Origin of the sequence: Paracoccus aerius (assembly GCF_014656455.1) — a bacterium.
Classification (GTDB): Bacteria; Pseudomonadota; Alphaproteobacteria; order Rhodobacterales; family Rhodobacteraceae; genus Paracoccus; species Paracoccus aerius.
The window spans coordinates 1-55631 of sequence record NZ_BNCL01000002.1; the positions used below are offsets into that span (position 1 = coordinate 1).

Annotated in this window: 60 protein-coding genes (1 of these 60 running past the window's edge); 40 read left to right on the forward strand and 20 right to left on the reverse strand. The window is 67.6% G+C overall.

The features are described from left to right. Positions 1-644 (forward strand): oxygen-independent coproporphyrinogen III oxidase (locus IE224_RS02130; RefSeq protein ID WP_506330846.1); only part of this gene is annotated, 644 nt, incomplete at its 5' end. Between the two features lie 24 nt (positions 645-668). Here the strand turns inward: IE224_RS02130 and IE224_RS02135 are convergent. Beyond that, positions 669-1586 (reverse strand): cation diffusion facilitator family transporter, encoded by a 918-nt coding sequence (locus IE224_RS02135; protein WP_191307700.1) that lies wholly within the window; start codon positions 1584-1586, stop codon positions 669-671. Continuing rightward, positions 1586-4384 (reverse strand): DNA polymerase I, encoded by a 2799-nt coding sequence (gene polA, locus IE224_RS02140; protein WP_191307703.1) that lies wholly within the window; start codon positions 4382-4384, stop codon positions 1586-1588. The genes IE224_RS02135 and polA overlap by 1 nt, the downstream gene beginning before the upstream one ends. A 95-nt stretch (positions 4385-4479) precedes the next feature. On the opposite strand from polA, the gene IE224_RS02145 reads away from it, so the two are divergent. Further along, positions 4480-4641 carry a DUF2256 domain-containing protein gene (locus IE224_RS02145; protein ID WP_167623512.1) on the forward strand — a complete coding sequence of 54 codons (162 nt, stop codon included), beginning with the start codon at positions 4480-4482 and terminating at the stop codon, positions 4639-4641. Here IE224_RS02145 and IE224_RS02150 read toward each other — a convergent pair. Further along, entirely contained in the window at positions 4638-4826 is a 189-nt protein-coding gene (locus IE224_RS02150; RefSeq protein ID WP_229849232.1) for a zinc-finger domain-containing protein, read from the reverse strand. The two genes, IE224_RS02145 and IE224_RS02150, sit on opposite strands and share 4 nt — an antisense overlap. A 164-nt stretch (positions 4827-4990) precedes the next feature. On the opposite strand from IE224_RS02150, the gene IE224_RS02155 reads away from it, so the two are divergent. After that, on the forward strand, positions 4991-5914 hold the full coding sequence (locus IE224_RS02155) for an ABC transporter ATP-binding protein (protein WP_191307708.1): 924 nt from the start codon (positions 4991-4993) through the stop codon (positions 5912-5914). Between the two features lie 13 nt (positions 5915-5927). Here IE224_RS02155 and IE224_RS02160 read toward each other — a convergent pair whose 3' ends face one another. Both IE224_RS02160 and IE224_RS02165 read right to left on the reverse strand, forming a co-directional pair. Further along, the gene (locus IE224_RS02160; protein ID WP_191307710.1) at positions 5928-6311 is read right to left on the reverse strand and encodes a histidine triad nucleotide-binding protein; all 384 of its coding nucleotides are present in this window, start codon (positions 6309-6311) and stop codon (positions 5928-5930) included. A gap of 14 nt (positions 6312-6325) precedes the next feature. Then, positions 6326-7900 (reverse strand): DUF5928 domain-containing protein, encoded by a 1575-nt coding sequence (locus IE224_RS02165; RefSeq protein ID WP_167623514.1) that lies wholly within the window; start codon positions 7898-7900, stop codon positions 6326-6328. A 130-nt stretch (positions 7901-8030) separates the two neighbouring features. Between IE224_RS02165 and IE224_RS02170 the strand changes: the two genes are divergently transcribed. Next, positions 8031-8849: a sulfotransferase family protein gene (locus IE224_RS02170; protein ID WP_167623123.1), complete on the forward strand. Its 819-nt coding sequence runs from the start codon at positions 8031-8033 to the stop codon at positions 8847-8849. A 16-nt stretch (positions 8850-8865) separates the two neighbouring features. Here IE224_RS02170 and dps read toward each other — a convergent pair whose 3' ends face one another. The 5 genes from dps to ndk form a co-directional block, all read right to left on the reverse strand. Beyond that, positions 8866-9357 (reverse strand): DNA starvation/stationary phase protection protein Dps, encoded by a 492-nt coding sequence (gene dps / locus IE224_RS02175; protein ID WP_191307712.1) that lies wholly within the window; start codon positions 9355-9357, stop codon positions 8866-8868. Between the two features lie 126 nt (positions 9358-9483). Next, a complete protein-coding gene (locus IE224_RS02180; protein WP_089387089.1) occupies positions 9484-9717 on the reverse strand; it encodes an acyl carrier protein in 234 nt (77 codons plus the stop codon). Positions 9718-9864: 147 nt separating this feature from the next. Next, positions 9865-10602: a 3-oxoacyl-ACP reductase FabG gene (gene fabG, locus IE224_RS02185; protein WP_191307714.1), complete on the reverse strand. Its 738-nt coding sequence runs from the start codon at positions 10600-10602 to the stop codon at positions 9865-9867. A gap of 42 nt (positions 10603-10644) precedes the next feature. Then, positions 10645-11571 carry an ACP S-malonyltransferase gene (gene fabD, locus IE224_RS02190; protein WP_191307717.1) on the reverse strand — a complete coding sequence of 309 codons (927 nt, stop codon included), beginning with the start codon at positions 11569-11571 and terminating at the stop codon, positions 10645-10647. Between the two features lie 147 nt (positions 11572-11718). Further along, complete coding sequence (gene ndk, locus IE224_RS02195; protein ID WP_126156352.1) at positions 11719-12141, reverse strand: nucleoside-diphosphate kinase; 423 nt, start codon at positions 12139-12141, stop codon at positions 11719-11721. Between the two features lie 129 nt (positions 12142-12270). Between ndk and IE224_RS02200 the strand changes: the two genes are divergently transcribed. The 15 genes from IE224_RS02200 to urtE all read left to right on the forward strand — a co-directional run bounded on the left by IE224_RS02200 (position 12271) and on the right by urtE (position 25845). Continuing rightward, positions 12271-13332 carry an AI-2E family transporter gene (locus IE224_RS02200; protein ID WP_191307719.1) on the forward strand — a complete coding sequence of 354 codons (1062 nt, stop codon included), beginning with the start codon at positions 12271-12273 and terminating at the stop codon, positions 13330-13332. Positions 13333-13395: 63 nt separating this feature from the next. Beyond that, the gene (locus IE224_RS02205) at positions 13396-14166 is read left to right on the forward strand and encodes a GNAT family N-acetyltransferase (protein WP_167623128.1); all 771 of its coding nucleotides are present in this window, start codon (positions 13396-13398) and stop codon (positions 14164-14166) included. Between the two features lie 118 nt (positions 14167-14284). Continuing rightward, positions 14285-15100: an urease accessory protein UreD gene (locus IE224_RS02210; RefSeq protein ID WP_191307722.1), complete on the forward strand. Its 816-nt coding sequence runs from the start codon at positions 14285-14287 to the stop codon at positions 15098-15100. 2 nt (positions 15101-15102) lie between these two features. Beyond that, complete coding sequence (locus IE224_RS02215) at positions 15103-15414, forward strand: urease subunit gamma (RefSeq protein WP_167623130.1); 312 nt, start codon at positions 15103-15105, stop codon at positions 15412-15414. Then, positions 15415-15975 carry a HupE/UreJ family protein gene (locus tag IE224_RS02220; RefSeq protein ID WP_191307724.1) on the forward strand — a complete coding sequence of 187 codons (561 nt, stop codon included), beginning with the start codon at positions 15415-15417 and terminating at the stop codon, positions 15973-15975. Between the two features lie 12 nt (positions 15976-15987). Next, complete coding sequence (locus IE224_RS02225) at positions 15988-16293, forward strand: urease subunit beta (RefSeq protein WP_191308259.1); 306 nt, start codon at positions 15988-15990, stop codon at positions 16291-16293. Beyond that, entirely contained in the window at positions 16290-17975 is a 1686-nt protein-coding gene (gene ureC / locus IE224_RS02230) for an urease subunit alpha (protein ID WP_191307726.1), read from the forward strand. Before IE224_RS02225 ends, ureC begins: the two co-directional genes overlap by 4 nt. A gap of 8 nt (positions 17976-17983) precedes the next feature. Then, positions 17984-18469: an urease accessory protein UreE gene (locus IE224_RS02235; protein ID WP_167623133.1), complete on the forward strand. Its 486-nt coding sequence runs from the start codon at positions 17984-17986 to the stop codon at positions 18467-18469. Continuing rightward, positions 18438-19094, forward strand: coding sequence for an urease accessory protein UreF (locus IE224_RS02240; protein WP_308434838.1), 657 nt, complete (start codon positions 18438-18440; stop codon positions 19092-19094). The genes IE224_RS02235 and IE224_RS02240 overlap by 32 nt, the downstream gene beginning before the upstream one ends. Beyond that, a complete protein-coding gene (ureG, locus tag IE224_RS02245; RefSeq protein ID WP_167623135.1) occupies positions 19091-19726 on the forward strand; it encodes an urease accessory protein UreG in 636 nt (211 codons plus the stop codon). Before IE224_RS02240 ends, ureG begins: the two co-directional genes overlap by 4 nt. 185 nt (positions 19727-19911) lie before the next feature. Further along, complete coding sequence (urtA, locus tag IE224_RS02250; RefSeq protein ID WP_370528919.1) at positions 19912-21198, forward strand: urea ABC transporter substrate-binding protein; 1287 nt, start codon at positions 19912-19914, stop codon at positions 21196-21198. Between the two features lie 51 nt (positions 21199-21249). Then, complete coding sequence (gene urtB / locus IE224_RS02255) at positions 21250-23160, forward strand: urea ABC transporter permease subunit UrtB (protein ID WP_202380089.1); 1911 nt, start codon at positions 21250-21252, stop codon at positions 23158-23160. A 4-nt stretch (positions 23161-23164) separates the two neighbouring features. Further along, positions 23165-24397, forward strand: coding sequence for an urea ABC transporter permease subunit UrtC (gene urtC, locus IE224_RS02260; RefSeq protein WP_191307732.1), 1233 nt, complete (start codon positions 23165-23167; stop codon positions 24395-24397). Beyond that, positions 24394-25134 (forward strand): urea ABC transporter ATP-binding protein UrtD, encoded by a 741-nt coding sequence (gene urtD / locus IE224_RS02265; protein ID WP_167623137.1) that lies wholly within the window; start codon positions 24394-24396, stop codon positions 25132-25134. The genes urtC and urtD overlap by 4 nt, the downstream gene beginning before the upstream one ends. Before the next feature lie 3 nt (positions 25135-25137). Continuing rightward, positions 25138-25845 (forward strand): urea ABC transporter ATP-binding subunit UrtE, encoded by a 708-nt coding sequence (urtE, locus tag IE224_RS02270; protein WP_191307734.1) that lies wholly within the window; start codon positions 25138-25140, stop codon positions 25843-25845. On the opposite strand, the gene IE224_RS02275 is transcribed toward urtE, so the two are convergent. The 4 genes from IE224_RS02275 to IE224_RS02290 are packed head-to-tail and all read right to left on the reverse strand — an operon-like array spanning position 25846 to position 29720. Then, positions 25846-27198, reverse strand: a complete 1353-nt coding sequence (locus IE224_RS02275; RefSeq protein WP_191307737.1) for a PepSY-associated TM helix domain-containing protein — start codon at positions 27196-27198, stop codon at positions 25846-25848. A 55-nt stretch (positions 27199-27253) separates the two neighbouring features. After that, entirely contained in the window at positions 27254-27628 is a 375-nt protein-coding gene (locus tag IE224_RS02280; protein ID WP_191307739.1) for a hypothetical protein, read from the reverse strand. Between the two features lie 56 nt (positions 27629-27684). Next, positions 27685-28134: a DNA polymerase III subunit chi gene (locus IE224_RS02285; RefSeq protein WP_167623141.1), complete on the reverse strand. Its 450-nt coding sequence runs from the start codon at positions 28132-28134 to the stop codon at positions 27685-27687. Between the two features lie 5 nt (positions 28135-28139). Continuing rightward, positions 28140-29720, reverse strand: coding sequence for a leucyl aminopeptidase (locus IE224_RS02290; protein WP_191307741.1), 1581 nt, complete (start codon positions 29718-29720; stop codon positions 28140-28142). A 121-nt stretch (positions 29721-29841) separates the two neighbouring features. Between IE224_RS02290 and lptF the strand changes: the two genes are divergently transcribed. The 6 genes from lptF (at position 29842) to rsmA (ending at position 37667) form a co-directional block, all read left to right on the forward strand. After that, a complete protein-coding gene (gene lptF / locus IE224_RS02295) occupies positions 29842-30972 on the forward strand; it encodes an LPS export ABC transporter permease LptF (protein WP_191307744.1) in 1131 nt (376 codons plus the stop codon). After that, positions 30969-32078, forward strand: coding sequence for an LPS export ABC transporter permease LptG (lptG, locus tag IE224_RS02300; RefSeq protein WP_191307746.1), 1110 nt, complete (start codon positions 30969-30971; stop codon positions 32076-32078). The genes lptF and lptG overlap by 4 nt, the downstream gene beginning before the upstream one ends. Further along, on the forward strand, positions 32075-34441 hold the full coding sequence (locus IE224_RS02305; protein WP_191307749.1) for an LPS-assembly protein LptD: 2367 nt from the start codon (positions 32075-32077) through the stop codon (positions 34439-34441). The genes lptG and IE224_RS02305 overlap by 4 nt, the downstream gene beginning before the upstream one ends. 61 nt (positions 34442-34502) lie before the next feature. After that, complete coding sequence (locus IE224_RS02310; protein ID WP_191307751.1) at positions 34503-35768, forward strand: peptidylprolyl isomerase; 1266 nt, start codon at positions 34503-34505, stop codon at positions 35766-35768. Beyond that, positions 35765-36748, forward strand: coding sequence for a 4-hydroxythreonine-4-phosphate dehydrogenase PdxA (gene pdxA / locus IE224_RS02315; RefSeq protein WP_191307753.1), 984 nt, complete (start codon positions 35765-35767; stop codon positions 36746-36748). Before IE224_RS02310 ends, pdxA begins: the two co-directional genes overlap by 4 nt. 64 nt (positions 36749-36812) lie before the next feature. Then, the gene (rsmA, locus tag IE224_RS02320) at positions 36813-37667 is read left to right on the forward strand and encodes a 16S rRNA (adenine(1518)-N(6)/adenine(1519)-N(6))-dimethyltransferase RsmA (protein WP_191307756.1); all 855 of its coding nucleotides are present in this window, start codon (positions 36813-36815) and stop codon (positions 37665-37667) included. A gap of 36 nt (positions 37668-37703) precedes the next feature. Here the strand turns inward: rsmA and IE224_RS02325 are convergent, their stop codons facing one another. From IE224_RS02325 to speB, 4 genes are all read right to left on the reverse strand, one after another. Next, positions 37704-38564, reverse strand: coding sequence for a DUF4167 domain-containing protein (locus IE224_RS02325; protein WP_191307759.1), 861 nt, complete (start codon positions 38562-38564; stop codon positions 37704-37706). A 260-nt stretch (positions 38565-38824) separates the two neighbouring features. After that, positions 38825-39649, reverse strand: a complete 825-nt coding sequence (gene prmC, locus IE224_RS02330; RefSeq protein ID WP_191307761.1) for a peptide chain release factor N(5)-glutamine methyltransferase — start codon at positions 39647-39649, stop codon at positions 38825-38827. After that, positions 39646-40698: a peptide chain release factor 1 gene (gene prfA / locus IE224_RS02335; protein ID WP_167623151.1), complete on the reverse strand. Its 1053-nt coding sequence runs from the start codon at positions 40696-40698 to the stop codon at positions 39646-39648. The genes prmC and prfA overlap by 4 nt, the downstream gene beginning before the upstream one ends. A 105-nt stretch (positions 40699-40803) precedes the next feature. Beyond that, positions 40804-41763: an agmatinase gene (gene speB / locus IE224_RS02340; protein ID WP_191308263.1), complete on the reverse strand. Its 960-nt coding sequence runs from the start codon at positions 41761-41763 to the stop codon at positions 40804-40806. Between the two features lie 149 nt (positions 41764-41912). On the opposite strand from speB, the gene IE224_RS02345 reads away from it, so the two are divergent. From IE224_RS02345 to IE224_RS02375, 7 genes are all read left to right on the forward strand, one after another. Further along, complete coding sequence (locus IE224_RS02345; protein WP_229849218.1) at positions 41913-42974, forward strand: cytochrome-c peroxidase; 1062 nt, start codon at positions 41913-41915, stop codon at positions 42972-42974. Positions 42975-43151: 177 nt separating this feature from the next. After that, positions 43152-43619, forward strand: a complete 468-nt coding sequence (rpsF, locus tag IE224_RS02350) for a 30S ribosomal protein S6 (RefSeq protein ID WP_191307766.1) — start codon at positions 43152-43154, stop codon at positions 43617-43619. Positions 43620-43621: 2 nt separating this feature from the next. After that, complete coding sequence (rpsR, locus tag IE224_RS02355; RefSeq protein WP_103173059.1) at positions 43622-43849, forward strand: 30S ribosomal protein S18; 228 nt, start codon at positions 43622-43624, stop codon at positions 43847-43849. 12 nt (positions 43850-43861) lie between these two features. Beyond that, positions 43862-44446, forward strand: a complete 585-nt coding sequence (rplI, locus tag IE224_RS02360) for a 50S ribosomal protein L9 (protein WP_167623154.1) — start codon at positions 43862-43864, stop codon at positions 44444-44446. Between the two features lie 160 nt (positions 44447-44606). Next, on the forward strand, positions 44607-45569 hold the full coding sequence (gene bmt, locus IE224_RS02365) for a betaine--homocysteine S-methyltransferase (protein ID WP_191307768.1): 963 nt from the start codon (positions 44607-44609) through the stop codon (positions 45567-45569). A gap of 49 nt (positions 45570-45618) precedes the next feature. Next, entirely contained in the window at positions 45619-46401 is a 783-nt protein-coding gene (locus IE224_RS02370) for a YoaK family protein (protein WP_191307770.1), read from the forward strand. Then, positions 46398-46763: a DUF983 domain-containing protein gene (locus tag IE224_RS02375; RefSeq protein WP_167623157.1), complete on the forward strand. Its 366-nt coding sequence runs from the start codon at positions 46398-46400 to the stop codon at positions 46761-46763. Before IE224_RS02370 ends, IE224_RS02375 begins: the two co-directional genes overlap by 4 nt. An 8-nt stretch (positions 46764-46771) precedes the next feature. Here IE224_RS02375 and IE224_RS02380 read toward each other — a convergent pair whose 3' ends face one another. Continuing rightward, positions 46772-47851: a PA0069 family radical SAM protein gene (locus IE224_RS02380; RefSeq protein ID WP_191307773.1), complete on the reverse strand. Its 1080-nt coding sequence runs from the start codon at positions 47849-47851 to the stop codon at positions 46772-46774. 103 nt (positions 47852-47954) lie between these two features. Between IE224_RS02380 and yghU the strand changes: the two genes are divergently transcribed. Then, entirely contained in the window at positions 47955-48821 is an 867-nt protein-coding gene (gene yghU, locus IE224_RS02385; RefSeq protein WP_191307776.1) for a glutathione-dependent disulfide-bond oxidoreductase, read from the forward strand. Positions 48822-48952: 131 nt separating this feature from the next. On the opposite strand, the gene ilvC is transcribed toward yghU, so the two are convergent. Then, positions 48953-49975: a ketol-acid reductoisomerase gene (ilvC, locus tag IE224_RS02390; protein ID WP_191307778.1), complete on the reverse strand. Its 1023-nt coding sequence runs from the start codon at positions 49973-49975 to the stop codon at positions 48953-48955. A gap of 129 nt (positions 49976-50104) precedes the next feature. On the opposite strand from ilvC, the gene IE224_RS02395 reads away from it, so the two are divergent. The 7 genes from IE224_RS02395 to IE224_RS02425 all read left to right on the forward strand — a co-directional run. Then, positions 50105-50560 (forward strand): Lrp/AsnC family transcriptional regulator, encoded by a 456-nt coding sequence (locus tag IE224_RS02395; RefSeq protein ID WP_191307780.1) that lies wholly within the window; start codon positions 50105-50107, stop codon positions 50558-50560. After that, positions 50557-51018 (forward strand): Lrp/AsnC family transcriptional regulator, encoded by a 462-nt coding sequence (locus IE224_RS02400; RefSeq protein WP_191307783.1) that lies wholly within the window; start codon positions 50557-50559, stop codon positions 51016-51018. The genes IE224_RS02395 and IE224_RS02400 overlap by 4 nt, the downstream gene beginning before the upstream one ends. A 49-nt stretch (positions 51019-51067) precedes the next feature. Continuing rightward, entirely contained in the window at positions 51068-52294 is a 1227-nt protein-coding gene (locus IE224_RS02405) for a glutathionylspermidine synthase family protein (protein ID WP_191307786.1), read from the forward strand. Positions 52295-52305: 11 nt separating this feature from the next. Continuing rightward, positions 52306-52884, forward strand: coding sequence for a DUF1190 domain-containing protein (locus IE224_RS02410; protein WP_167623163.1), 579 nt, complete (start codon positions 52306-52308; stop codon positions 52882-52884). A gap of 68 nt (positions 52885-52952) precedes the next feature. Beyond that, the gene (gene osmF, locus IE224_RS02415; RefSeq protein ID WP_167623164.1) at positions 52953-53858 is read left to right on the forward strand and encodes a glycine betaine ABC transporter substrate-binding protein OsmF; all 906 of its coding nucleotides are present in this window, start codon (positions 52953-52955) and stop codon (positions 53856-53858) included. Positions 53859-53865: 7 nt separating this feature from the next. Then, the gene (locus tag IE224_RS02420) at positions 53866-55002 is read left to right on the forward strand and encodes an ABC transporter permease (protein WP_191307789.1); all 1137 of its coding nucleotides are present in this window, start codon (positions 53866-53868) and stop codon (positions 55000-55002) included. Continuing rightward, on the forward strand, positions 54999-55631 hold the 5' portion of the coding sequence (locus tag IE224_RS02425; RefSeq protein ID WP_191307791.1) for an ABC transporter ATP-binding protein. It continues 288 nt past the right edge of the window; the window shows 633 of its 921 coding nt (coding positions 1-633); it begins with the start codon at positions 54999-55001; the stop codon falls past the right edge of the window. Before IE224_RS02420 ends, IE224_RS02425 begins: the two co-directional genes overlap by 4 nt.

Consider the following 55631-nt stretch of genomic DNA (forward strand, 5'->3'; position numbering starts at 1 on the left):
TGTATGGCTATGCCCATGTGCCCTGGATGTCCAAGCGCCAGGTGATGATCCCCGAGGACGCCCTGCCCGGCAACGAGGATCGGTTGACCCTGTTCAACACCGCCCGCGACCTGTTCGTGGCCGATGGTTACGCCGAGATCGGCATCGACCATTTCGCGCGCCCTGGCGACGGGCTGGCGGTTGCGCAAAAGGCGGGCCGGTTGCGGCGCAACTTCCAGGGCTATACCGACGACGGGGCGCAGGTGCTGCTGGGCCTTGGCGCATCCTCGATTTCCCGCTTCCCGCAGGGTTACGCGCAGAACGCCCCCGCGACCGGCGCCTATACCACCCATATCCGCGAGGGTCGCCTGCCCCATGCCAGGGGCCATGCCTTCACGCCCGAGGATCTGTGGCGAGGCCGGATGATCGAGCAGGTGATGTGCGATTTCCGGGTGGATGCGGCGGAAATGGCCCGTGACTACGGCCTGACGCCCGCTCAGTTGCAGCAGGCTTTCGATCCCGTTGTCGCGCAGTTCGGCAACATGGTCCAGCTTGGCCCCTGGGGATTGAGGATCACGCCAGAAGGCCGGCCGCTTGCGCGCATGGTCGCCAATATGCTAGACGCCTATACGGCCGCGCCGACCAGCCATTCGTCGGCGGTATAGGGGGCGGTTCACAGGCACCGCATCTCAGGCGTGGCGATGGCCCTTGTGGTCGGCGCAGGCTTCCGACGGCTCGATCTCGATGGTGGCATGGGCTATGCCGTGGTCATGGGCCAACATTTCCTTTGCCGCGCGCGTGATGGCAAAGGGATCATCGGCCCCGACGACCAAATGGACGGATGCCGCCGCGCGTTTTTCGTCGATCTGCCACAGGTGCAGGTGATGGGCATCCGTGACGCCCGGCAGGCCGCGCAGGGCTGAAAGCACCGCGCCGGGATCGCTGCCCGGCGGGGCGGCCAGCATCAGCATCCGGAAGACCGGGCCGATTTCCATCCCGATATGCCAAAGGATCACGGCCGAGATCGCCAGCGTCAGGATCGGGTCGGCAAGGTTCCAGCCAAAGGCCCAGATCAGCCCCCCGCCCCCGATGACGGCCACCGACACGCCCGCATCCGCCAGGTTGTGCAGGAAGGCGGCGCGGATATTGGCGCTGTCCTTGGCCGCCCGCCAGACAAGCGCCGCCGTCGCCAGGTCCACGACCAGGGCGAAGGCCGCCAGCCCCATCACCAGCCCGCCCGCCACCTGCGGCGGATCGGTCAGGCGGGCAAGCGCCTCGACCGCCAGCCAGATGGAAATCGCGATCAGCGCCAGATAATTGACGAAGGCCGCGACGATTTCCGCCCGGCCCCAGCCATAGGACCAGTCGGGCGTGGCGGCCCGGCGGGCCAGCCTGCGCGCGCCGAAGGCCAGCACAAGCGCCAGGGCGTCGGAAAGGTTGTGGATCCCGTCGGCGATCAGGGCGGTCGAATCGGCGGCATATCCGCCGACGATCTGCGCCGCCGTCAGCGCCAGGTTGACGACAACGGCCCAGCCGATCGCCGCATCGCCGTGGCCGTGGTGATGGCCATGGGAATGGCCGTGCGCGTGCGAATGGCCGTGGCCCATCAATGCGCCTCGGCCCAGTTCATGCCGGTGCCCGCATCGACGACCAGCGGCACCGACAGCTTCACGGCAGGCTCGGCGGCGTTTTCCATCACCGCGCGGGCGACCGTGATCAGGTCGTCCACGGCATCCTCTCGCACCTCGAAGACCAGTTCGTCATGGACCTGCAGCAGCATTCGCGCGGGCAGATGGGCAATGGCGGCGGGCATCCGGATCATGGCGCGGCGGATGATGTCGGCGGCGGCACCCTGGATCGGCGCGTTGATCGCCGCGCGCCGCGCGCCCCCCGCCGCAGGTCCGGACTGGTTGATGCCCGGCGTGTTGATGCGCCGCCCGAACAGGGTGCGCACGCTGCCGTCGGACTTCGCATCGGCGATGGTGCGGTCCATGTAGGCGCGGATTTCGGGGAAACGCTGGAAATAGGTGTCGATGAAGTCCTGCGCCTCGGCGCGCGGGATGCGCAGGTTGCGCGACAGCCCGAAGGAGGAGATGCCATAGATCACGCCGAAGTTGATCGCCTTGGCGCGGCGGCGGATCATCGGGTCCATGCCCTCGACCGGGACGCCGAACATCTGGCTGGCGGTCATGGCATGGATGTCGATGCCCTCGCGGAAGGCCTGCTTCAGCGCCGGAATGTCGGCCACATGGGCCAGGATCCGCAACTCGATCTGGCTATAGTCGAGGCTGACGAGGCGATGCCCTTCGGCGGCGATGAACGCCTCGCGGATGCGGCGGCCTTCCTCGGTCCTGACGGGGATGTTCTGCAAGTTCGGGTCGGTGGATGCCAGCCGCCCGGTCTGCGCCCCCGCGATGGAATAGCTGGTATGGACGCGGCCCGTGTCCGGATTGACGAAGGTCGGCAAGGCGTCGGTATAGGTGGATTTCAGCTTGGAGATCTGGCGCCAGTCCAAGATGCGCGCGGGCAGGTCATGACCCTCGGCGGCCAGATCCTCCAGCACATCGGCGCTTGTGGAAAAGGCGCCGGTCTTGCCGGTCTTGCCGCCGGTCATGCCCATCTTGTCGAACAGGATCTCGCCCAGCTGCTTGGGGCTGCCGATGGTGAATTTCTGGCCCGCGAGAGCGTAGATCTCGTCCTCCAGCGCCGCCATCTTCTGCGCGAAGGCGCCCGACATGCGGCGCAGCACCTCGGCGTCGATGCGGATGCCGGCCATCTCCATCTCGGCCAGGACGGGGACGATGGGACATTCGGTCGTCTCATAGACGGTAGTCACGCGTTCCACCGGCAGAAGCGGCGCGAAATGCTGGAACAGGCGCAGGGTGACATCAGCGTCTTCCGCCGCATAGGGCGCGGCCTTGTCAATGGGCACCTGGGCAAAGTTGATCTGCGACTTGCCGCTGCCGATCAATTCCTTGATGGCGATGCACTTGTGGCCCAGGTAGCGTTCGGCCAGTTCGTCCATGCCGTGGTTATGGGTGCCCGCGTTCAGCGCGTATGACATCAGCATGGTATCGGCCAGGGGGGCCATGTGGATTCCGTGGCGGGCCAGCATCTTCCAGTCGTATTTCAGGTTCTGGCCGATCTTCAGGATCGCCGGATCCTCCAGCAACGGCTTCAGCGCGGCCAGCACATCGGCCAGCGGCAACTGGCCCGCGACCGGGGCAGACTGGCCGAACAGATCGTCGCCGCCTGCCACATGGCCCACGGGGATATAGCAGGCCCGGCCCGGCGCCACGGCCAGGCAGATGCCCGCCAGATCGGCCTGCATTTCATCAAGACCCGTGGTCTCCGTGTCGATAGCCATCTGGCCGGCGTCGCGGATCATCTGGATCCAGCGGTCCAGACCTGCGCCGTCGGTGATCGTTTCATAAGCCGCCCGGTCGATCGGCGGCAGGTCGGGGACAGCGGGCGCATCGCGCACCGGGGCGGACACGACCGGCGGCGCCTTTGCCCCCAGCTTTTCCGCCACGCGGACGGTCAGGGTCCGAAACTCCATCTCGGACAGGAAACCCAGCAACTGGGCTGCATCGGGGGCCTTCACCTCAAGGCTGTCCAGCGTGAAATCCAGCGGCGTGTTGCAGTCCAGTTCGACCAACCGCTTGGAGATGCGGATCTGTTCGGCATGGTCGATCAGGGTCTGGCGGCGCTTGGGCTGCTTGATCTCGCCTGCCCGCGCCAGCAGGGTTTCCAGGTCGCCGTATTCGGTGATCAGTTGCGCGGCCGTCTTGATGCCGATGCCCGGCGCGCCCGGCACGTTGTCCACGGCGTCCCCCGCAAGCGCCTGCACGTCCACCACGCGGTCGGGCCAGACGCCGAACTTCTCGAACACCTCGTCGCGGTCGATGGGCTTGCCCTTGATCGGGTCCAGCATCTGCACGCCGTCGCCCACAAGCTGCATCAGATCCTTGTCGCTGCTGATGATCGTGACCGCCCCGCCCGCATCGCGTGCCTTGCAGGACAGGGCGGCGATGATGTCGTCGGCCTCGTAGCCCTGGGTCTCGATGCAGGCGATGTTGAAGGCGCGGGTGGCGTCGCGGGTCAGCGGGAACTGCGGGCGCAGATCCTCGGGCGGCTCGGGGCGGTTGGCCTTGTAGGCGTTGTAGATGTCGTTGCGGAAGGTCTTGGACGAATGGTCGAAGATCACCGCCGCATGGGTCGGCGCGTCCGACCCGCGTTCGTCAGTGACGTATTTCCACAGCATGTTGCAGAAACCGGCGACCGCGCCGACCGGCAGGCCGTCGGACTTGCGCGTCAGCGGCGGCAGGGCGTGATAGGCCCGGAAGATGAAGGCCGATCCGTCGATCAGGTGCAGGTGGCAGCCCTTGCCGAAGCCGTCGCTCATCGCCATGTTCCTTTCCGATTCCGGACCCGGTTCTGGCATGATCGCGCCGTGGTTTCCAGACGCGCCTTGGTTCCGGCGAAATGCAGAAGGTGGCAATGCCCAGAATGGTTCGCAAGGGCGACCTGCCCAGCAAGATCTGCGCCTGCTGCGGGCGGCCCTTCACCTGGCGCAAGAAGTGGGCGCGGGACTGGGACCAGGTTCGCTATTGTTCGGATCGGTGCCGGGGCACCAAGGCGCCCGGGCCCGTCAAGACCTAGTGGTCGTCGTGGGCGTGGTCGCGGTCGATCACGAAGCGCTTGTCGCAATAGCCGCAATCGACGAAGCCCGTTTCCGGGGAAATCGCCAGCCAGACACGCGGATGGCCCAGGCCCCCGGCATCGTCGCCGTCGCAGGCGACCTTCCAGGTGGTCACGGTCTGGATCGCGGGCGGGGGCAGGCGCAGTTCGGACAGATCCGTCTGTTCGGTCGACAACGAGTTTTCAGGCGGAATGTGTTGGGTCATGGCTGGCCTTCTTGTGGCGGCGGGCGGCATCTGGTCTAAGGCCCCATACCGCAGCGCAGCCTGCCTTCGCAAGCCGTCGCAACCCGTCAAGGGGGATCAGTGAAATGCCCAACGCCATCGAGATCGCAGGGTTGCAAAAGACCTATGCCGCCCAAGGCAACGCGCCCGCCAAGCAGGCGCTGAAGGGGATCGACCTGACCATCCCATCAGGCAGCATCTTCGGGCTGCTGGGGCCGAACGGGGCGGGCAAGTCCACGATGATCAACATCCTGGCGGGGCTGGTCAACAAGACGGCGGGCAAGGTGACGATCTGGGGCTTCGACCAGGACGTGAACCCGCGCCAGTCGCGCGCGGCCATCGGGGTGATGCCGCAGGAACTGAACATGGACCCGTTCTTCACCCCCCGCGCCAGCCTGGAGGTGCAGGCGGGGCTTTACGGCGTGCCCAAACGCGAACGCTGGACCGATGAGCTGCTGGATCTGGTGGGCCTGACCGACCAGGCCAACGCCTATGCCCGCAACCTGTCCGGCGGGATGCGCCGCCGCCTGCTGCTGGCCAAGGCCCTGGTGCATCGCCCGCAGATCCTGGTCCTGGACGAACCCACGGCGGGCGTGGACATCACCCTGCGCGAGATGCTGTGGAACAACGTCCGCGAGTTGAACCGCCAGGGCATGACCATCATCCTGACCACCCATTACCTGGAGGAAGCCGAGCAGATGTGCGACGAGATCGCCATCATCAACCACGGCGAACTGGTGGTGCGGCAGGACACGCGCAGCCTGTTGTCGCGGGCCGACGGCAAGACGCTGGTGCTGGACACGGGCGGGCGCACAGCCCTGCCCCCGCTGCCGGACGGCGCGCATCCCGAATGGCGGGGCGACGGGCGGCTGGCGATCAGCTATCCCCCGTCGGGGATCCGCGCCGATCAGTTGCTGGACGCGCTGCGCGGCGCAGGTGTCCCCATCCTGGATGTCGCGACCGAGCAGCCCGACCTTGAGGACGTGTTCGTCGAAATGACGCGCCCCTAGCCCTGGCGCGCCCCTAGCCTTGGCGGGACAGCATCGGCCCCATCACCCGCCCGCCCATGATGTGCAGGTGGTAATGCGGCACCTCTTGCACGCCGTGGTGGCCGGTGTTGGCGACGGCGCGGAAGCCCTGGTTCCCCCCGGCCAGGTCCACGCCCTCGGACATGCAGACCTGTGCGCACAGCCGGGTAAAGCCCAGGATCTCGGCGTTAGAGGCATTGGCCGCGAAATCGTCGAAGCTGACATAGGCGCCTTTCGGGATCACCAGAACATGCACCGGTGCCTGGGGCCGGATGTCGCGGAAGGCCAGGGCGTGGTCGTTCTCGGCCACCTTGTCGCAGGGGATCTCGCCGCGCAGGATGCGGGCGAAGATGTTGGTGTCGTCATAAGCAAGGGCCATGGGCGTTCCTTTGGTCAATCGGCAAACAGATGCGGCGTCTGCGCCAGATCATGCGCGACGTCGGCGGGCAGGTCCAGAAACCGCGCGATGGCATCGGCATTGGCAGGCAAGGGAGCCGAGGGTGAAAGCACTGCCAGACGCGCACCGGCCATGTCGCGCAGACGCTCGGCCTCGTGGGCCAGGTCGCTGGCAAGGATCGGCAGCAACTGCCGGACCACCGGATCCGGCGTGGCGGGACCGGACAGGCCGATCCGGCGCATATGGCCGCGCAGGTAATCCTCGTCGAACTGGCCATCGATGAACAGGATCCGCGTCTGGGCCCGGTCATTCATGAAATCGGCGATCAAGGTCAGGGCCGAGGGGTCGAGGCACAGCACAAGCCGGTTCGCGCCGAAATCCTCGAGCAGCAGCCGGACCAGGGCGCGGCGATGCCGTTCCCGCTTGGCGACGGTGGAGGCGATCCCGCCCAGGTCGGGCAAGGCGGCCTCGCGTTCGTTGAAGATGTAATCCACCGCCGGAACCTCGGTCCGCGCGCGGATCGCCGCCGTCAGCCGCTTGGCCCAGTGCCATTTCTTTGCGACCACCAGGCAGATCACCCGGTCGCGCCCCGCCCCGTCGTCCTCCCAGAAGCGGGGAGCGAAGCGCCGGCCGACCCGGCCCCGCCCGGTCAGGAAGCGGAACAGGCGCGGCGCCTCGTTCGAGATGGCGAAGCTGACATCCTTGGCCTGCCACAGGGCGCCCAGCCTTGCGCGCAGATCCTGCGCCTCGGCGCTGATCTTGCGGGCGAACAGATAGTCCTGGCGGATCAGCAGGTCGTAATGGTCGTTGTAGAATGTCACCGGCATCCCGTAGTCGGTGAACATCAGGCAGGTGGGGGACCGGCGGCGGATCTCGGCCTTTGGAACCAGATGGGCGACAAGCGTCTGGAAGAAGGTCTCGTCCGGGATCCAGGTGGTGCGGAAGAAGCGGACCAGATCCGGCCGGTCGGCGATCAGGCCCAGCACGGCTTCGACCGTCTGGCGGCGCAGGCACCACCATTGCGACCCGATCATCACCTGGATGCCGCGCGGCAGGGGACGGTCCAGCCGCAGCCATTTCTGCACCCTCATGCTGGCATAGAACAGGCGCTTGTTCCTGCGCTCGTTGAACCAGTGCCGATAGGCCAGCCGCTCACCCTTGATGCCGGTCTTGATCCAGTCGCTGTCGAAGAAATCGAAGGATTCGACATAGTCGCAATCGTCGCGGTCCAGGAAATCGCGCGCATATTCCGCCGACTTGATCGGCATGCAGTCGCCCGACAGCATGTAGAAATGCGTGGCTTCCGGAAAAGCACGTTCGGCCGCGCGCAGGGCGGCCAGTGTGGCGGCGACCAGCGACCATTCGCCCCAGCCGCAGCGGATGCGAACCGGCGCAAAGGTGACGCCCGGATGGCCCGCAAGCGCCTCGCGGATCAGGCGATAGCCATCGGCCGGCGCGCCGCGGTCATAGTGGATCGAGACATAGTCGCCTGCGGCCGTCAGCCGGCGCGCCTGATCAACCACACCTTGCGGATCCTTGTGGGTCAGCAGAATGAAGGCGATACGGGCCATCGGCAGCGGGCTTTCGGTTCTGGTCACAATTCCATTGAAGGCGTTGAATCTTCCGCCAGCATTTGGTTTTTGTGTCTAGCCGCGTTTGACGCGAAGGAGCAAGCCGGGCACCCCAATAAGGAGAATGGCGATGGGTTTTCCCGGCGTCTGGATGACCGAAAGCGAAAGCCTGATCTATCGGGTGGTGCCGAAATGCGCCTGCTCGACCATCGGGCAGATCATGTTCTATTCCGATCACGGCCGGTTCTTCGACGGCGACATCCATGATTCGACCGACGGGCTGCACAAATGGTCCCAGGACCGCAGCAAGCCCTTGATCGAACAGGCTGTCGTCCGGGCCGATGCCCTGACCTTCACTTGCGTGCGCAACCCATATGCCCGCATCCTGTCGTCCTTCTTCGACAAGATCGCTGGCATCCAGCGGAACGGCCGGCGCTATCGGGGCAACCTGGTGCCGCAACTGGCCCAGCGTTACGGGATCGAGGTGGGCAGCCCGGAAAACGGCTTCGACTTCGACCAGATCGCCAGCTTCCGCCGCTTCCTGCTGTTCGCGCGCGACACGATCCGCTTCCGCCGCCCCATGGAACCCGACATCCACTGGTCCGCCATGTCTGGCCATGTCGGCACCTTCATCGCCAACGGCGGCCGCTACGACCGGATCTTCTTCACCGAAACCTTCAACGACGGGATGGCCGGCGTCCTGTCGGGCGCAAGCACCCCCGTGCCCGTCGATCTGGCCGCCGTGCCCCGCTTCAACGAATCCGAGGGGCACGGCCCCAAGCGGGCACACAAGGTCAGCGACTACTTCGACGACCTGGCGCGCCACCTGACCTGGGAGATATACAAGGACGACTTCCAGCTGTTCCGGTACGACTTCGACAACCCCGACAACAAGATGCCGCTGGGCGAGATCGACCTGGACGAGGTTCACGCCAAACTGGGCCGCTAGGACGCGGCCCGGGCCGTCACTCCTCCAGATGGCTTTCCATGAACCACAGGTCCTTGTCCAGGCTGCGGGACGCGGCGGTGAAGATGTCGGCGGTATCGGCATCGCCCGCCTCGTCCGTGGCATCGATGGCGATCCGCAGCCTTTCGCCATGGTCGCGGAAGCGGTCGCAAAGCGCGCGGATATGATCCTCGGCCCGGGTCAGGCCGGTGGGGTATTCCGGCAGCGTGGTCGCGCCCGACACCTTTTCGGCCGTGCCGATGGCCACGCCGTCCAGTTGCTGCACCCGTTCGGCCATGACGTCGATCTGTTCGCGCAGGTTGGTGTGAACGGTGTCGAACAGTTCATGCACGGCGATGAAGTTGCGCCCCTTCACGTTCCAATGCGCCTGCTTGACCGCAAGCGCCAAGGCGATGGAATCGGCCAGCCGCCCGTTCAGTTCCGAGATCGAGGTCTTGCGGGCGTTGTCGGAAAGCCCCTTCAATGCGACGGCCATGATCGTCTCCTTCATCCTTTGGTTCGCGGACCAACGGCGGCCCGGCGCAGCCGGTTCCGAAGCAGCAACTTCAAAGGAAAACGGCGCCCCTGCCTGTGCAAGGACGCCGTTTCGGAATGCCGTTCGTGGCAAGAATGCGGATCAGACCGCGCCCTTGATGAAGGTCACCGCATCGCCGACGGTCTGGATGGTTTCGGCGGCGTCGTCCGGGATCTCGATCCCGAATTCTTCCTCGAACGCCATGACCAGCTCGACGGTGTCGAGGCTGTCGGCCCCCAGGTCGTCGATGAACGAGGCGGATTCGACCACCTTGTCTTCCTCGACGCCCAGATGCTCGACCACGATCTTCTTCACGCGATCAGCGATATCGCTCATGTCACATCCTCATTCTCGCGGGCATCCGCCCAGTTTTCCGCGGGCACAACAGGCCCGGTTCAGCCCAGGGCGGTTCCCCTGCTGCTAAAGCGGGGGATATAGCACCCGTGAACCCTCTTGCAACCGCTTTCGATTGAAAGGGTTGCCTCAGACCATGGCCATGCCGCCGTTCACATGCAGCGTGGCGCCGGTGACATAGGCCGCCTCGGGACTGGCAAGATACAGGACCGCCGCCGCGATCTCCTCGGGCGTGCCCATGCGGCCGGCGGGGATCTGGGACAGGATCTTGCCCTTCTGGTCGTCGGTCAGGCTATCGGTCATGGGCGTCGCGATAAAGCCCGGCGCCACGCAGTTCACCGTGATGCCCCGGCTTGCGACCTCGTATGCCAGCGACTTCGACATCCCCACAAGGCCCGCCTTGGCCGCGGCATAGTTGCCCTGCCCCGGATTGCCCGTGGCCCCCACGACCGAGGTGATGTTGACGATCCGCCCCCAGCGGGACTTCATCATGCCACGCAGCGCCGCCCGCGACAGGCGGAAGACGCCGGTCAGGTTCACGTCCATGACCTGGCTCCATTCCTCGTCGGACATGCGCATGAACAGGTTGTCGCGCGTGATCCCGGCGTTGTTGACCAGGATGTCGACCGATCCCATGGCGGCCGCGGCATCCTTGATCAGCCCTGCGGCAGCTTCAGCATTCGACAGGTTCGCGGGCACCACATGCGCCCGATCCCCCAGGGCCGAGGCCAGGTCGTTCAGCGGCCCCTCGCGCGTGCCCGACAACGCAACCGTTGCGCCCGCGCCGTGCAGAGCCTGGGCGATGGCGCCGCCGATGCCGCCCGATGCGCCCGTCACCAGGGCCGTCTTGCCTGTCAGATCGAACATGGCTGATCCTTCTTCGTTGTCCAAATACCCAAAAAGGCCCGGTCAGCCCTTCAGCGCCGCGATGTCCGCAGGGGCGCCCACGTTGCGCACGACCGCGTCCTTGGCGATGCGCTTGATCATGCCGGACAAGGCCTTGCCCGCGCCGATCTCCCAGAACTCGGTCACGCCGGCGGCGGCCATGTTGGCGATGGATTCGCGCCAGCGGACGGTGCCGGTCACCTGCTCGACCAGCAGCCGCCGGATCGCGCCGGGCTCCGTCACCGCCTCGGCGCGGACATTGGCGACCAGCGGCACGGCCGGGGGCTGGATGTCCACGCCCGCAAGCGCGTTGGCCATGACCGCCGCGGCGGGCTGCATCAGCACCGAATGGAAGGGCGCGGAAACCGGCAGCATCAGCGCCCGCTTGGCCCCCGCCTCCTTCATCGCGGCGGCGGCGCGCTCCACGGCGTCCTTGTTGCCCGAGATCACGACCTGCCCAGGATCGTTGTCGTTGGCGGCCTGCACCACCCCCTCGCCCCCGGCCTCTCGCGCGATGCGATCGACGGTCGCGAAATCCAGCCCCAGGATCGCGGCCATCGCGCCCTGCCCCACGGGCACGGCCTCTTGCATGGCCTGGCCGCGCAGGCGCAGCAGCCGCGCCGTATCCTCCAGCGTCAGGGCCCCCGCCGCGCAAAGGGCCGAGTATTCGCCCAGCGAATGCCCCGCCACGAAATTGGCGTCCCGGATGGTGATCCCCTCGGTCTCCATCGCCCGGAACGCCGCCATCGAGGTCGCCATCAAGGCCGGCTGCGCGTTCTGCGTCAGCGTCAGGGTCTCGATATCGCCGGTCCAGATCAGGTCCGACAGCTTTTCCCCAAGCGCCTCGTCCACCCGGTCAAAGACCTCGCGCGCGGCGGGATAGACCTCGGCCAGCTCGCGCCCCATGCCGATGGTCTGCGCCCCCTGGCCTGGAAAGACGAACGCGCGCATGTGGGGTCTCCTGCTGGTCTGGGTTCAAAAGGGGATAGCGCGGATGGGGGTGGGGGTGCAACGGGGGGATATTTCCGCAAGGTGCGGCCGCCTCTACAAGAAAAGGGGCCTTGCGGCCCCTTTCCATCTCACCACTCGTCGAACCGATCAGCCGACCAGTTCAAGCCCCGAGAAGAAGAACGCGATCTCCTCCTTGGCCGTTTCCGGCGCGTCGGACCCGTGGACCGAGTTTTCGCCGACGGACAGCGCGAATTCCTTGCGGATGGTGCCCTCGTCGGCTTGGGCGGGGTTGGTCGCGCCCATCACTTCGCGGTTCTTGGCAATCGCGTTCTCGCCTTCCAGAACCTGCACGACGACGGGTTCGGATGCCATGAACTCGACCAGTTCGCCATAGAAGGGGCGGTCCTTGTGGACCTCGTAGAACTTGCCCGCCTGCTCGGCCGACAGCTTGATGCGCTTTTGCGCGACGATGCGCAGGCCCGCATCCTCGAACTTGGCGTTGATCTTGCCGGTCAGGTTGCGGCGGGTGGCGTCGGGCTTGATGATGGAAAGCGTGCGTTCGATGGCCATGGGGCGTCCCTTTTGCTGTGGCAGGCGGGACAGTCCCGCCCGGTCAAGACATCCGCGCCCGGTTATCAGGGATGGTATCTGCGGGCAAGGCAGGCATGATGCGGGCGAAACAGACGAAAGGCCAAGGCCATGACCGACCGCCCCGACGCCCCACGACCGCGCCTGCGCCCCGGCGGGATCGTTCTGGCCTTTGCCCTGGCGCTGCTGCTGGGCGCCATGTGGCAATGGTCGAACGTGCTGCTGATGGGCTTTGGCGCGATCCTGATCGCCATCGCGCTGCGGGCGGGGGCCAGCCTGCTGAACCGCCGGACAGGGCTGGGCTTCAAGCCCGGCGTGCTGCTGTCGGCCCTGGCGGCGGCACTGGTGATCGCGGGGGTGGTTGTCTGGGCGGGGCCGTCGATTTCGGAACAGTTCCAGCAACTGCTGGGCAGCCTGCCCGCCGCCTGGGACCAGGTCAGCGACTGGCTGTCCGGCAGTTCGGTCGGGCAGTTCCTTGAACAGCGGATGGAGAACGCCCAGAGCGGCGGCGGCAGCCCCGCGCCCGAAGGCACGCTGCCATCGCTGTTCGGCTATGTCACGGGGACGCTGACCACGGTCTTCGGCAGCGTGGCGAACCTTGTGCTGCTGGTGACGGTGGCGATCTTCCTGGCGCTTGACGCGCCCTTGTACCGGGGCGGGGCGCTGCGGCTGGTGGCGCTGTCCTATCGGCCCCGCGCCGCGCAGATCGCGGACGAGCTTGGCCGCGCGCTGGCCCGCTGGATGGGCGGGCAGGCGGCCGACATGCTGCTGGTCGCGGTCGCCACCGGCCTGGGTCTGTGGCTGCTGGACGTGCCCCTGGCTCTTGTCCTGGGGCTGATCGCAGGGCTGACCAACATCATCCCGGTCGTCGGCCCGTTCCTGTCGGGGATCCCGGCGGTGCTGTTTGCCTTGACCCAGGGGGTCGATCTGGCCATCTATGTCGCGCTGCTGTTCGTGGTCATCCAGCAGGTCGAGGGAAACCTGCTGATGCCCCTGATCCAGCGCTATGCCGCCGACCTGCCGCCCGCGCTGACCGTGCTGGCGATCCTGGCCTTCGGCGGCTTGTTCGGCTTCGGCGGGATCATCCTGGCGACGCCCTTGCTTCTGGTGACGATCATCCTGGTCAAGCGGATCTATGTCGAGGATGTGCTGGGCGACCGCATGGGCGACTGACGCGGCGCAGTTCTGTCACGGCATGGGTCGGAACAGCCTGTCTAAGCCTGAAGGGGCCGCCGCATGACACCATTCCGCAAGGGCCGCTATCTGGCGCGGCTGGCCGCCTCGGCCGACGACCTGCGCAGGGCGCAGCGCCTTCGCTGGCTGTGCTTCGTCGCACGGGACGGCGATGCCGCCAGCGGCGACGAGATCGAGTCCGACGCCCATGACGACCGCTGCGGCCATATGCTGATCAGCGACGCGGCAAGCGGCCGGCTGGTCTGCTGCTTCCGCTTCCTGCCGCTGCCGGGCGGGCGGGACATCGGGGCCAGCTACTCTGCCCAGTTCTACGACCTCGGCGCCTTCGAGGCCTTCGACAGCCCCCTGGTCGAAGTAGGCCGCTTCTGCGTCCACCCCCATGTCCAGGATCCGGACGTGATCCGCCTGGCCTGGGCCGCGCTGACGCGCGTGGTCGAGGCGACAGGCGCGCGGATGCTGTTCGGCTGCTCCAGCTTCCGGGGAACCGATCCCGCGGATCACGCCCAGGCCTTCGCCCTGCTGCAGGCCCGCCACCTGGCGCCCCGCCGCTGGTGGCCGCGTATCAAGGCGCCCCATGTCTTCCGGCTTGCCCGCGCCCCGCTGGCCGGTCCCCACGATCCGCGGCGGGCCATGGCCGGGATGCCGCCGCTGCTGCGAAGCTATCTGGCGCTCGGCGGCTGGGTCAGCGACCACGCGGTGGTGGATGCCAGCCTTGGGACCATGCACGTCTTTACTGCGGTCGAAACGGCGGCGATCCCTCCTGCCCGGAGGCAGAGGCTGCTGGCCTCTGCCAGCCAAGCATTCCCCGACTGATCGTTTGGCGGGCATATTGCACGCTTTACTGGCAATCTGCCTTGCCCTGCGCAGCAACCGGGCATCGGCCCAATGACGCGCGATTGACCTTTGCCGGGCCCCGCCGCCCCTTCAGGGCATGTTCGATGCCTCCGCCCCAGCCCCCCGTCTTCAGCGCAGCACCGGCGCTGCGCATGTGGTCATGGGCCCGCGAGGGCTTGTCGATCTGGCGCAGTCGGGTTCCGCCAAGGCCATGCTGCCGCGCATGACCGCGGGCCTGCCCGAGATCGCCTTTCTGAACACCTCGGGCGGGCTGGCCTCGGGCGACCGGCTGTCCTTTGCCGTGACCCTGCAGCCCGGCGCCCGGGTGCTGGCGACCACCCAGACGGCCGAGCGCGCCTATCGCGCCAAGGCGGCCCCTGCGCGGGCCGAGGTTCGGCTTGCCGTGGGCGCGGGCGGCTGGCTTGACTGGCTGCCGCAGGAAACCATCCTGTTCGAGGGCAGCGCGCTTTGCCGCGACACGCAGGTGGATCTGGCCCCCGGCGCCGGCTGCCTGCTGCTGGAAATGATCGTGCTGGGCCGCCTGGCCATGGGCGAGGAGCCGGCCCGCATCCGCTTTCGCGACCGCCGCACCGTGCGCCGGGACGGGCGGCTGATCCACCACGACGCCCTGGCCCTGGACGACGCCGCGCTGCTTCGGCGGAACGGCCCCGCCCTGCTGGGCGATGCCCGCGCCCTTGCGACGCTGGCGGTGGTCGCGCCCCATGCGCCCGACCTTCTGGCGCGCGCCCGCGCCGTCCTGGACGAACCCGGCGTCGCCGGCGCGGCAAGTGCCCCGCCGGGGCGGCTGGTGGTCCGCTGCCTGGCCCGCGACGACTGGCCGCTGCGCCGGCAGGTCATCCGCCTTCTGGCCGCGCTGCGGCCCGATCCCCTTCCCCGCATCTGGCAGGTCTGACGATGAACCTTTCCCCGCGCGAACGCGAAAAGCTGCTGGTCTCGGTTGCCGCAATGGTGGCGCGCGGCCGGCTGGCCCGCGGCGTCAAGCTGAACCACCCCGAGGCGATCGCGCTCATCACCGATTTCGTGGTCGAGGGCGCGCGCGACGGGCGCAGCGTAGCCGACCTGATGCAGGCGGGCGCGCATGTCATCACCGCCGATCAATGCATGGAGGGCGTTCCCGCCATGATCGAATCCGTCCAGGTCGAGGCCACCTTCCCCGACGGGACCAAGCTGGTCACCGTCCACCACCCGATCCGCCACGAGGCTTGAATGAAAAAGATTTCCATTGCCGCCGCCCTTCTGCTGCCGCAGGCCGCCCTGGCCCATGTCGGCCATCATGACGAAGGCCAGTTCCTGTCGGGCCTGAGCCATCCCTTGGGCGGCGCCGATCACCTGCTGGCGATGGTGGCGCTTGGGCTTCTGGCGGCCCAGATGGGGGGCCGTGCGCTGTGGGCGCTGCCGCTGACCTTCGTGGGCAGCATGGTGGCAGGCGGACTGGCGGGCTTCGGCGGGCTGTCCTTTCCGGCGGTCGAGCCGATGATCCTTGCCTCTGTCGTGATCCTGGGCGCGCTTGTCGCGATGGCCGCGCGCCTGCCGCTGGCGGCGATGGTTCCCGGCGTGGCGCTGTTCGGCATGGCGCATGGCTGGGCGCATGGGGCGGAAGGCCCCGCGGCGGGGCTGGCCGCCTATGCTGCGGGCTTCGCGGTGGCAACACTTGCGCTGCATGGGGTGGGCATCGGCGCGGCGCGGATACTGGAACGCGGCACGGCCCTGCGCGCCCTGGGCGGCGGCACGGCGGCGGCGGGCTTGGCCTTGGCGATGGTGGGCTGAATGACCCGCAAGATTGTTCCGGGCGAAATCCTGCCCGCACCCGGCGAGATCGTCCTGAACCAGGGGCGCGATTCGGTCACCGTCATGGTCGCCAATACCGGCGACCGCCCGATCCAGGTCGGCAGCCATTACCATTTCGCCGAAACCAACCCCGCCCTGCACTTCGACCGTGCCGCCGCGCGCGGGATGCGCCTGTCGATCCCCGCTGGCACCGCCGTCCGGTTCGAACCCGGCCAGTCGCGCGAGGTGCGCCTGATCCCCTTCGCGGGCGAACGCATCGTGCAGGGTTTCCGCAAAGACATCATGGGGGTGCTATGACCCGCCTGTCTCGCGCCGACTACGCCGCGCTTTACGGCCCCACCACCGGCGACCGCATCCGGCTGGCCGATACCGATCTGCTGATCGAGGTCGAGCGCGACCTGACCATCCCCGGAGAGGAGGTCAAGTTCGGCGGCGGCAAGGTCGTCCGCGACGGCATGGGCCAGTCCCAGGTCACGCGCGAAGGCGGCGCGATGGACACGGTCATCACCGGCGTCGTGGTCTTCGACCACCGAGGCATCGTGAAGGCCGACGTGGGCCTGCGCGACGGCCGCATCGCGGGCATCGGCAAGGCGGGCAATCCCGACACGCAGCCGGGCGTGACGCTGATCATCGGTCCCGGCACCGAGATCATCGCGGGCGAGGGGCGCATCCTGACGCCCGGCGGCTTCGATTGCCACATCCACTACATCTGCCCGCAGCAGGTGGACCATGCGCTGCATTCCGGCGTCACGACGCTGCTGGGCGGCGGCACCGGGCCTGCGCATGGCACGCTTGCCACAACCTGCACCCCCGGCCCCTGGCACATCGCCCGGATGATGGAGGCCTGCGCCGACCTGCCCGTCAACATCGGCATCGCGGGCAAGGGCAACGCCAGCGTCCCCGCGCCCTTGGAGGAACAGATCCGCGCCGGCGCCTGCGCGCTGAAGCTGCACGAGGACTGGGGCACCACCCCCGCCGCCATCGACAACTGCCTGACGGTGGCCGATGCCATGGACGTTCAGGTGATGATCCACACCGACACGCTGAACGAATCCGGTTTCGTCGAGGACACGATGGCCGCCATCGCCGGCCGCACCATCCACGCCTATCACACCGAGGGCGCGGGCGGCGGCCACGCCCCCGACATCATCCGCATGGTCGGCATGGGCAATGTCCTGCCCTCGTCCACCAACCCGACGCGGCCCTATACGGCCAACACGGTCGAGGAACATCTCGACATGCTGATGGTCTGCCACCACCTCGACCGCCGCGTGCCCGAGGACGTGGCCTTCGCCGAATCCCGCATCCGGCGCGAAACCATCGCGGCCGAGGACATCCTGCACGACCTGGGCGCGTTCAGCGTCATCTCGTCCGACAGCCAGGCCATGGGCCGGATCGGCGAAGTCATCATCCGCACCTGGCAGACCGCCGACAAGATGCGCCGCCAGCGGGGCCGGTTGCCAGAGGAGACGGGCCAGAACGACAACCTGCGCGCCCGCCGCTATATCGCCAAATACACGATCAACCCGGCCATCGCGCATGGCGTTTCCGCCCATATCGGCAGCATCACGCCGGGCAAGCGGGCCGACCTGGTGCTGTGGTCGCCCGCCTTCTTCGGCGTGAAGCCGGAAATGGTTCTGGTCGGCGGGCAGATCAGCGTGGCGCAGATGGGCGATCCGAACGGCTCGATCCCCGTGCAGCCGATCTTCTCGCGCCCGATGTGGGGGCATACGGGCCGGGCGTCCGCGCTGTTCGTGTCGAAGGCGGGCCTGGAAAACGGCGCGGGGGACAACTTGCACAAGACCCTGATCGCGGCGGAAAACACCCGAGGCATCGGCAAGGCCGACATGGTCCTGAACGCCGCCATGCCCGCCATCGAGGTGGACCCAGAAACCTATGAAGTCCGCGCCGACGGGCAGTTGCTGACCTGCGAACCGGCTACGGAACTGCCCATGGCCCAACGCTATTTCCTGTTCTGAGGGACCCCATGATCACCGCCACCCGCATCATCCGCAACGCCCCCGCCCCCTTTGACGGCGAAATCGCGCTGGACTACGAAGGCCGCCTTCTGCGACGCAAGAAGCTGGCCAGCGGCACGGGCGACTTCCTGGTCGACCTGCCCGAGGTGACGAGCGTCGAGGACGGCGATGCCTTCGAACTGTCGGACGGCCGCCGCATCGTGATGCGCGCCAGGCCCGAACCGGTGCTGGTCATCCGCGGCCACCTGGCGCGCCTTGCCTGGCATATCGGCAACCGCCACACCCCCTGCCGGATCGAGGCCGACCGCCTGATCATCCGCCAGGATCATGTGCTGGAAGCCATGCTGCGCCAGCTTGGGGCAGAGATCCAGCACGCGGACCTGCCTTTCCGTCCGGAAGGCGGCGCCTATGGACATGGCCGGACCTTCGGCCATGACCACGGATCTTCGCACCATCACGCGCATGACCACAGCCACGCCCATCACCACGCCTGAGGCCGCGCGCCTGCATCTGGCCCAGGTCCTGTCGCCCGCCTTTCCGGTAGGCGGCTTCGCCTGGTCGCAGGGATTGGAATGGGCGATGGACGGCGGTGTCGTCACCCGCGCCACCTTGCCGCAATGGCTGGCCGACTGGCTGGACCATGGGGCGGGCTGGACCGATGCAGTGCTGGTCGCGCTGTCGCTGCGCGCCACGGATCACGCGGCCCTGGACGATCTTGCCCGCGCCGCCTGCCTTTCCTCGCAGCGCCTGGCCGAGACGGTCGAACAGGGCACCGCCTTCGCCGCCAACATAGCCGCGCTGACCGGACGGCAGCAGCCCGCCGCCGCCCTGGCGGTGGGGTTTGGCCGCGCTTGCGCCGCCATGCCGCTGCCGCACCCGGAGATCATCGCGGCCTTCCTGCAGGCCCAGGCTGCTGCCTTGATCAGCGCCGCCGTCCGCTTCATGCCGCTGGGCCCCCTCGAAGGCCAGAAAATGCTGGCGGCGCTTCAGCCCACGATCCTTGCCGCCGCCGCGCGTGCCGCCACGGCGACCGAGGACGACCTTGCCTCTGCAAGCTGGGGCGCCGACATCGCCGCCATGCGCCACGAAACCATGCCCGTCAGGATATTCAGATCATGAGCAACACCGGCCCCCGCCATGGACCCTTGCGCGTCGGCATCGGCGGCCCTGTCGGCGCGGGCAAGACCACGCTGACCGAGCAACTGGCCCGCGCGCTTGCGCCGCGCCTGTCGATGGCGGTTGTCACCAACGACATCTATACCCGCGAGGATGCCGAGGCCCTGATGCGCGCCCAGGTTTTGCCCGCAGAACGCATCCGGGGCGTGGAAACCGGCGGCTGCCCCCATACCGCGATCCGCGAGGATGCCAGCATCAACCTGGCCGCCATAGCCGACCTGAACGCGGCCTTTCCGGACCTGGATCTGGTGCTGATCGAATCGGGCGGCGACAATCTGGCCGCGACCTTCTCGCCGGAACTGGCGGATCTGACCATCTATGTCATCGACACGGCGGCAGGCCAGGACATCCCTCGCAAGCGCGGGCCGGGCCTGGCGCGGTCCGACCTGCTGGTGGTGAACAAGACCGACCTTGCGCCCCATGTCGGGGTCGACGCCGGACTGCTTGAATCCGATGCGCGGAATGCGCGCGGTGCCCGCCCGGTGGTCATGGCGCAACTGCGCCACGGCCGGGGCGTGGACCAGATCGTCGATTTCCTGATCGACCAGGGCGGATTGCAGCCTCGCGCAGCCTGAGCCTGCCTGCGGCGCGGGCAACCGCCTGCGCGGCTGCCCGTTGTTCGCCCAGTTGCCGCATCGCCGGCCCGAAACCTGCCCAAAGCCTGTTCAGCCCCCGCAAATCCCGGCTTGCTGCACCTGCGAAGGCCACTGTGCTTTCACGGAAAACAACAGGGACACGGGCCGAACGGCTGGGGAAGGTGATGATGAGTAAACTGTCCGCGATGCTGACGCTGACCACCGCCATGGTGCTGGCGACGGGGGCGATGGCGCAGGAAGGCGAACCGATCAAGATCGGCGTGCTGCATTCGCTGTCGGGCACCATGGCGATTTCGGAAACGACGCTGAAGGACACCGTCCTGATGATGGTGGAACAGCAGAACGCCAAGGGCGGCCTTCTGGGCCGCCCGCTGGAAGCCGTGGTCGTGGATCCGGCATCCGACTGGCCGCTGTTCGCCGAAAAGGCGCGCGAGCTGCTGACCGTCAGCGAGGTGGACGCGATCTTCGGCTGCTGGACCAGCGTGTCGCGCAAGTCGGTCCTGCCGGTGATCGAGGAACTGAACGGCCTGCTGTTCTATCCCGTCCAGTACGAAGGCGAGGAATCCTCGAAGAACGTGATCTATACCGGCGCCGCGCCGAACCAGCAGGCGATCCCGGCGGTGGATTACATGGCCGAGGAACTGGGCGTCGAGAAATGGGCGCTGCTTGGCACGGATTACGTTTATCCGCGCACCACGAACAACATCCTGGACGCCTATCTCAAGGGCAAGGGCGTGGCGGAAGGCGACATCTTCGTCAACTACACCCCCTTCGGCCATTCGGACTGGTCCAAGATCGTGGCGGATGTCGTGGCGCTTGGCGCGGACGGCAAGAAGGTCGGCGTGGTTTCCACCATCAACGGCGACGCCAATGTGGGCTTCTACAAGGAACTGGCGGCGGCGGGCGTGTCGGCCGACGACATCCCGGTCATGGCCTTCTCGGTCGGCGAGGAGGAGCTTGCAGGACTTGATACGACCAACCTGGTCGGTCACCTCGCCGCCTGGAACTATTTCCAGACCGCCGAATCCGACGCCAACACCGCCTTCATCGAGGAATGGAAGGCCTTCATCGGCGACGACGACCGCGTGACCAACGACCCGATGGAAGCCACGGTGATCGGCTTCAACGCCTGGGTCGCCGCCGTCGAAAAGGCCGGCACCACCGATGTCGATCCGGTGCTGGATGCCATCGTCGGCGTCGAGGTTCCGAACCTGACCGGCGGCACCGCCACGGTCCTTCCGAACCACCACCTGACCAAGCCGGTCCTGATCGGAGAGATCCGCGAGGACGGCCAGTTCGACATCGTCAGCCAGACCGAACCCGTGCCGGGCGATGCCTGGACCGACTTCCTGCCCGAATCCGCCAAGCTGGAAGCCGACTGGCCGGGCAAGGACTGCGGCATGTTCAACACCGAGACGAACACCTGCGTGCAGGTCCAGTCGAACTATTGACCCTTGCGGGGGCGGCGCTGCCGCCCCCCTCGCCCAAGGAACGCGCCCATGATCCGCCCCCTGATCGTTCTTGCCCTGGCGCTGCTGCTGGCGCTGCCCGCCGCCGCGAACCCCGCGCTTGAGGCGGTCATTGCCGGCAACCTCGACCAGATCGAGAAACCGTCGCGCCGCACGGTCGAGCCGCTGGTGGCGCAGATCGCCGCCACCGGACCCGAGGGGCTGGCCCTGCTGTCCGCCTGGGCAGACCGCTCGCTGGGGGTGACGGATGACGGGCGGCTGCTGATCGTGGACGGCGACGCCGTCACCGATGCCGTGACCGGCCAGCCCGTTCCCGGCGCCGATCCCAAGATGCTGCGCCCCAATTCCGGCGTGCGCGGCGTCATCGAATCCGCCCTTGTCGCAGGCGAGATTTCCAGCCCCGATCCGGCCCGCCGCGCCGCCGCCCTGGCCAGCATTGCCCGAGACGGCACCGCCGAACACCTTGCGGCCCTGCGCGCCGCCCCGGCCGAGGCCGATCCTGCCCTGGCCGCGCAGCGGGACCGGGTGACGGCCCTTCTGGCGATCCGCTTCGATCCCGACCCCGCCGCCCGCGTCGCGGCGATCGAGGCGATGTCTGGCGATGTCGGCCTGGACTTCCGGGCCGCGCTGAACCCGCTGCTGGCGACGACCCGCGTCGCCGCCCCCGCCGGGCCGGAGGCCAACATCGCCCGCGCATTGTCGGCGGGCGAGGCCGACTTCCCGAGAGAGGCCGCCATCGCCCTGCTGACCAGCCAGGGCATCCTGCAACCCCGCCTGACCCCCGCCGATCAGCGGAACGCGCTTGCCGCCAATATCGTGGACGGCCGCGTGGGCGGCATCCCTGTAGCCGAACTCTCGGATCCCGCCGCCCGCGACCGCGCCTACGAGGCGCTCGAGGCCGCAGGCGCCGTTGCCCCCGCCGCAACCGAGGCCGAGGTCGAGGCAGCCATTGACGCCCACCGTTTCTTCGAAATCTACGCTGAACCGAACAGCGACGTGACCGACGCCGCCCGCGCGGCGGAGACCGGCGCGCAGGTGCGTCTGGCGGCGATGACCGGGATCGACCTGGGGCTGGACGCGCTGTCCTTGGCCTCGATCTACTTCCTGGCGGCCATCGGGCTGGCGGTCACCTTCGGGGTGATGCGCGTCATCAACATGGCGCATGGCGAGTTCATCATGATGGGCGCCTATACGGGCTATGTCGTCCAGACCCTGGTCGCCAACCGCACCCTGTCCCTGGTCGTGGCCCTGCCGCTGGCCTTTGCCGTGACCTTCGGCGCGGGGGTGATCCTTTACCGGCTGGTGATCCGGCATCTGGCGAACCGTCCGCTGGAAACGCTGCTGGCGACCTTTGGCGTGTCCATCGCGCTTCAGCAGCTTGCCAAGAACATCTTCGGCACCCAGGCCCGCCCGCTGACCGCCCCCGCCTGGCTGGAAGGCGCCATCACGATCAACGACGTGATCTCGATCAGTTCCATCCGGGTGGCGATCTTCGTTCTGGCGCTGCTGTTCCTGGGCCTGTTCCTGTTCATCATGAAGCGCACCCGCCTGGGGCTGGAGGTTCGCGCCGTGACCCAGAACTCCGGCATGGCGGCGTCCATGGGAATCAACCCCGACCGCATCGCCATGATGACCTTCGGCCTGGGGTCGGGCATCGCGGGCATCGCGGGCGTGGCCATCGGGCTGTTCGCGCAGGTCACGTCGGAACTGGGACAGCAATACATCGTGCAAAGCTTCATGACGGTGGTCGTGGGCGGCGTGGGCAACATCTGGGGAACGCTGGCGGGCGCCGCGCTGATCGGCGGGCTGTCCAAGGTGATCGAGTTCATGAACCCCGCCAACACGCTTGCCGCGCAGACCTTCATGATCCTGTTCATCATCATCTTCATCCAGTTCAGGCCGCGTGGCATCATCCCGCAGCGCGGCCGCGCGGCGGAGGCGTGACCCCATGACCGAAAAGCTGACCCGGCAACCCTTCATCCTGCGCAATCCGTCCATCCTGGTCGTGCTGGCGGTTCTGGCGGTCTTTACCGTCGCCGTCACCCTGCTGAGCCAGGCCTACGGCAACGGCACCGTCCCGACCTCGACCGTGAAGGTTCTGGGCAAGACGCTGTGCCTGGCACTTGCGGCGGTGGCGATGGACCTGGTCTGGGGATACCTGGGCATCCTGTCGCTGGGCCAGATGGCCTTCTTCGCGCTTGGCGGATACCTGATCGGGCAGTGGCTGATGTATGCCCGGACCGAAAGCATCGTCGCGGCATCGCTGGCCGGAAACCCGATCCCGCCTACGCCTGCCGAATTGCAGGAAGGTGTCGCCAACCAGATCTTCGGCGTGGTGGGATCGTCCGACCTGCCGCTGGTCTGGGCTTTTGCACATTCGCTGCCGATCCAGCTTCTGCTGGTCGTCGCAGTGCCCGGCCTGCTGGCCCTGGCCTTCGGCTGGCTGGCCTTCCGCAGCCGCGTGAACGGGGTCTATCTGTCGATCCTGACCCAGGCGATGACGCTGGCCTTGGCCTTGTGGCTGTTCCAGAACGACAGCGGGTTCCGGGGCAACAACGGGTTGTCGGGACTGCAGAACATCCCCGGCCTGGACGCGGTCGATCAGGCCACCCTGTCGGTCTGGTTCCTTTGGGCCTCTGCCCTGGCCCTGGGCTTGGCTTACGTGCTGGCGGCCTGGCTGGTCAGCGGCAAGTTCGGCAGCGTGGTCCGGGCCATCCGCGACGACGAAACCCGCGTGCGGTTCCTGGGCTACCCGGTCGAGGGTTTCAAGCTGGTGGTCTTCACCCTTGCCGCGATGATCACGGCCGTGGCGGGCGCGCTGTATTATCCGCAGGCCGGGATCATCAACCCGGCGGAACTGATGCCCATCGCCTCGATCTACCTGGCCGTCTGGGTCGCCATCGGCGGACGGGGCAGGCTTTACGGCGCGATCATCGGGGCGGCGTTGGTGTCGCTGTTGTCAAGCTGGTTCACCGGCGGGCGCGCACCCGATATCAACCTGCCGGGCTATACCGTCAACTGGGTGGATTGGTGGCAGGTGGCGCTTGGCATCGGCTTCGTGCTGGTCACGCTGTCCGCGCCCAAGGGCATCGCAGGGATCGTGGACCACCTGGGGGGCATCCGCCCGCCGCGTCGCGCCACGGGCGAGGTTCCCCAACCGGCACAGGAGGCCAAGGCATGAGCGCGCTGCTAGAGGTGGACAGCATCTCGGTCAGCTTCGACGGGTTCCGGGCCATCAACAACCTGTCCTTCAACATCGGCGAGGCTGAATTGCGCGCCGTGATCGGCCCCAACGGCGCGGGCAAGACCACCTTCATGGACATCGTGACCGGCAAGACCCGGCCCGACGCGGGCGACGTGAAATGGGGCACGCCGCCGAAATCGCTTCTGAAGATGAACGAGGCGCAGATCGCCCGGGCCGGCATCGGCCGCAAGTTCCAGCGGCCCACCGTGTTCGAGGACCAGACCGTGGCCGACAACCTGACCATGGCGCTTAAGGCCAATCGCAACCCCTTCGCGGTGCTTGGCTGGCGGCCGTCGGTGGACTCGGCGGGCAAGGTGGCCGAACTGGCCTCCGAAGTCGGATTGGCGGCCCAGATCACACGCAAGGCGGGCGAGTTGTCGCACGGCCAGAAGCAATGGCTGGAGATCGGGATGCTGCTGGCCCAGGAACCGCGCCTCCTGCTGGTCGACGAACCCGCCGCCGGCATGACCCTGGCCGAACGCGAGCAGACCACCGCGCTGCTGGTGCGTCTGGCGCAGACGCGGGCCGTGGTGGTCGTGGAACATGACATGGACTTCGTGCGCCGCCTGAACTGCAAGGTCACCGTGCTGCACCAGGGCTCCGTCCTGGCCGAGGGCTCGCTGGACCACGTGACCCGCAATCCCGACGTCATCGAAGTCTATCTGGGGCGATAGGACATGCTGGAAGCCACCAACCTGACCCTGCATTACGGCACCAGCCAAATCCTGCACGGGATCGACATCGCAGCGCGGCCTGGATCGGTCACCTGCGTGATGGGCAACAACGGCGTGGGCAAGACCTCGCTGATGAACCTGCTGGCCGGGCGGCATCCGCGGTCCGGCGGCGACATCGCCTTCGACGGCAAGCCCCTGGGCCGCATCACCGCCCAGCAAATGGCTCGCCTCGGCGTGGGCTATGTCCCGCAGGGCCGCGCGATCTTTCCCATGCTGACCGTGCGCGAGAACATGGAGACGGGCTTTGCCTGCCTGCCCCGCGCCGACCGCCGCATCCCGGACGAGATCTTCGACAGCTTCCCCGTCCTGGCCGAGATGGCGCACAGGCGCGGCGGCGACCTGTCCGGCGGCCAGCAGCAGCAGCTTGCCATCGCCCGCGCACTGATCACCCGGCCGCGCGTCCTGCTGCTGGACGAACCGACCGAGGGGATCCAGCCCAACATCATCGCACAGATCGGCCGCGTCATCGCCGCATTGCGCGACCGAGGCGACATGGCAATCGTGCTGGTCGAACAGTTCTTCGACTTCGCCTGGGATCTGGGCAACGACTTCCTGGTGCTGGAACGGGGTCGCGCGGTGATGCAGGGCGCCAAGGCCAGCCTGCGGCGCGCCGACCTGCACGCCCGGCTGGCCGGCCACGCGGCGGCGTGATCAGCCCGTTGCCCGCCCCTGCAGCAGATCACGTGCCACAAACAGCGCCAGGCTGACCCCCAGAACCGGCAGCGCCCAGCCGACGGCCACCGCCAGCACCGCCCAAAGCACCCGCTGACCTGCAGACAGGCGCCGCCAGCTTTTCCACAGCGGCTCGTCCGCCACAGGACGGCGCGTCCACCACATGCGATAGCCGTAAACGATCATCACCATCAGCCCGATTGCCAGACCCGCCATCAGGATCTGGTTCGCCACGCCGAACAGCACGCCCATATGCGCGTCGATGCCCCAGCGGATCAGCTTGGGGATCAGGGTAAAGGTGGCGAAGTCGGCGCGGCTGGTGATCTGCAACGTGTCGGGATGGATTGCCACGGTATCCACCTGGGTGGGCCAGCGGCGGTCGTATTCGCGCACCACCCATGCCTGACCGGGCCTGGGCAGGCGGATCTCGACCAGGGGGGAACCGATGCCCCCTGCCCGGGCCGCGGCGGCCACGGCGTCCAGCTGGTGCAGGCGATCCTCTCGCGCGGCGGGATCGTGGTGGTTCGCATGGTCGCCATGTCCCGCGTGATCGCCCGCAGATGCTGCGGGGCCATCAAGGGCCGCACTGGCCGAGGGCGTCACCCAGCCCAGTTCGCTGCGCAGCGCGTCGATCCGCGCGCCGGCCTGCTGCGACCAGGTCAGCCCGGTGACCGACACGAACAGCAGGACCGCCGACAAGATGACGCCGATGGTGGAATGCAGCCAGCGGCGGCGTTGCGGGGGCGGCATCTCCGCGATCTTGCGGCGGCGGCGCGGGCCCGTGGCCCAAAGCGCAAGACCGCCCAGAACCGCCACCCACAGCCAACTTGCGGCGAGTTCGCTGTAGTATCGGCCCACATTGCCCAGCAGCAGGTTCCGGTGCAGGTAATCCAGCCGGGTGCGGAACGGCAGGAGGCCGGTGGTGCCATAGGTGGTCAGGTCGCCCCGTACCGCCAGCGTGACGGGGTCGATGAACAGCGTCCGGTTTTCCGAATCGCCAAGCGAGGGGTCGGAGAACATGATCCGCGTGGTCCTGCCCGGCCCGGTCGCCGGGCGGACGGCGGACACTGCCAGATCCGCCCCCAAGGCATCGCGCGCGGCTTGTGCCTGATCGGCCAGGCTGCGGGGCGTTCCGGTGCTGTCGGTGAACAGCGCGTCGCGATAAAGCCAGGTCTCGATCTGCGGCGTCAGGACATAAAGCAGCCCGGTCAGGGCCGCGACGAAGATGAAGGGGCCAACGAACAGCCCGATGTGGAAATGCATCCGCAGCAGAAAGGGACGCAGCGTGGCGCGGGCGCCGTCGGCCCGCGGGGTTTCGGTCAGATGTGTCATGGATGAACCTGATGTGGACAAGACGATGCCACCCGTCGACGGGCGGCGGCTTTGTTCAGGTCAGGGCCGGAGGTCCGCGCTTGGGGAAGGCGGGATCACGGGCGCGCCCCTCGGCCCGGCGGATCTGGGGCAGGACGATGCGGGCCATGATTTGCTGGTCGGCATCCGTCAAGGAAGCCGTCACCTCGTGCAGCCCGGTCGGTGCCGTCAGGTTGCACAGCGGGCAATGCCCGTCGCCATGGTCACCATGGCCCGCACCGTGATCCTCGCACAGGATGTCTTCCAGGCCGACGCCGGCCATTACCCAGGCCTGAAGCCGCAGGTCCATCTCGGTCGGGACGGGGCGTGCCGTCATGCCTGTGGCCATGGCAAGCGCCAGCAAGGCCAGAAAGGCCAGGCCGAGGATCCGGGGTGAACGCTTGCGCCGCATGACCGGGCGATGCCAGATCCCGCGCCCGCCGCGCAAGGGTCAAGTTGCCGCAAGCCTTATCGCTTGCGTTCCCAGCGGCCGGATTCCTCGGACCAGTATTCGGCCTCGACCCCGGCGCCGGTCAGGCTGCGCCACTGGTCGCGGGCGCGCGCCGTGGCCGCCGCGTCGCCTCCGTCGAAGATGATGCAGGTGCGGGTCAGGGCCTGGCATTCGGCGGGCGCGACCTCGGACCCGTCAAGCGCCATCAGGCAGGCGGGGCCGTTGGCGGCCGCCTGCCCCGCCACCGTCAGCAGGACAGGCTGGCGCGCGTCATGTGGCCCGCCCGCCAGCCCGTGCGGCAGGAAACCGTCGCCCTGCCACAGGTGCAGATCCAGCCGCTCCATCCGGGCGGGATCGGTGCCGCGCAGTTCCACCTGCCAGCCCGCCGCCAGCGACTTGCCGATCAGCACCGGCAACAGGCTTTCGGCGGGCGAGCGGGTCAGGTGATAGAACAGCGCGTTGCCCATCGGGCCTACTTCGCCTCGTAGGTGTCGCGGATCAGGCGGTCCAGCGTCATGACCCCCCAGCCCGTCGCGCCCTTCGGGGCAAGGTCCGTCGCCCCCGGCGGCAGGGCCACGCCCGCGATGTCGATATGCGCCCAGGGCGTGCCCTTGCGGATGAAGCGCTGCAGGAACTGCGCTGCGGTGATCGATCCCGCCGCGCGGCCGCCCGTGTTCTTCATGTCCGCCAGGCGCGACTTGATGAGGTTGTCATAGGGCTGGCCCAGGGGCAGGCGCCACGCACCCTCTCCCTCGGCCCGCGCGGCGGCCAGGATGTTGTCGGCAAGCGCGTCGTCGTTCGAAAAGACGCCCGCATTGTCATGCCCAAGCGCAATGATGACGGCGCCGGTCAGCGTCGCGAGGTCGATCACGGCGGACGGGTCGAAGCGGGTCTGCGCGTACCACATGACATCGGCCAGGACCAGGCGCCCTTCGGCATCGGTATTGATGACCTCGATCGTGTCGCCCTTCATAGACCGCACGATGTCGCCGGGACGCTGGGCCTTGCCGTCGGGCATGTTTTCCACAAGGCCCACCAGCCCCACGACATTCGCCTTGGCCCGGCGCAGGGCCAGGGTGCGCATCACGCCCGCGACGACGCCCGCGCCGCCCATGTCCATCGTCATCTCCTCCATGCCCGCCGCGGGCTTGATCGAGATGCCGCCGGTGTCGAAGACCACGCCCTTGCCGACCAGGGCCAGGGGCGCCTCGTCCCCGCCGCCGTTCCAGTGCATCACCACGACCTTTGACGGGCTTTCCGACCCCTGCCCCACGCCCAGCAGCGCGCGCATGCCCAGTTCGGCAAGCTGGTCTTCCTCCAGCACCTCGACGGTCAGGCCGATCTCCTCCATCGCCTTCAGGCGGTCTGCGAAATCGCTGGTGGTCAGGACATTGGCCGGTTCGTTGACCAGATCACGGGTGAAGAAGACGCCCTCGGCCACGGCGGCGGCGGCCTGCGCGGTCTTGGCCAGGACCTCGGGATTGTCCGCCATGAAGGTCACGCGCGCCTTTTCGCTGACCGGCGCGTCGGGGGATTCGGGCGCGCTGTCGGCCTGGGCATCGGCCAGCACGGCGTTTTCAGGTTCATGCGTAACGCTTTGCGGGATCGGGTCGGCGCCTGCCTCTCCGTCGCCCTCGACCGGCTTGGTCTGGTAGACCGAGAAGTCATAGCCGCGCAGCGCGATGCCAAGCGCGATCTCGTTGGCGAGCGGATGCCCGCCCGCCAGGACCAGCGTATGTGTCTTGCCAAGCTTTGCACCGATGGCCGCGCCTGCCTTGCGGGCCTGGGCCACGCTGGCATCATCAGGCAGCGCCACCAGGGTCAGCGCTTCGGCCTCCATGCCCGCGGGGAAAGCCAGTTCCAGGGCGGCGCCGGGCTTCAGCCCCTTACCGGCCTTCGATTCCATCGCGCGACGCACGGCCTGTTGCGCGGGATCGGGCAGGCCGGACGGCAGGTCGGCCCCTGGTGTCACGATCATCGCCACCCGCCCCTCGTGGCTGGCCAGCCGGTCGGTGGCGATTTCGGTGAAGGTGATCTCGACAGGCTGGGTCATCGCGCGCTCCTCATCTTTCGCGGAGGGCAGCCTAGACCCGCCGCGCACCCTTTTCCAGAGCCGCCCTTGCCGCTAAGCAAGACGTGACCGAAGCCGCCCGCCCAAGGACATCCCCCGCCCCATGCCCCGGATCGACCGATACATCCTTGGCCAGATGCTGACCCTGTTCGGGTTCTTCGCACTGGTGCTGGTGTCGGTCTACTGGATCAACCGCGCCGTCAGCCTGTTCGACGACCTTCTGAGCGACGGGCAGACGGCCCTGGTAGTGCTGGAATTCACCGCGCTGACCCTGCCCCTGGTGATCTCGGTCGTGCTGCCTGTCGCGGCCTTCGCGGCCACGGCCTATGGCACGAACCGCATGGCCGGCGAATCCGAGCTGGTGGCGATGCAGGCGGCGGGCCTGTCGCCCTGGCGGCTGGCGCGGCCGGTCTTGGTCTTCGGGGTCTTCGTGGGGCTGATGGTCGCCGTGCTGGTCCATGGGCTGGTGCCCCTGGCACGCGCGCGCCTTGCCGACCGCCAGGCGGAACTGGCCCAGGACGTGACCGAGCAGTTCCTGCGCCCCGGCAGCTTCCAGTATCCCGCCGACGGGATCACCCTGTTCATCCGCGACATCGCCACCGACGGCCGCCTGCTGGATCTGTTCATCGAAGATGCGCGCGACCCCGCCAACCAGACCATCTACACCTCCGAGGAGGCGCTTGTGGTCCGCGCAGAAAACGGCCCGGTGCTGATCCTGCTGCGCGGCATGTCGCAGAACCTGCGGCAGAACGGCGACCGACAGGCCCTTGCCGTCACGCGCTTCCAGGAATTCAGCTATGACATCGGGGCCATGCTGACGGGCGGGGGGCGAAGGGGGCGCGACCTGCGCGATTACGGCACGCTGCGGCTGCTGGACCCGGACGCGGACTTGCTGTCCGCGACCGGCGCCACCGCCCCCGACGCCCGGCGCGAGGCGCATGAGCGCATTGCCCAGCCGCTCTTGTCCCCGGTTGCGGCGATGATCGGCTTTGCGACGCTGCTGATCGGCGGCTATTCGCGCTTCGGCGTCTGGCGCCAGGTCTTCTGGGCGATCCTGGGACTGCTTGTCGTGCAGTTCCTGTCCAATGCCGCCGCCAACCAGACCGGGCGCGACCCGTCGCTTTGGCCGCTCGTTTACCTGCCCGCGCTGATCGGCGCGATGCTGTGCTGCGGGCTTTTGTGGTGGGCGGGCAAGCCGCGGCGGTTGAAGCACCGAACGGGGGCTGCGGCATGATCCTGGCCAGCTATGTCGCGCGGCGCTTTCTGCGGTCCTTCCTGACGGTGGCAGGGGTGTTCCTGCTGATCCTGCTGCTGATCGACATGATCGAGATGATCCGCCGCTTTTCCGACGACAATATCGGCCTGGCGGGTGCCCTGGGGCTGGCGGCGCTGAACATCGCTTCCAGCTTTTATTCGATCCTTCCGCTTCTGACCGTGCTGGCCGGGATCGCGCTGTTCCTGAACCTGGCCCGCACGTCCGAAATGGTTGCGATCCGTGCGTCCGGCCGGTCTGCCCTGAAGGTCGTGACCGCCCCTGCCGTGACCGCCGCTCTGGCCGGCTGCCTGACCGTCGCGCTGCTGAACCCCCTGGTGGCCGTGACAGGCGCGCGCTTTGACGAGGCGGTCGCCCGGATCGAAAGCGACAGCCGCCAGACAGTTTCGGTGGGCGACAGCGCGGTCTGGCTGCGCCAGGCCGTCATCGAGGGGTCCGAGGAATCGGGCCAGATCGTCATCCGCGCCCGCCGCGCCAGCCCCGACGCCACCACGCTTTACGACGCGACCTTCATGGTCTTCGATGCTGCCCGCGGCCCCGTCCGCCGGATCGAGGCGCGCGAGGCCCGGCTGCTGCCCGGCAAATGGGAACTGCGCGACCTGCGCGACTATCCCCTGACCGAGCCCAATCCCCAGGCTGCCGCAATCTCGGCCCCGCAGATGGAACTAGCCTCGGACCTGACTGCGCAGCGCATCCGCGAAGGCTTCGGCCGCCCCGAGGCGGTGCCAGTCTGGCAACTTCCCGGCTTCATCGCGGGGCTGGAACGCGCGGGCTTCTCGGCCGCGCGCCACAAGGTCTGGCTGCAGATGGAACTGGCCCGGCCCTTCCTGATGGGGGCGATGGTGCTGGTCGCCGCGGCCTTCACCATGCAGCATGTCCGCGGCCGCAGTACCGGAACCGCGGTGCTGCTGGCCTTCGGCGCGGGGATCGGGCTGTTCTTTCTGCGCAATCTCGCGCAGGTTCTGGGCGACAACGGCCAGGTGCCGCCGCTTCTGGCCGGATGGACGCCCCCCCTGGTCGGCGGGCTTCTGGCCATGGCGCTGATCCTTGCGCGGGAGGACGGATGACACGGCGCGTGCTGAAAGCCTGTAGACTGGGACTGGGATTGGCCATTCTGCCCGGCCTGGCCCTTGCGCAGACCATGCTGCCGCAGGATCCGGGCCTGGGCGCGGGCGGCATGGGCGGAACCAGCCCCTTGTGGAGCGACGAGGCAGCCCTTGCCCCCACCGCCACTCCGCTGGGCAATGAGGTCCTGGGCGACCGGACCCCTGGCGCCGCTGCCTTGAAGGCGGTGGATCCCGATGCCGACGTGACCCTGCCCGGCCGCGATCCCGGCGGGACACAGGACGATGCGGCGACGGTGCTGGCCGACAGCATGGTCCTGCAGGGCGACCGCACGCTGATCGCGGCGGGCGGCGTGGTGGTCTGGTACCAGGGCGCCCGGCTGGTCGCGTCGCGCATCGTCGTCGACGGCGCCTCGGGCAACCTGACGATCGAGGGGCCGATCCACCTGTCCCGCCCCGGCGCCGCCGATCCCGAGGAGGAGGCCGTGCTGGTGGCCGATTCGGGCCAGCTTGACCGCGAATTGCAGGACGGCATCATCCGCGGCGCACGGCTGGTCCTGGCCCGCGAATTGCAGCTTGCCGCGACCGAACTGACGCGGACCGGCAACGGCCGGATGACGAACCTGCGCAACGTGGTCGCGTCCTCCTGCCAGATTTGCGCCAGCGACCCCACGCCCCTTTGGGAAATCCGCGCCCGCGCCATCACCCATGACGCCGAAACCCGGCTGATCACCTTTGACCACCCGCAGTTCCGCGCCCTGGGCATCCCGCTGGCCGCAGCACCATTCGCCCTGACAGCGCCCGATCCCACTGTGGAACGGCGCACCGGCTTTCTGCGGCCCGAGTTCCGGACCACCTCGGGCCTGGGATTCGGGGTGAAGCTGCCGTATTTCGTGACGCTGGGCGATCATGCCGACGTGACGGTGACGCCCTATGTTTCGGCCAGCCGGACGCGGACGCTTGAACTGCGCTATCGGCAGGCCTGGTCGAACGCCGTGACGGAATGGAACGGCGCCATCACCCGCGACGACATCCGCCCGGGCGAGACGCGGGGCTATGTCTTCGGCAATGCCCTTGTGGACCTGCCTCGCGGCTATCGGCTGGGCGTGCAGCTTCAGGCGGCTTCCGACCGGGGCTATCTGCTGGACTACGACATCACCGAGGCCGACCGGCTGTGGAGCGGCTTCACGCTTGAACGCATCACACGCGACAAGCTGTTCTTCGGGCGGGTCGGCAACTATCACTCGCTGCGCGACGACGAGGACAACAGCACCTCTCCCGCGCAGGTGGCCGACGTGATCTGGCAGCGGCGCTTCACCCCCGATTACATCGGCGGGCAGGGGCTTCTGGAATGGTCGATCCATGCCCATCGCCGTCCGTCCGACCAGGACGAACTGGGCCGTGACATGGCCCGCGCCTCGGTTGGCCTCAACTGGCGGCGCAGCGAGATCCTGCCGGGCGGCGTGGTGGGCGCGGCCCTTGCCGGGATCGACGCCGACATCTATCGCATCGCGCAGGACAGCCGCTTCGACGACGTGGTGACGCGCGCGGACCCGATGGTCGGTGTCGAGCTGCGCTGGCCGCTGATCGGCGGCAAGGGCGGCGTGACCCACCTGGTCGAGCCCGTGGCCCAGATCCTTTATTCCCCTGCGGGCGACGACGACGATATCCCGAACGAGGACAGCCGCCTGATCGAGTTCGACGAAGGCAACCTGTTCTCGGAAAGCCGTTTCCCCGGTTGGGACGCCCGCGAAGGTGGCCTGCGCGCTAATCTGGGGGTGACCTGGACCAGGCTGGACCCGACCGGCTGGTCGCTGGCCCTGACCGGTGGCCGCGTGCTGAGGGCCGATCCGGAACGCGCCTTCCCCGATGGCTCGTCCTTGTCGGGAACAAGTTCCGATTGGCTGGTGGCGGCGCAATACGACAGCGGCAACGGGCTTGCCATCGCCAACCGGGCGCTGTTCGACGACGGCTTCGACATCTCGCGCAACGAATTGCGGTTGGGCTGGCTGCGCAATGACCTGCAACTCTCGGCGGGGCATTTGTGGCTGGACGGCGACGTGGCCGAAACCGAGCGTGCCGATATCAGCGAACTGGTCGCCAATGTCGGCTGGCAGATCCGCGAGGGCTGGTGGGGCACGGCTGAAACCCGCTATGACTTCAACGCCGACCAGGCGCAGCGCGCGTCCCTGGACCTGACCTATCGCAACGAATGCCTGACGGTGGACATGGGCGTGTCGCGGCGCTTTACCAGTTCGGACAGCGTGCGGCCGGAAACCAGCATCGGGCTGTCGGTCCGGCTGGGTGGCTTCGGCGCCTCGGAAGACTTGCCGGGCACGGTGGCGCGCCGGTCCTGCATGCGCTAATCTTCGCCAGCACATGATACGCCAACAAAAGACATGCCATAAAAGACACGGGGGCCAGCAGATGCGGCAATTCCTTTCACGCCTTGCCTTGGCAGCGGCCCTGGCTGCGGCGCCCGCGCCGATCCTGGCGCAGAACCTGTTCGAGCCGGTGATCTATATCAACAACGCCGCCATCACCCGCTACGAGGTCGACCAACGCCAGCGGTTCATGCAGATCCTGGGCGCCCCCGGCACAACGGCCGAGGAGGCCCAGCAGGCGCTGATCGACGACCGCCTGCGCAACCATGCCGCCCGCCAGCTTGGCATCGTGCCGACCGAGGAAGGGCTTCAGAACGGGCTTGAGGAATTCGCCAGCCGTGCCGGCCTGTCGGCGGCGGAATTCACCGCAGCCCTGGAAAATGCGGGGGTCGAGCCGCAGGCCTATCGCGATTTCGTCAGCGCGGGCCTTGTCTGGCGCTCGGTCATCCGCGAACGCGTGGTGCCCCGGATCAAGGTGTCCGACGCCGAGGTCGACCAGGAACTGCGCCGCGTGGTCGAAACCCCTATCCTGTCGCGGGTGCTGATCTCGGAACTGATCATCCCCGCCCCTCCGGGCCAGGAACAGCAGGCCCTGAACCTGGCAAGACAGATCGCAGGCGCGGGCTTGTCCTCCGACGAATTCGAGGCCGCGGCCCGCCAATATTCGGCCGCCGATTCGGCGCAGGCCGGCGGACGGCTGGCCTGGGTGAACATTGACAACCTGCCGCCAAGCCTTCGCCCGGTCATCACCGCCCTGCAACCCGGCCAGACGACCCAGCCCCTGACAGTCGAGGGCGCGGTGGTCTTGTTCCACCTGCGCGACAGCCAGGGCACGCTGCGCCCCGGCGCCACGGAACAGGTGGTCGACTTTGCGACCCTGCGGCTGCCGACGGCCGCGGATGCCGCGACGCTGGGGGCCAGGACGCGCAGCTGCGACGACCTTTACGTCCAGGCAGGTGCCCAGGCGGGCCAGGTGCAGCGCCAGACCCTGCCGCAGGGGGCGATCCCGACCCTGGTCGCGCAACGCCTTGCGACGCTGGACGCGGACGAGACAGGCGTGGTCGATTACGGCAATGCGGCCGATCTGGTGATGCTCTGCTCGCGTCAGCCTGCCCTGGTCGCGCAGATGGAAAACGACGTGGCCACCACTGCCCTGCCCGATGACGGGGTCGAGGATGCGGTGCCCGGCGGCGATGCCCTGCCCACGCGCGACGCCGTCCGCGACCAGATCTTCAACCGCAAGGCCAATGCCGCCGCCGATGCCTATCTGGCCGAGCTGCGCGCCGAAGCCCTGATCCGCCGCCCGTGAGCCCAGGCCGCATCATCCTGACCTGCGGCGAACCCGCAGGCATCGGTCCCGAACTTGCGCCGCTGGCCCTGGCCTCGGGCGTCGACTTCGCCTGGATGGGCGACCCGCGCCATCTGCCGGCCGGCACCGCCTTCACCGAAATCGCTGCGCCGGGGGATCCGGTGCCGCCGGGCAGGCTTCCGGTGCTGAGCCATGACTTCGCAGCAGCCGCGGTGCCCGGCCAGCCCGATCCTGCGAATGCGGCAAGCGTGATCGCCGTGATCGCCCGGGCCGCCGACCTGGTCATGCGGGACGAGGCCGCGGCCATCTGCACCCTTCCCATCAGCAAGCAGGCGCTGAAGGAAGGCGCTGGCTTCGCCTTTCCCGGCCATACAGAATATCTGGCCCATCTGGCCGCCGCCCGCCTGGGACAGGACGTGCCGGTCGCGATGATGCTGGCCTCGACCACGGTGACGCCGCCGTGCCGGGTGGTGCCCGCGACCATCCACATCCCGCTGCAGGACGTCCCCGCCGCTCTGACGGGCGATCTGCTGGAACAGGCGATCCGCATCACCCATGCGGCGCTGATCCGCGACTTCGGCATCAGGGCGCCGCGCCTGGCCGTGGCGGGCCTCAACCCCCACGCAGGCGAAGGCGGCACGATCGGCAGGCAGGAAGCCAGCTGGATGATCCCCCTGCTTGACCGACTGCGGGCCGAGGGGCTTGATCTGGCCGGCCCCCTGCCCGCCGACACGATGTTCCATGCCCCGGCCCGCGCTCGGTACGACGCCGCCGTCTGCGCCTATCACGACCAGGCGCTGATCCCGATCAAGACGCTGGACTTCGCGGGGGGCGTGAACGTGACGCTGGGCCTGCCCTTTATCCGCACCTCGCCCGACCACGGCACGGCCTTCGACATCGCGGGCAAGGGCATTGCGGACGCCGCCTCGACCATCGCTGCCCTGCGCATGGCCCGCGACATGGCGGCGGCGCGGGCGTGATGCCTCTTCTTCACACAAATGTCCCACGGGGGTCCGGGGGTGTGAAACCCCCGGCTTTTCCACGATGACTGCCATCGACAACCTGCCGCCCCTGCGCGAGGTGATCGCCCGCCACGACCTGCGCGCGAAAAAGCAACTGGGCCAGAACTTCCTGCTGGACCTGAACCTGACGGCCAAGATCGCGCGCCAGGCGGGCGACATGACGCAATGCGACGTGCTGGAAATCGGCCCCGGCCCCGGCGGCCTGACGCGCGGCCTTCTGGCCGAAGGCGCGCGCCACGTCCTTGCCATCGAAAAGGACGCGCGCGCGCTGCCAGCCCTGCAGGAAATCGCCGACCGATATTCCGGCCGCCTGACCGTGATCCATGGAGACGCGCTGCAGGTCGATCCGCTGGCGCACCTGACCCCGCCGATCCGCATCGCCGCGAACCTCCCCTACAATGTCGGCACAGAATTGCTGATCCGCTGGCTGACCCCGCCCGACTGGCCGCCCTTCTGGCAGTCGCTGACGCTGATGTTCCAGAAGGAAGTGGCCGAGCGGATCGTCGCCACCCCCGGCAGCAAGGCTTATGGCCGCCTTGCCCTGCTGGCCCAATGGCGGGCCGATGCGCGGATCGTGATGATGCTTCCGCCCGAGGCTTTCGTGCCCGCCCCCAAGGTCCATTCGGCAGTGGTCCACCTGACCGCCCTGCCCCAGCCGCGCTATCCGGCGGATCCGGCGGTCCTGTCGCAGGTGACGGCGGCGGCCTTCAACCAGCGGCGCAAGATGCTGCGCGCGTCCCTGCGCGGCCTGCATCCGCAGATCGAATCGCTGCTGCAGGATGCCGGAATCCCCCCCACCGCACGGGCCGAGGAGATCGACCTTGAACGGTTCTGCGCCCTTGCGCGGGCCTTGCAGGCCGCCCGCCAAGGCGCATGAAGAAAGGGCCGCTGGCTGATCGCCGCGGCCCTTTTCTTATTCCTCGCTCGCCTGGGGCTTGTTCTCGCCCCCATCCTCGGCCGGCTTGCGGCGGGCCCGGGGGCGGGGCGCCGCGGGCTTGTCGCCACGGGGGGCGCGGGGCGCGCGGGCGCGGGCGGGCCTTGCGGCCGCCTCGGGCGTCTCGACCAGACCTGCACCCTCATCGTCCGAGGTGGTCACAGGATCGGGCAAGCCCTTGGCATCGGGGTCCATGACAGGATCGGGCTGCGACGGTTCCTGCGGCGCAGGAACGGGCCGGGCAGCAGGGGCTTCCGGCTGGAACTCGGGCTGTTCCTCGACCAGCGGCTCGAGGCGCGGCTGTTCGCGATGGCCTTGATCGCGGTTGCCGCCCTGGTCGCGGGACACGTGGTCGCGCTGCTGGCCCTGATGGCCATTGTCGCGTCCGATATTGTCGCGGCCACCATTGTCGCGGCCGCCATGCTCGCGCCGGGCTTGGTCGCGGCCGTTGCCATGATCGCGTCCGCCGTCGTCGCGGCTGCCCTGCTCGCGCGCGCCTTGGTCGCGGTGCTGCTGGCCGCCATTGCCGTTCGGCTGGGCCTCGCGCCCATCGTCGTCTTGGCGGGGCTGGTGAAATTGCTGGCGTTCGGCCATTTCCTTTTGCGCCTCGCCCAGCATCCGCGTGTAATGCTCGGCATGTTGCAGGAAGGATTGCTCGGCCACCCGGTCGCCCGACAGCTGCGCGTCACGCGCCAGCGTCAGGTATTTCTCGATGATCTGCTGGGGCGTGCCGCGCACCTTGCCTTCGGGGCCAGAGCTGTCGAAGACGCGGTTGACGACATTGCCCAGCGAACGCTGGCGGTTCGACTTGTTGCGCGAACGGGATTTCGATGATCTCATCAGTTTGTCTGTCGTGATTCCAGTAAATCCGGGATCCAGTGATCTGGACGGCATCGCGGGCGGCACGGGCATCGCAGATGAATGACTTTGCCGTTCAACCCGGCCTTCGCCCGAACGAACGCGGCAGGCGTCCATAAGGGAATCGGCTTTTTCAGGCTGACCCGTGCGGTGGCATCGCTGCCCCCTGCACAAGGGCGACTAACCATGCCCGGCGCAGGGTGACAAGCGAAAACTTGCATTTCGGCGGCGTTTCCCGGGTTTCACGCCCCGAAACAGGCCAGAACGACACGATCGCGACCATCCAGATCGCGGATCACCTGCGTCTTTGCCCCTGCTTGCGCAAACAAGGCCGCCACGGCCCCGGCCTGTGTCGGCCCGATCTCGACCAGGACATGACCCCCCGGCGACAGATGGCCCGCCGCCCCCGCCGCGATGGCGCGAAAGGCCGTCAGCCCGTCGGCCCCGTCGGTCAGGGCGCCATGCGGCTCCCACGCGCGGACATCGGGCGCAAGGGATGCCATCTCGTCCAGCGCGATATAGGGCGGGTTCGAGACGATCAGGTCAAAGCGGCCCGTTATCCCGTCAAACCAGTCGGCCTGCGCAAAGCCTGCCGTTACGTCGATGATCTGGGCATTGCGTCGCGCCACGTCAAGGGCGGCAGCCGAGATGTCGGTCCCCAGCCCGCTTGCTCCCGCCCGCGCCGCCAGAAGCGACAACAGAATGGCCCCCGTCCCCGTCCCCAGGTCCAGGACGGTGGTCCACGGAAGATCAAGGGCGGCCTGCACCAGCACCTCGGTTTCCGGGCGCGGGTCCAGCGTGTCGGGGGTGACGGCAAAGCGATGGGCATAGAAATCACGGAACCCCACGATCTGCGCAACGGGCTGGCGGGCGGCGCGGGCGGCAATCCCGCTGTGCAGCCTGACCGCTTCGTCGGCCGTCAGGTTACGGTCGTCGAGGATGCGCAGCCGGGCGGGCTCGATTCCCAGCACGGCCGCAAGGATGCGGTCGGCATCGCGGGCCGCCCCCTCGATCCCGGCCGCAGCCAACCGGCGGGCAGCATCAGCGCGGGCCTCGGAAAGCCTCATCCCTCGGCGGCCAGGCGGGCGGCCTGGTCATGCGCGGTCAGCGCGTCGATGATCTCGGTCAGATCGCCCGCCATGATCCGGTCGAGGGCGTAAAGCGTCAGGTTGATGCGATGGTCCGTCATCCGCCCCTGTGGGAAGTTGTAGGTGCGGATCCGTTCGCTGCGGTCGCCCGAGCCGACCTGGGACTTGCGATCCGCCGCTCGTTCCGCATCGGCGCGCGAGCGCTCCATGTCGTAAAGCCGCGCGCGCAGCACGGCCATGGCATTGGCCCGGTTCTGGTGCTGGGACTTCTCGCTGCTGGTGACGACGATGCCGGTGGGAAGATGGGTGATCCGCACCGCCGAATCGGTGGTGTTCACATGCTGTCCGCCCGCCCCGCTGGCCCGCATGGTGTCGATGCGGATGTCGCCGGCGGGGATGTCGATATCGACCTCCTCGGCCTCGGGCAGGACCGCCACGGTGGCGGCACTGGTGTGGATGCGCCCGCCCGATTCGGTTTCAGGGACCCGCTGGACGCGGTGGACGCCGGATTCGTATTTCAGCCGGGCAAAGACCCCCTCGCCCTCGATCCTTGCCACGGCTTCCTTGACGCCGCCCAGTTCGGTTTCCGTCAGATCCAGCATCTGGAAGCTCCAGCCCTGCTGTTCGGCATGGCGGCGATACATGGACAGCAGATCGCCAGCGAACAACGCAGCCTCGTCGCCCCCGGTGCCGGGGCGGATCTCGATCATGGCAGGGCGGGCGTCCGCCGCGTCCTTGGGCAGCAGGGCGATGCGCAAGGCCTGCTCCAGTGCGGGCATTTCCTCGCGCAGCCGGGCCAGTTCATCTGCGGCCAGGTCGCGCATCTCGGGGTCGGCCAGCATCGCCTCGGCATCGGCCAGGCCGGCGCGGGCATCGCGCCAGCGGGCGATCTGCTCGACCACGGGCTTCAACTCGGCATATTCGCGGCTGATCCGGGCGATCTGGTCGGGGGCCGCGCCGGCATTCAACTGCGCTTCGAGAAACTCGAACCGCTGGACGATCTGGGACAGGCGATCTTCGGGCAACATGGCGGGGGATTACCCGCGCCCGATCAGGCAAACAAGGACTTCTTCGTTGCCGAAATACCCTCGGGGGTCCGGGGGCAGACAGCCCCCGCCACCGCGGGACCAAGGTCAGCGCCGGGTCCAGCCGTAAAGCGCGATCAGTTCCATCGCCACATGCGCCCCCGCAATCGCCGTGGCCCCGGTCGTGTCGTAAGGGGGAGAAACCTCGACCACGTCGCCGCCGATCAGGTCGATCCCCGCAAGCCCGCGCAGCAGCGCCGCCGCCTGCCAGCTTGCCAGCCCGCCCCAGACCGGCGTGCCGGTGCCGGGCGCGAAGGCGGGGTCCAGGGCATCGATGTCGAAGGTCACATAGACCGGACGGTCGCCGATCACCTGCCGGATCCGGGCCAGCGTGGCGTCCACCCCGTCGCGATGCACCGACGGCGCGTCAAGGATCGTCACGCCAAGCGTATCGGGATTGTCGGTGCGGATGCCGACGCTGACGCTGGCCGCAGGATCCACGGCCCCCTCTCGGATCGCCTTGTAGAGGAACGTCCCGTGGTCGATCCGGTCCGGGTCGTCATCCACCCAGGTGTCGGAATGGGCGTCGAACTGGATCAGCGCCACCGGACCGCGCCGGGCGGCCACCGCGCGCAGGATCGGCAGGGTGATGGAATGATCCCCGCCCAGCGTCACCGGCGCCGCGCCCGCGTCCAGGATCGCGCCGACATGCGCCTCGATCCGCGCGGGCACCTCTCGCGTGTTGGCGTAATCGAAGGCCATGTCGCCGTAATCCACCACCGTCAGCAGGGACAGCGGGTCATAGCCCCAGCCATAGGGCGCATCGAAGGCTTGCAGGGCGGACGCCTCGCGGATGGCGCGCGGGCCGAAGCGCGTGCCGGGGCGGTGCGTCACCGCCTGGTCGAAGGGGATGCCCGTCACCGCCACATCCACCCCCGCCAGATCCTTGCTGTATCGCCGGCGCAGGAAGCTGGTGGCGCCGCCGAAGGCGTTCTCGAAGGACAGGCCGCGCGGATCTTTCCGGGTAAAGGCCTGATCGACCTGATTCTTTGCATCCTCAAGCGCCATCCAAGCCATCCCGCCCTGCTGCCATGCGGCATCGTGGCGCAGCGCAGCGCGCATCGCAAGCGCCCCGGTTTGATCTGCATCAGGGCGGCGGTCGCGAATGGCCGGCATCATCCATCCCGGGCGCGCGAGACATGAAACGAGAAACAGCTATGAAGACATCCCTTCTTGCCATCGCGGCACTGGGCGCGCTTGCGCAGCCCCTGCTGGCCCAGACCGCGCTTCCGCCGGATGCCGACCTGCGGGCCGCCGCCTTGGAGTGGTTCGAGCCCATTCCCCAGACGCCCCAGGCCCCGGCCAACAACGTGCTGACCCCGGAACGGGTGGATCTGGGGGCCAAGCTGTTCTTCGATCCGCGCATGTCGCTGTCGGGCCTGTTTTCCTGCCAGACCTGCCACAACGTGGGCCTGGGCGGCGTGGACGGGCTGACCACCTCGATCGGGCACGGCTGGCAGCAGGGGCCGCGCAATTCGCCCACCATGCTGAACGCGATCTTCAACATCGCGCAGTTCTGGGACGGCCGCGCGCCGGACCTTGCCGAACAGGCGAAAGGCCCCGTCCAGGCCGGGGTCGAGATGAACAACACCCCCGAGAACCTGATCGGCACGCTGAAGTCGATGCCAGGCTATGTCGATGCCTTCGAGGCGGCCTTCCCCGACGAGGCAACGCCCGTCAGCTTCGACAACTTCGCCCGCGCGATCGAGGCCTTCGAGGCGACCCTCATCACCCCCGACAGCGCCTTCGACCGCTATCTGAAAGGCGATGACGCGGCGATGACGGAACAGGAAAAGCGCGGCCTTGCATCCTTCATGGACACGGGCTGCACCGCCTGCCATTCCGGCGTGAACGTGGGCGGCCAGGACTATTATCCCTTCGGCGTGGTTGAACGTCCCGGCGGATCTGTCCTGCCCGAAGGCGACCGGGGCCGCTTCACCGTGACGCAGACGGCTAGCGACGACTATGTCTTCCGGGCCGCACCCCTTCGCAACGTCGTGCTGACCGCGCCCTATTTCCATTCCGGCGCCGTCTGGGACCTGCGCGAGGCGGTGCAGATCATGTCCTCGTCCCAGCTTGGCACCGAACTGGCCGAAACGCAGGTCGACGAGATCGTGGCCTTTCTGGGCACGCTGACGGGCAAGCAGCCGCAGGTGGTCCACCCCATCCTGCCGGTGCGAAACATGGACACGCCGCTGCCCCAGCCGATGGTGCAATGAGGCACCACCCGGCCTGGTCCTGCCAGGCCGGGCAGCCGCGAATCACCTTGCATCCCCAGCATTCGCCGCTATAAGACCCCATCCTTCCGCCGAGACCTTGCAACCGGCGCAGCCTCTCGTGACGGGTGCGGAAGGATTGCCCGTCGATGAAATGCGCCTGAATCTGAAAGGGATGCCATGCCTCTGTACGAGCATGTGCTGATCGCCCGCCAGGACCTGTCGAACACGCAGGCCGAAGGGCTGATCGAACATTTCTCGACCGTGCTGGCCGACAACGGCGGCAAGGTGGTCGAAAACGAATACTGGGGTGTCCGCACCCTTGCCTACAAGATCAACAAGAACCGCAAGGGCCACTATGCCTTCCTGCGTTCGGACGCGCCCTCGGCCGCCGTGCAGGAAATGGAGCGTCTGGCCCGCCTGCATGACGACGTGATGCGCGTCATGACCGTGCGCGTCGACAAGCACGAGGAAGGCCCCTCGGTCCAGATGCAGAAGCGCGAAGAGCGCGGCGAGCGTGGTGACCGCGGCGACCGTGGCGACCGCCCGCGCGGCGACCGCGGGGACCGTGACCGTGGCGACCGCGGTGATCGTGGTGGCGACCGTGGTGATCGCGGCGAACGCCGCGAGCGGACTGAAAGGATCTGAACATGGCGAACAAACCGTTCTTCCGCCGCCGCAAGGTTTGCCCCTTCTCGGGTGAAAACGCTCCGGCGATCGACTACAAGGACACGCGCCTGCTGCAGCGTTACATTTCCGAACGCGGCAAGATCGTGCCTTCGCGGATCACCGCCGTGTCCGCCAAGAAGCAGCGCGAGCTGGCCCGCGCCATCAAGCGCGCCCGCTTCCTGGCCCTGCTGCCCTATGTCGTGAAGTAAGGGGACAAGGACATGCAAGTCATCCTGCTGGAACGCGTGGCGAAACTTGGCCAGATGGGCGAAGTCGTCAACGTGAAAGAGGGCTTTGCCCGCAACTTCCTCTTGCCGCAAGGCAAGGCGCTGCGCGCATCGGACGCCAACATCAAGGCGTTCGAAGGCCGCAAGGTGCAACTGGAAGCGCAAAACGCTGAATCGAAGGCCGAAGCGCAGAAGATCGCCGACAAGCTGGACGGCCAGACCTTCGTGGTCATCCGTTCCGCCTCGGATGCCGGCGCGCTTTATGGTTCCGTGACCACCCGCGATGCGGCCGAAGCCGCGACCGAGGCCGGCTTCACGCTGGACCGCAAGCAGGTCGTGCTGAACCAGCCGATCAAGGATCTGGGCCTGCACCAGGTCAGCATCGTGCTGCACCCCGAGGTTGACGCAACCATCGTGCTGAACGTCGCCCGTTCGCCCGAGGAAGCCGAGCTTCAGGCGCAGGGCAAGTCGATCCAGGATCTGGCCGCCGAGGCCGATGCCGAGGCCGAATTCGAGATCGCCGAACTGTTCGACGATATCGGCGGCGCCTCGGACGACGGGGACGACGACCGGAACTGATCCGGCCGCACACGCAAACGTCAGGGCTGCGCCGGGAAACCGTCGCGGCCCATTTTCGTTCATGTGCAAATTGTTTCCCACCGGAACCAGACGTATCATGGACTTGATGATTGGTAGCCGTCCCTGGACGGATATTTCGCATTTTACCGCAGGACAGGTGATGCCCGACCCTCTCAGCCAGCTTCTTGCCAGCCGCGACTGGCTGATGGCCGACGGCGCGACGGGCACGAACCTGTTCAACATGGGCCTGGCTTCGAATGTCGCGCCCGAATTGTGGAATGCCGATCACCCCGAAAAAGTCCGTCGCCTTTACAAGGATTCGGTCGATGCGGGCGCGGATCTTTTCCTGACCAACACCTTTGGCGGCAATGCCAGCCGACTGCGGCTGCAAGGCGCCGCCCACCGGGTTCGCGAACTGAACCTCGCAGGCGCCGCAATGGCCCGCGACATCGCGGATGCCAGCGGCCGCAAGGTCATCGTGGCAGGCAATATCGGACCCACGGGCGAGATCATGGCCCCCATCGGCAGCCTGTCCCAGACCCGCGCGGTCGAGATGTTCCATGAACAGGCCGAGGCGCTGAAGGAAGGCGGGGTCGACATCCTGTGGGTCGAGACCATCAGCTGCGAACGAGAGTTCCGCGCCGCGGCCGAAGCCGCGCGCCTGGCGGACCTGCCCTGGTGCGGCATGATGAGCTTTGACACCGCGGGCCGCACGATCATGGGCGTGACCTCGGCCCAGCTTGCGGCCCTCGTGGAACGCCTGCCGAACCCGCCCGTCGCCTATGGCGCCAATTGCGGCGTTGGCGCGGCGGATCTGCTGCGGACGGTGCGCGATTTCGTGGCATCGGGCAATGAACGCCCCATCATCGCCAAGGGCAATGCCGGTATCCCGCATCTGGAGGCCGGGCACCTGCATTACGACGGCACGCCCGAGATCATGGCCGATTACGCCTGCCTGGCCCGCGACCTGGGCGTGCGCATCATCGGCGGCTGCTGCGGCACCACGCCTGCCCATCTGCGTGCCATGCGCGAGGCCCTGGAAACCCGCCCCGCAGGCCCGCGCCCCTCGCTTGAGGAAATCGCCGCCCGGCTTGGCGGCTTTTCCTCGGTCGGCGGGGTCTAGAACCGCCTGCTCTGCTGACAGGCGGCAAGCCATTGGCTAGATTGGCCCCATGGCACGCCGCACCCGCTTTCTTCGCCCCCTGACTTCGGCAAAGGTGCTGGTCAGCCACCGCCGCAGCCGGGGCAGCGATCATGTCCTGGCGCTGTTCCTGGCAGGCATCGCGGGCGCGTCGAATGCCGGCGGCTTCTTCGCCCTGGGACAATACACGTCACATATGACAGGCTATCTGTCGCAGATCGCCGATAGCCTGGCCGTCGGCAACCTGCTGGTGACGGGTACGGCGCTGCTGGCAATCGGCGCCTTTACCGCGGGGGCGGCCTTTTGCGCTTTTCTGGTCCACTGGGCGCGGCACCGGATGGGCCGGCAGCAATTTGCCCTGCCGCTTGCGGTCCAGGGCTTCTGCCTGGGCTGCTTTGCCTTCGGCGGCATCTTCACCACCACGTCGGGGCGGCTGTTCGCGCTTGCCTGCCTGTGCTTCATCATGGGGATGCAGAACGCCACGATCACCAAGATCTCGGGCGCGCGGATCCGGACTACCCATGCTACGGGGATGATCACCGATATCGGGATCGAGGGAGGTCGGGCGATATACCGGCTGGTTCAACCGGGACGCGGAGCCAGCGCGGACCTGCGGAAACTGCGCATCCTGCTGTCGATCGTCGGAACCTATGTGCTGGGCGGGATCGTTGGGGCCATGGGGTATGCAATGGTTGGTTTCTATTTCTCGCTGCCGCTGGCGGTTCTGCTGCTGGCGCTTGCGGCGCCCGGCCTTTCGCCGGGGCCGTTGACGCGCAGGGGACCGGCCGCAAAGCCAGAAGGACCACGACCATGACCGAGGAACGCGACGCCCAGACAGCAGTCCTTCGCGGATTGATGAACAGATGCCCCAATTGCGGCAAGGGCAAGCTACTGCGGGGCTATCTGGGCGTGCCGCCGGAATGCGAGGTGTGCCATGCCCCCTTGGGCCGATATCCGGCGGCGGACGGCCCGGCCTTCTTTGCAATGACCATCATGCTTTTGCTGCTGATCCCGCTGATCGGCTTTACCTGGGTGCTGTTCCGCCCCTCGCCCGTGATGCTGCTGCTGATCACCGGGGGCATCACGACGGTCGTGACGCTGATCCTGCTGCGCTTCGTCAAGGGCGCCTTCATCGGCTATCTCTGGGCCAAGAACGAACAGGACCGGGGCGCCTAAGGGGGCGCCTAGAACAGCGACAACTGGTCCCCCGCCCGCTGGGGCGGCCCGAAGCGGCTGCAATCCAGCGTCGCGGCGTCCTTGTGATAGCCCAGCCGCCGGCGCGCCAGCCGAAACCGCTGCAGGGCCAGATCCGCCTCGACGCCCTCGCCCCGGAAACGATGGCCGAAGCGCGGATCGTTGTCCCGCCCGCCGCGCATGGCCGCAACGCGGTTCATCACATGGGCGGCCATGCCGGGATGGTGGCGGTCCAGCCAGTTGCGGAACAGGGGCGCGACCTCATGCGGCAGGCGCAGGGGGATCATGCTGGCGGTGGTGGCCCCTGCCTCGCGCGCGGCAGCCAGGATCGCCTCGATCTCGGGCTCGGTCAGGACAGGGATGACGGGGGCCACCATCACGCGCACCGGGACACCGGCGGACGACAACTCGCGGATCATCCGAAGGCGCGTGGCGGGTGCGGGGGCGCGCGGCTCCATGGTCCGGGCGAGACCGCCATCCAGCGTCGTGATGCTGACGCCGACCGCCGCCATCCGCTTGGCCGCCAGTTCCGCCCACAGGTCCAGGTCGCGCAGAACCGTCTGACCCCGCGTGACTAGCGTCACCGGATGGTTCCAGTCCGACAGAACCCGCAGGATCCCCGGCATGATCGCCAGCCGGGATTCGACCGGCTGGTAAGGGTCGGTATTCGTGCCAAGCGCGATTGGCGCAGGCCGATAGCTGGGGCGCGCCAGTTCGCGGGCCAGCAATTCGGCGGCATCCGGCTTGGCGGTGATGCGCGTCTCGAAATCCAGGCCCGGCGACAGGCCGAGATACGCATGGGTCGGCCGGGCGTAGCAATAGATGCAGCCATGTTCGCAGCCGCGATAGGGATTGAGCGAGCGGTCGAAGGAAATGTCGGGCGAGGTGTTGCGCGTGATGATGCTGCGCGGCCGTTCCACCGTGACCTGGGTGCGCAGCAAGTGGCTGTCCTCGGGGATGTCCCAGCCGTCAGATTCGCGCAGCCGCTGGTGCGGCTCGAACCGCCCGTCTGGTCGGGTATCGGTGCCTCGGGCCTTCAGGCGCTTGTCGGGATCGCGGGGCGGCAGCATGGCCCAGTTTTAGAACATTTCACGAACATCTGCCAGCATTTTTGATGGTTGATGTTCCATCCGACCACCGCCATCCTGCGCCCATCACAGTCAGGAGGCCGTCATGACCGACGATTACACCCCGCCAAAGGTGTGGAGCCAGAAGGGCCAGAACGGAGGCCAGTTCGCCAGCATCAACAAACCGACCGCCGGGGCGCAGTTCGACCGCGACCTGCCCGTGGGCCGTCATCCCCTGCAGCTTTATTCGCTGGCCACGCCCAACGGGCAGAAGGTCACGATCATGCTCGAGGAGTTGCTGGAGGCGGGCCATGACGCCGAATACGACGCCTGGCTGATCCGCATCGGCGACGGCGACCAGTTCGGCAGCGGCTTCGTCGCCGCCAACCCCAACTCCAAGATCCCGGCGATGATGGACCATTCGGTGACGCCGCCGCGCCGGGTCTTCGAATCCGGGTCCATTCTGGTCTACCTGGCGGAAAAGTTCGGGGCCTTCCTGCCCGCCGATCCCACCGCACGGACCGAGGCGATGAACTGGCTGTTTTGGCAGATGGGATCCGCCCCTTTCCTGGGCGGCGGCTTCGGGCATTTCTACGCCTATGCGCCGGTCAAGATCGAATACGCCATCGACCGCTATACGATGGAGGCCAAGCGCCAGCTTGACGTGCTGAACCGCCATCTGGCCGACAACCGCTTCATGGCAGGCGACGAATACTCCATCGCCGACATGGCGATCTGGCCCTGGTATGGGCAGGTCGTGGCAGGCAAGCTGTATGGCGATGCGGCGACCTTCCTGGATGCGGACATCTATGCCAACGTCCGCCGCTGGCATGACGAGATCGCGGTCCGTCCCGCCGTGCAGCGCGGGATCATGGTCAACAAGACCTCGGGCGATCCGTCGCAGCAATTGTGGGAACGCCACGATGCCAGCGACTTCCAGACCCGCACGCAGGACAAGATCGGGACGCAATGAAAGAAGGGGGGCGTCGCCCCCCTTCTTCGGACTCCCCCAGGATTGAGCATAGAAGATAAGCCAGCCTCATCTTCTGTGTCCAAATATCCTCAGGGGTCTGGGGGCAGACAGCCCCCAGCCTTTCTGACGGATCAGTTCCGCGCGCGGTCCACCATCTTGCCCTTGGAGATCCAGGGCATCATCTCGCGCAGCTTCGCGCCGACCTGTTCGATCTGGTGTTCGTCATTGGCGCGGCGCGAGGCCTTCAGCGTCGGCTGGCCCACGGCGTTCTCCAGCATGAAGTCGCGCACGAACTTGCCCTGCTGGATGTCCTGCAGAACCGCCTTCATGCGGGCCTTGGTTTCCTCGTAGGGCAGGATGCGCGGGCCGGTCACATACTGGCCGTATTCCGCCGTGTTCGAGATCGAGTAGTCCATGTTGGCGATGCCGCCTTCATAGATCAGGTCCACGATCAGCTTCACCTCGTGCAGGCATTCGAAATAGGCCATCTCGGGCTCATAGCCCGCCTCGACCAGGGTTTCGAAGCCGCAGCGGATCAGTTCCACCAGGCCGCCGCACAGGACCGCCTGTTCGCCGAACAGGTCGGTTTCGCATTCCTCGCGGAAGTTGGTCTCGATGATGCCCGAACGGCCACCGCCGATGGCCGAGCAATAGGACAGCGCCACGTCAAGCGCCTTGCCCGTCGCGTCGTTGTGGACCGCCACCAGGCAGGGAACGCCGCCGCCTTTGGTATATTCGCCACGGACCGTGTGGCCGGGGCCCTTGGGGGCCATCATGATGACATCGACGCCCGGCTTCGGCTCGATCAGGCCGAAATGCACGTTCAGGCCGTGGGCAAAGGCGATCGCCGCGCCTTCGCGCAGGTTGTCGTGGACGTATTTCTTGTAGGTTTCGGCCTGCAATTCGTCGGGCATGGTGAACATGATCAGGTCGGCCCAAGCGGCTGCCTCGGCGATGCCCATGACCTTCAGCCCCTCGCCTTCGGCCTTCTTGGCCGAGGGGGAACCCTCGCGCAGGGCGACGACGAGGTTCTTGGCGCCCGAATCGCGCAGGTTCAGCGCATGGGCATGGCCTTGGCTGCCATAGCCCAGGATCGCGACCTTCTTGTCCTTGATCAGGTTAACGTCGCAATCGCGATCATAGTAAACGCGCATGATGTGATCCTTTCATTCTGCTGGTGCCGTTCTAGCGTTCCGGTCGCGATGATGCCTGCACAGTGACTGCATAATCTTACCCGTCTTGCGAAAAGATCATGCCGTGATATGGGATTTCCCATGACATTCATGCCTGACAGCACCGATCGTCGGATCCTGCGCCAGCTTCTGGCCGAGCCCGAGGCCGCGAATGCCACCCTGGCCGAACGCGCGGGCGTGACATCCGCTGCTTTGTGGCGGCGGCTGGAACGGATGCGCGAGGCGGGCGTCCTGAAGGGCGTGCAGGCGCGCATCGACTGGCGGGCGATGGGCTGGGCGGTCGAGGTGTCCTTGCGCTTCACCCTGGACAAGACCAACCCCCGCGCCTTCGACGAATTCCTGGCAGCCCTGCGCCAGGTGCCCGAGGTGATCGAAATCCAGTCCTTCCTGGGCAGCGTGGACTGGCGGGCATCCGTTATCGCGCGCGACATGGCCCATTGGCAGCAGGTCTATCGCGACCGCATCCTGACCCTGCCGCATCTCGCCGAACTGGACGCCCTGATGCTGGTCGCCACCATCAAGGACAGCGGGGAACTGGCGCTGTGACCGAAGTGGATGCGACCGACCTGGCAATCCTGCGCGTCCTGGCCACGGATGCCACGCGCAGCGCCGCCGATGTGGGCCGCGCGGTCGGCATCGGCCAGCCTGCCGCCTGGCGGCGCATCAAGCGGCTGACCGACCAGGGCGTGATCGCGGGACGGCGTGTGGTGCTGGACCAGGCGGCGCTTGGCTTTGGCGTCACGGTCTTTCTGGGCATCAAGCTGGCCGCCAAGGGCCGCACCGGTCTGGAGGACTTCGAGCGCGCCGTCACCGCCATCCCCGAGGTGCAGCTTGTCCAGCACGTCCTGGGCCAGTTCGACTATCGCCTGCGGGTCACCGCCCGCGACATCAGCGATTTCGAGCGCATCCTGCGCCGCCGGATCATGACCCTGCCCGGCGTGGGCCAGGTCGAGGCGAATGTGATGCTATCCGAGGAACGCAGACCGGGACCCCTTAGCGCCTGAGGCGCGTTTCGTCTGGCCCCGTCCCTTGTCCCGCGCTACAGATCCGCTCATGCAAAAGATCACCCTTCCCGAACGGCCTGACTGGCGCGACACCGCTAAAGAGGTGGGCTTCACCTTCGCCGACATGCATGGCGAGCCCTATTGGGACGAAAGCTCGGCATACCAGTTCACGCTGCGCCAGATCGAGGACGATATCGAGGAACCCTCGACCGACCTGCACGCCATGTGCCGCGACGCCGTGGCCGAAATCGTGACCAGCCAGGAAATGATGGAGCGTCTGGGCATCCCCGACCCCCACCGCGACCTGGTGGCCGACAGCTGGCGCCGCAACGAGCCCGAGATTTATGGCCGCCTGGACCTGGCCTATGACGGCACCGGCCCGGCGAAATTGCTGGAATACAATGCCGACACGCCGACCTCGCTTTACGAAAGCGCGGCCTTCCAGTGGCAATGGCTGGAGGACCAATTGGCGGCGGGCGTCCTGCCGCGCGGGGCGGACCAGTTCAACGGCATCCACGAGGCGCTTGTGGAACGCTTCCGCGCGCTTTTCGACCGCAACACCGACATCCACTTCACCGCGATGGCCGACAACCCCGAGGATTACGCCACTGTCGAGGCCATGGCCTGGGCCGCACGCGAAGCCGGGATGGGCGCGCATTACACCGACCTCGACAAGCTGGGCGTGACCAAGCAGGGCCAGTTCGTCGATGCCGAGGATCGGGTGATCGGCACGCTGTTCAAGCTGTATCCTTGGGAGGATCTGCTGCGCGACGATTACGCGCGCCACATCAAGGGCTCGGGCTGCCTGTTCCTGGAACCGGCCTGGAAGGCGCTTGTGTCGAACAAGGGCATCCTGCCCGTCCTGTGGCAGATGTTCGAAGGCCATCCGAACCTGCTGCCCGCCTTCTTCGCCGATGACGTGGCCGATGCGCTTGTGGCCGGCGGTCGCCCCGTCCCCGGTGTCGCGGCGGCCTTTGACAAGGTTGCCGACCAGTTCAAGCGCGGCCATGTGGTCAAGCCGATCTTTTCGCGCGAGGGCGCGGGCGTCAGCATCGTCGAGGCTGGCGATGTGACCGAGGCGTCCCCAAATACCGACTATGACCAGCATCCGCGCATCGTTCAGGCCTATGCGCCCTTGCCCGACTTCGACGGCTTCAAGCCGATCGTCGGCGCCTGGATCGTGGGGGACGCCTGCGTGGGCATGGGCCTGCGAGAGGACCGGGCCCGCATCACGCAGGACCTGTCGCGCTTCAAGCCGCATTTCATCGCGGACTAAAGGGGGAAGACATGAGGAAACGTTCCAGAGCCGTTGCCCTGACCATCCTTGGCGCCGCCAGCTTCGCCATCGCCGGCTGCCGCGAGGAACAGGTGGACGCGCAGGCCTTTCCCGATCTGGCCAGTTGCCAGGCCGCCGCGGCCCAGGGCGGTTTGTTCACCGAGGCCGAATGCCAGCAATCCTTCGCCGAGGCCGAACAGCTTCATGTCGAATCCGCGCCCCGATACGACAGCCTTCAGGTCTGCGAGGAACAGCATGGCGTCGGCAATTGCGGGTCCGAGGACCAGCAGGTCTCGAACGGCGGGTCGGGCAGCATCTTCATGCCGCTGCTGGCCGGATACCTGATCGGGTCGATGCTGGGGGGCGGCGGATTGTCGCGGTCCCAGCCGATGTATCGCAACGCCCAGGGGGGCTACACCAACGCCGCGCGCACCAGCACATTCTCCAGCAATACCGGCCGCGCGGCGCTGAACAGCAGCCAGTTCGCCCGGCCTGCGGCGACCGCTGGCCAGCCGCCGATGTCGCGGGCAACCGCCGCGTCGCGCGGGGGCTTTGGTTCAAGCGCGGGCAGCCGCAGCTTTGGCGGTTGACCCCTCGCGGATTTGAGTGAACCTTGGCCGGGCCACAGCGTCTTGCCTTGTCCCGTCAGGAGTTTGCCATGCCCCGCCTTGCCCCGCTTGCCGCCACCCTTCTGATGGCGGCCACACCCCTTGCCGCGCAGGACATCGTCGTATCCTCGAAGATCGACACCGAAGGCGGGCTGCTGGGCAACATGATCCTGCTGGCGCTGCAGGACGCGGGTCTGCCGGTGCAGGACCGCCTGCAACTGGGCGGCACGCCGATCATGCGCGACGCCATCGTGGCAGGCCAGATCGACATCTATCCCGAATATACCGCCAACGGCGCCTTCTTCTTCAACGAGGCCGACAGCCCGGTCTGGAAGGACGCGGCCCAAGGCTATGCCCGCGTGGCGGAACTGGACCGCGAACAGAACAACATCGTCTGGCTGACGCCCTCGCCTGCAAACAACACCTGGGCCATCGCCCTGCGCCAGGAGGTGGCCGAGGAAAACGGCCTGGCCACCATGAGCCAGATGGGCGAATGGATCGCGGGCGGCGGCCAGGTGAAGCTGGCGGCCTCGACCGAATTCGTGACCTCTCCGGCGGCGCTGCCGGCCTTCCAGGAAACCTACGGCTTCGCGCTGACGCCTGACCAGCTTGTGCAGCTTGCGGGCGGCGACACGGCGGCGACCATCGCGGCGGCGGCGCAGCAGACATCGGGCGTGAACGCGGCCATGGTCTATGGCACCGACGGCGCCATCGCCGAGGCGGGACTTCTGGTGATGGAGGACGACAAGGCCGTCCAGCCGGTCTACCAGCCCGCCCCCATCGTCCGTGCCGAGGTGCTGGAGGCCCATCCCCAGATCGCCGAGGTGCTGGAGCCGATCTTCGCCTCGCTGACGCTGCAGACGCTCCAGACACTGAACGGCCGCATCCAGATCGGCGGCGAGCCGGCCTCGGCCGTGGCGCAGGACTATCTGACGCAGGCGGGCTTTCTGGACTGACCGGGCAGTGCTGCTGTCGCCCCCAGGGGTTCTGTTCGCGCTGATCGGCACGGCGGGGCTGGCCCTGCCCCTGGTGCAGTTCAAGCCCAACCGGATCGTGACGGGCGAGGGGATCGGGCTGCACGCTCTTCCCCTTGGCCTTCCCTTGGCGGCGGCCCTTTGCGGCCTTCTGCTTGCCACCTGCCTTGGCCGGTGGCCTGCCGCATTGCGTCTGGCGGCCGCGGTGTCGGGGTTTGTCACGGTGATCCTGTCGCTGGGCTTGGCCGCGTCCCATCTGACGCCGGAAGGGAACACCATTGCGCGCGTGTCCCCGGCCTCGGGCTTCTGGCTGCTGCTGCTGGCCTTCGGGCTTATGCTGGCCGATGCGGTCGGCCGCCTGCGCCCGTCGCTGGCGATGCGGTGGCTGATGCTGGCCGCGGCCCTGGGCCTGGTGGCCGCGATCCTGGCGTCTGGGCTGCTGGACGGGGTGTCGGTGATGCGGGAATACGCCAGCCGCCGCGACCTGTTCGGGCGCGAGGCGCAGGCGCATCTGATGCTGGCTTTCGGGTCGCTGGGCGCGGCGCTGCTGGTAGGCATCCCGGCCGGCATCGCGATCTTCCAGGCGCCCCGCTGGCGGGGGCCGGTGCTGGGCGTGCTGAACATCCTGCAGACCATCCCGTCGCTCGCGCTGTTCGGGATCATGATCCCGGTCTTTGGCTGGGTCGCGGCCAGCCTGCCCGGCGCGGCAAGGCTGGGGGTGGCGGGGATCGGCGTCTTTCCGGCGCTTGTGGCGCTGTTTCTGTACTCGCTGCTGCCGGTGGTGTCGAACACGCTGGCGGGCCTGTCGGGCGTGCCCGCCGCCACCCGCGACGCGGCCCTGGGCCTGGGCATGACCCGGCCGCAGGTGCTTGCGCAGGTCCTGGTGCCGCTGGCCCTGCCGGTGCTGCTGGCGGCGGTGCGGATCGTGCTGGTCCAGAACATCGGCCTGGCAGTGATCGCCGGGCTGATCGGCGGCGGCGGCTTCGGCACCTTCGTCTTCCAGGGCCTGAATCAGACTGCAATGGATCTGGTGCTTCTGGGCGCGCTGCCCACCATCGCCCTGGCGCTTGTCGCGGGCATCGCGCTTGACCTGCTGATCCAGGCGGCGCACAGGGGAACCCCGTGATCGAGATCCGCAACCTGTCCCGCCTTTACGACGGCCTGGCCGTGGTCGATGACGTCAGCCTGACGGTCGAGACCGGGCAGCTGGCCGTGCTGGTCGGCACCTCGGGGTCGGGCAAGACGACGCTGCTGCGGATGATCAACCGGCTGGTGCAGCCGTCATCCGGGCAGGTGCTGATCGACGGCGTGGACACGGCGACCCTGCCTGCCCATCTGCTGCGCCGCCGGATCGGATACGCGATCCAGGGCCATGGCCTGTTCCCGCACCGGTCCGTGGCGCAGAACATCGCCACCGTGCCACGCCTGCTGGGCTGGCCGCGCCGCCAGATCGACGCGCGCGTGGACGAGCTGCTGGCCCTGTTCCAGCTTGATCCCGCCGCCTTTCGCGGCCGGATGCCCCACCAGCTGTCGGGCGGGCAGGCGCAGCGGGTGGGCGTGGCACGCGCCCTTGCCGCCAAGCCCGACCTGCTGCTGATGGACGAACCCTTTGGCGCGCTTGACCCGCTGATCCGGGCCAAGGCGCAGGACGACCTGCGCCAGATCCAGCGGCAGCTTGGCACCACGCTGATCCTTGTGACCCATGACATGACCGAGGCCGTGGACCTGGGCGACCGCATCGCGGTCATGGACGGG

Bases quoted from the DNA above. Each gene is read 5' to 3' on its own strand.
- IE224_RS02135 (WP_191307700.1), bottom strand. From the start codon at position 1,586: ATGGGCCACGGCCATTCGCACGCGCACGGCCATTCCCATGGCCATCAC.
- polA (WP_191307703.1), bottom strand. From the start codon at position 4,384: ATGAGCGACGGCTTCGGCAAGGGCTGCCACCTGCACCTGATCGACGGA.
- IE224_RS02145 (WP_167623512.1), top strand. From the start codon at position 4,480: ATGCCCAGAATGGTTCGCAAGGGCGACCTGCCCAGCAAGATCTGCGCC.
- IE224_RS02155 (WP_191307708.1), top strand. From the start codon at position 4,991: ATGCCCAACGCCATCGAGATCGCAGGGTTGCAAAAGACCTATGCCGCC.
- IE224_RS02160 (WP_191307710.1), bottom strand. From the start codon at position 6,311: ATGGCCCTTGCTTATGACGACACCAACATCTTCGCCCGCATCCTGCGC.
- IE224_RS02165 (WP_167623514.1), bottom strand. From the start codon at position 7,900: ATGGCCCGTATCGCCTTCATTCTGCTGACCCACAAGGATCCGCAAGGT.
- IE224_RS02170 (WP_167623123.1), top strand. From the start codon at position 8,031: ATGGGTTTTCCCGGCGTCTGGATGACCGAAAGCGAAAGCCTGATCTAT.
- dps (WP_191307712.1), bottom strand. From the start codon at position 9,357: ATGAAGGAGACGATCATGGCCGTCGCATTGAAGGGGCTTTCCGACAAC.
- IE224_RS02180 (WP_089387089.1), bottom strand. From the start codon at position 9,717: ATGAGCGATATCGCTGATCGCGTGAAGAAGATCGTGGTCGAGCATCTG.
- fabG (WP_191307714.1), bottom strand. From the start codon at position 10,602: ATGTTCGATCTGACAGGCAAGACGGCCCTGGTGACGGGCGCATCGGGC.
- fabD (WP_191307717.1), bottom strand. From the start codon at position 11,571: ATGCGCGCGTTCGTCTTTCCAGGCCAGGGGGCGCAGACCATCGGCATG.
- ndk (WP_126156352.1), bottom strand. From the start codon at position 12,141: ATGGCCATCGAACGCACGCTTTCCATCATCAAGCCCGACGCCACCCGC.
- IE224_RS02200 (WP_191307719.1), top strand. From the start codon at position 12,271: ATGACCGACCGCCCCGACGCCCCACGACCGCGCCTGCGCCCCGGCGGG.
- IE224_RS02205 (WP_167623128.1), top strand. From the start codon at position 13,396: ATGACACCATTCCGCAAGGGCCGCTATCTGGCGCGGCTGGCCGCCTCG.
- IE224_RS02210 (WP_191307722.1), top strand. From the start codon at position 14,285: ATGTTCGATGCCTCCGCCCCAGCCCCCCGTCTTCAGCGCAGCACCGGC.
- IE224_RS02215 (WP_167623130.1), top strand. From the start codon at position 15,103: ATGAACCTTTCCCCGCGCGAACGCGAAAAGCTGCTGGTCTCGGTTGCC.
- IE224_RS02220 (WP_191307724.1), top strand. From the start codon at position 15,415: ATGAAAAAGATTTCCATTGCCGCCGCCCTTCTGCTGCCGCAGGCCGCC.
- ureC (WP_191307726.1), top strand. From the start codon at position 16,290: ATGACCCGCCTGTCTCGCGCCGACTACGCCGCGCTTTACGGCCCCACC.
- IE224_RS02235 (WP_167623133.1), top strand. From the start codon at position 17,984: ATGATCACCGCCACCCGCATCATCCGCAACGCCCCCGCCCCCTTTGAC.
- IE224_RS02240 (WP_308434838.1), top strand. From the start codon at position 18,438: ATGACCACAGCCACGCCCATCACCACGCCTGAGGCCGCGCGCCTGCAT.
- ureG (WP_167623135.1), top strand. From the start codon at position 19,091: ATGAGCAACACCGGCCCCCGCCATGGACCCTTGCGCGTCGGCATCGGC.
- urtA (WP_370528919.1), top strand. From the start codon at position 19,912: ATGATGAGTAAACTGTCCGCGATGCTGACGCTGACCACCGCCATGGTG.
- urtC (WP_191307732.1), top strand. From the start codon at position 23,165: ATGACCGAAAAGCTGACCCGGCAACCCTTCATCCTGCGCAATCCGTCC.
- urtD (WP_167623137.1), top strand. From the start codon at position 24,394: ATGAGCGCGCTGCTAGAGGTGGACAGCATCTCGGTCAGCTTCGACGGG.
- urtE (WP_191307734.1), top strand. From the start codon at position 25,138: ATGCTGGAAGCCACCAACCTGACCCTGCATTACGGCACCAGCCAAATC.
- IE224_RS02275 (WP_191307737.1), bottom strand. From the start codon at position 27,198: ATGACACATCTGACCGAAACCCCGCGGGCCGACGGCGCCCGCGCCACG.
- IE224_RS02280 (WP_191307739.1), bottom strand. From the start codon at position 27,628: ATGCGGCGCAAGCGTTCACCCCGGATCCTCGGCCTGGCCTTTCTGGCC.
- IE224_RS02285 (WP_167623141.1), bottom strand. From the start codon at position 28,134: ATGGGCAACGCGCTGTTCTATCACCTGACCCGCTCGCCCGCCGAAAGC.
- IE224_RS02290 (WP_191307741.1), bottom strand. From the start codon at position 29,720: ATGACCCAGCCTGTCGAGATCACCTTCACCGAAATCGCCACCGACCGG.
- lptF (WP_191307744.1), top strand. From the start codon at position 29,842: ATGCCCCGGATCGACCGATACATCCTTGGCCAGATGCTGACCCTGTTC.
- lptG (WP_191307746.1), top strand. From the start codon at position 30,969: ATGATCCTGGCCAGCTATGTCGCGCGGCGCTTTCTGCGGTCCTTCCTG.
- IE224_RS02305 (WP_191307749.1), top strand. From the start codon at position 32,075: ATGACACGGCGCGTGCTGAAAGCCTGTAGACTGGGACTGGGATTGGCC.
- IE224_RS02310 (WP_191307751.1), top strand. From the start codon at position 34,503: ATGCGGCAATTCCTTTCACGCCTTGCCTTGGCAGCGGCCCTGGCTGCG.
- rsmA (WP_191307756.1), top strand. From the start codon at position 36,813: ATGACTGCCATCGACAACCTGCCGCCCCTGCGCGAGGTGATCGCCCGC.
- IE224_RS02325 (WP_191307759.1), bottom strand. From the start codon at position 38,564: ATGAGATCATCGAAATCCCGTTCGCGCAACAAGTCGAACCGCCAGCGT.
- prmC (WP_191307761.1), bottom strand. From the start codon at position 39,649: ATGAGGCTTTCCGAGGCCCGCGCTGATGCTGCCCGCCGGTTGGCTGCG.
- prfA (WP_167623151.1), bottom strand. From the start codon at position 40,698: ATGTTGCCCGAAGATCGCCTGTCCCAGATCGTCCAGCGGTTCGAGTTT.
- speB (WP_191308263.1), bottom strand. From the start codon at position 41,763: ATGGCGCTTGAGGATGCAAAGAATCAGGTCGATCAGGCCTTTACCCGG.
- IE224_RS02345 (WP_229849218.1), top strand. From the start codon at position 41,913: ATGAAGACATCCCTTCTTGCCATCGCGGCACTGGGCGCGCTTGCGCAG.
- rpsF (WP_191307766.1), top strand. From the start codon at position 43,152: ATGCCTCTGTACGAGCATGTGCTGATCGCCCGCCAGGACCTGTCGAAC.
- rpsR (WP_103173059.1), top strand. From the start codon at position 43,622: ATGGCGAACAAACCGTTCTTCCGCCGCCGCAAGGTTTGCCCCTTCTCG.
- rplI (WP_167623154.1), top strand. From the start codon at position 43,862: ATGCAAGTCATCCTGCTGGAACGCGTGGCGAAACTTGGCCAGATGGGC.
- bmt (WP_191307768.1), top strand. From the start codon at position 44,607: ATGCCCGACCCTCTCAGCCAGCTTCTTGCCAGCCGCGACTGGCTGATG.
- IE224_RS02370 (WP_191307770.1), top strand. From the start codon at position 45,619: ATGGCACGCCGCACCCGCTTTCTTCGCCCCCTGACTTCGGCAAAGGTG.
- IE224_RS02375 (WP_167623157.1), top strand. From the start codon at position 46,398: ATGACCGAGGAACGCGACGCCCAGACAGCAGTCCTTCGCGGATTGATG.
- IE224_RS02380 (WP_191307773.1), bottom strand. From the start codon at position 47,851: ATGCTGCCGCCCCGCGATCCCGACAAGCGCCTGAAGGCCCGAGGCACC.
- yghU (WP_191307776.1), top strand. From the start codon at position 47,955: ATGACCGACGATTACACCCCGCCAAAGGTGTGGAGCCAGAAGGGCCAG.
- ilvC (WP_191307778.1), bottom strand. From the start codon at position 49,975: ATGCGCGTTTACTATGATCGCGATTGCGACGTTAACCTGATCAAGGAC.
- IE224_RS02395 (WP_191307780.1), top strand. From the start codon at position 50,105: ATGCCTGACAGCACCGATCGTCGGATCCTGCGCCAGCTTCTGGCCGAG.
- IE224_RS02405 (WP_191307786.1), top strand. From the start codon at position 51,068: ATGCAAAAGATCACCCTTCCCGAACGGCCTGACTGGCGCGACACCGCT.
- IE224_RS02410 (WP_167623163.1), top strand. From the start codon at position 52,306: ATGAGGAAACGTTCCAGAGCCGTTGCCCTGACCATCCTTGGCGCCGCC.
- osmF (WP_167623164.1), top strand. From the start codon at position 52,953: ATGCCCCGCCTTGCCCCGCTTGCCGCCACCCTTCTGATGGCGGCCACA.